This window comes from Rhodothermales bacterium (assembly GCA_039944855.1).
Taxonomy (GTDB): domain Bacteria; phylum Bacteroidota; class Rhodothermia; order Rhodothermales; family JANQRZ01; genus JBBSMX01.
The window spans coordinates 1-57,671 of record JBDUXZ010000040.1 but is presented as its reverse complement, the minus strand read 5'-3'; the positions used below and the strand labels follow the sequence as shown (position 1 = coordinate 57,671).

General features: G+C 69.0%; 46 protein-coding genes (1 of these 46 running past the window's edge). 34 read left to right on the top strand and 12 right to left on the bottom strand.

All coding sequences use genetic code 11. The annotated features are described in order from the left end of the window. Positions 1 to 685, bottom strand: the start of a protein-coding gene (gene ppk1, locus ABJF88_19395) for a polyphosphate kinase 1 (GenBank protein MEP0549105.1). Its footprint begins 1,394 nt before the window's first position; the window shows 685 of its 2,079 coding nt (coding positions 1-685); the start codon lies at positions 683 to 685; its stop codon lies off the left edge, out of view. 159 nt (positions 686 to 844) lie between these two features. Between ppk1 and ABJF88_19390 the strand changes: the two genes are divergently transcribed. The 12 genes from ABJF88_19390 to ABJF88_19335 all read left to right on the top strand — a co-directional run bounded on the left by ABJF88_19390 (position 845) and on the right by ABJF88_19335 (position 12,090). Next, on the top strand, positions 845 to 1,807 hold the full coding sequence (locus ABJF88_19390) for a sodium-dependent bicarbonate transport family permease (GenBank protein MEP0549104.1): 963 nt from the start codon (positions 845 to 847) through the stop codon (positions 1,805 to 1,807). 36 nt (positions 1,808 to 1,843) lie between these two features. Then, complete coding sequence (locus tag ABJF88_19385; protein ID MEP0549103.1) at positions 1,844 to 2,146, top strand: DUF3240 family protein; 303 nt, start codon at positions 1,844 to 1,846, stop codon at positions 2,144 to 2,146. Positions 2,147 to 2,266: 120 nt separating this feature from the next. Then, on the top strand, positions 2,267 to 2,923 hold the full coding sequence (can, locus tag ABJF88_19380) for a carbonate dehydratase (protein ID MEP0549102.1): 657 nt from the start codon (positions 2,267 to 2,269) through the stop codon (positions 2,921 to 2,923). A gap of 4 nt (positions 2,924 to 2,927) precedes the next feature. Then, a complete protein-coding gene (locus ABJF88_19375; GenBank protein ID MEP0549101.1) occupies positions 2,928 to 3,416 on the top strand; it encodes a GNAT family N-acetyltransferase in 489 nt (162 codons plus the stop codon). 101 nt (positions 3,417 to 3,517) lie between these two features. Further along, the gene (locus ABJF88_19370) at positions 3,518 to 4,000 is read left to right on the top strand and encodes a winged helix DNA-binding protein (protein MEP0549100.1); all 483 of its coding nucleotides are present in this window, start codon (positions 3,518 to 3,520) and stop codon (positions 3,998 to 4,000) included. Next, positions 4,000 to 5,028, top strand: coding sequence for a ketoacyl-ACP synthase III (locus ABJF88_19365; protein ID MEP0549099.1), 1,029 nt, complete (start codon positions 4,000 to 4,002; stop codon positions 5,026 to 5,028). The genes ABJF88_19370 and ABJF88_19365 overlap by 1 nt, the downstream gene beginning before the upstream one ends. Before the next feature lie 4 nt (positions 5,029 to 5,032). Further along, the gene (locus ABJF88_19360) at positions 5,033 to 6,523 is read left to right on the top strand and encodes a sodium:solute symporter family protein (GenBank protein ID MEP0549098.1); all 1,491 of its coding nucleotides are present in this window, start codon (positions 5,033 to 5,035) and stop codon (positions 6,521 to 6,523) included. Between the two features lie 154 nt (positions 6,524 to 6,677). Then, positions 6,678 to 8,189: an AMP-binding protein gene (locus ABJF88_19355; GenBank protein ID MEP0549097.1), complete on the top strand. Its 1,512-nt coding sequence runs from the start codon at positions 6,678 to 6,680 to the stop codon at positions 8,187 to 8,189. Next, positions 8,186 to 8,611 (top strand): MaoC family dehydratase, encoded by a 426-nt coding sequence (locus tag ABJF88_19350; GenBank protein MEP0549096.1) that lies wholly within the window; start codon positions 8,186 to 8,188, stop codon positions 8,609 to 8,611. The genes ABJF88_19355 and ABJF88_19350 overlap by 4 nt, the downstream gene beginning before the upstream one ends. A 56-nt stretch (positions 8,612 to 8,667) precedes the next feature. Next, positions 8,668 to 9,453, top strand: a complete 786-nt coding sequence (locus ABJF88_19345) for an Ig-like domain-containing protein (protein ID MEP0549095.1) — start codon at positions 8,668 to 8,670, stop codon at positions 9,451 to 9,453. 71 nt (positions 9,454 to 9,524) lie between these two features. After that, complete coding sequence (locus ABJF88_19340; protein ID MEP0549094.1) at positions 9,525 to 11,114, top strand: hypothetical protein; 1,590 nt, start codon at positions 9,525 to 9,527, stop codon at positions 11,112 to 11,114. 13 nt (positions 11,115 to 11,127) lie between these two features. Next, complete coding sequence (locus ABJF88_19335) at positions 11,128 to 12,090, top strand: alpha/beta hydrolase (protein ID MEP0549093.1); 963 nt, start codon at positions 11,128 to 11,130, stop codon at positions 12,088 to 12,090. Positions 12,091 to 12,179: 89 nt separating this feature from the next. On the opposite strand, the gene ABJF88_19330 is transcribed toward ABJF88_19335, so the two are convergent. Next, on the bottom strand, positions 12,180 to 12,800 hold the full coding sequence (locus tag ABJF88_19330; GenBank protein ID MEP0549092.1) for a hypothetical protein: 621 nt from the start codon (positions 12,798 to 12,800) through the stop codon (positions 12,180 to 12,182). Positions 12,801 to 13,306: 506 nt separating this feature from the next. Between ABJF88_19330 and ABJF88_19325 the strand changes: the two genes are divergently transcribed. From ABJF88_19325 to ABJF88_19315, 3 genes are all read left to right on the top strand, one after another. Further along, positions 13,307 to 14,704 (top strand): MBL fold metallo-hydrolase, encoded by a 1,398-nt coding sequence (locus ABJF88_19325; protein ID MEP0549091.1) that lies wholly within the window; start codon positions 13,307 to 13,309, stop codon positions 14,702 to 14,704. A 132-nt stretch (positions 14,705 to 14,836) separates the two neighbouring features. Continuing rightward, positions 14,837 to 15,433, top strand: a complete 597-nt coding sequence (locus ABJF88_19320) for a DUF3267 domain-containing protein (GenBank protein MEP0549090.1) — start codon at positions 14,837 to 14,839, stop codon at positions 15,431 to 15,433. A 7-nt stretch (positions 15,434 to 15,440) separates the two neighbouring features. Continuing rightward, a complete protein-coding gene (locus ABJF88_19315) occupies positions 15,441 to 18,428 on the top strand; it encodes an FAD-linked oxidase C-terminal domain-containing protein (protein MEP0549089.1) in 2,988 nt (995 codons plus the stop codon). On the opposite strand, the gene ABJF88_19310 is transcribed toward ABJF88_19315, so the two are convergent. Continuing rightward, positions 18,416 to 19,009, bottom strand: coding sequence for an outer membrane beta-barrel protein (locus tag ABJF88_19310; protein ID MEP0549088.1), 594 nt, complete (start codon positions 19,007 to 19,009; stop codon positions 18,416 to 18,418). The two genes, ABJF88_19315 and ABJF88_19310, sit on opposite strands and share 13 nt — an antisense overlap. A gap of 250 nt (positions 19,010 to 19,259) precedes the next feature. On the opposite strand from ABJF88_19310, the gene ABJF88_19305 reads away from it, so the two are divergent. The 8 genes from ABJF88_19305 (at position 19,260) to acnA (ending at position 29,467) form a co-directional block, all read left to right on the top strand. Then, complete coding sequence (locus tag ABJF88_19305; GenBank protein ID MEP0549087.1) at positions 19,260 to 19,862, top strand: LemA family protein; 603 nt, start codon at positions 19,260 to 19,262, stop codon at positions 19,860 to 19,862. 71 nt (positions 19,863 to 19,933) lie between these two features. Continuing rightward, a complete protein-coding gene (locus ABJF88_19300; GenBank protein ID MEP0549086.1) occupies positions 19,934 to 20,719 on the top strand; it encodes a TPM domain-containing protein in 786 nt (261 codons plus the stop codon). A 55-nt stretch (positions 20,720 to 20,774) separates the two neighbouring features. Then, positions 20,775 to 21,104, top strand: a complete 330-nt coding sequence (locus tag ABJF88_19295; GenBank protein MEP0549085.1) for a tetratricopeptide repeat protein — start codon at positions 20,775 to 20,777, stop codon at positions 21,102 to 21,104. Next, entirely contained in the window at positions 21,094 to 22,386 is a 1,293-nt protein-coding gene (locus tag ABJF88_19290) for a LysM peptidoglycan-binding domain-containing protein (protein ID MEP0549084.1), read from the top strand. The genes ABJF88_19295 and ABJF88_19290 overlap by 11 nt, the downstream gene beginning before the upstream one ends. Before the next feature lie 281 nt (positions 22,387 to 22,667). Continuing rightward, the gene (locus ABJF88_19285; GenBank protein MEP0549083.1) at positions 22,668 to 23,513 is read left to right on the top strand and encodes a HipA family kinase; all 846 of its coding nucleotides are present in this window, start codon (positions 22,668 to 22,670) and stop codon (positions 23,511 to 23,513) included. Between the two features lie 2 nt (positions 23,514 to 23,515). After that, on the top strand, positions 23,516 to 23,899 hold the full coding sequence (locus ABJF88_19280) for a DUF3037 domain-containing protein (protein MEP0549082.1): 384 nt from the start codon (positions 23,516 to 23,518) through the stop codon (positions 23,897 to 23,899). A 173-nt stretch (positions 23,900 to 24,072) separates the two neighbouring features. Continuing rightward, positions 24,073 to 26,535 (top strand): T9SS type A sorting domain-containing protein, encoded by a 2,463-nt coding sequence (locus ABJF88_19275; protein ID MEP0549081.1) that lies wholly within the window; start codon positions 24,073 to 24,075, stop codon positions 26,533 to 26,535. A gap of 208 nt (positions 26,536 to 26,743) precedes the next feature. Then, on the top strand, positions 26,744 to 29,467 hold the full coding sequence (gene acnA / locus ABJF88_19270) for an aconitate hydratase AcnA (protein MEP0549080.1): 2,724 nt from the start codon (positions 26,744 to 26,746) through the stop codon (positions 29,465 to 29,467). A gap of 368 nt (positions 29,468 to 29,835) precedes the next feature. On the opposite strand, the gene ABJF88_19265 is transcribed toward acnA, so the two are convergent. The 6 genes from ABJF88_19265 to recO form a co-directional block, all read right to left on the bottom strand. Further along, positions 29,836 to 30,705 carry an OmpA family protein gene (locus ABJF88_19265; protein MEP0549079.1) on the bottom strand — a complete coding sequence of 290 codons (870 nt, stop codon included), beginning with the start codon at positions 30,703 to 30,705 and terminating at the stop codon, positions 29,836 to 29,838. Between the two features lie 54 nt (positions 30,706 to 30,759). Continuing rightward, positions 30,760 to 31,152 (bottom strand): DUF4398 domain-containing protein, encoded by a 393-nt coding sequence (locus ABJF88_19260; protein ID MEP0549078.1) that lies wholly within the window; start codon positions 31,150 to 31,152, stop codon positions 30,760 to 30,762. A gap of 134 nt (positions 31,153 to 31,286) precedes the next feature. Beyond that, entirely contained in the window at positions 31,287 to 31,958 is a 672-nt protein-coding gene (locus ABJF88_19255) for a hypothetical protein (GenBank protein ID MEP0549077.1), read from the bottom strand. A 109-nt stretch (positions 31,959 to 32,067) separates the two neighbouring features. Further along, a complete protein-coding gene (locus ABJF88_19250) occupies positions 32,068 to 32,730 on the bottom strand; it encodes a repressor LexA (GenBank protein MEP0549076.1) in 663 nt (220 codons plus the stop codon). Between the two features lie 148 nt (positions 32,731 to 32,878). Further along, positions 32,879 to 33,580, bottom strand: coding sequence for a YceI family protein (locus ABJF88_19245; protein ID MEP0549075.1), 702 nt, complete (start codon positions 33,578 to 33,580; stop codon positions 32,879 to 32,881). 139 nt (positions 33,581 to 33,719) lie between these two features. Beyond that, positions 33,720 to 34,478 (bottom strand): DNA repair protein RecO, encoded by a 759-nt coding sequence (gene recO, locus ABJF88_19240; protein ID MEP0549074.1) that lies wholly within the window; start codon positions 34,476 to 34,478, stop codon positions 33,720 to 33,722. Between the two features lie 177 nt (positions 34,479 to 34,655). On the opposite strand from recO, the gene ABJF88_19235 reads away from it, so the two are divergent. Beyond that, a complete protein-coding gene (locus ABJF88_19235; GenBank protein MEP0549073.1) occupies positions 34,656 to 35,192 on the top strand; it encodes a helix-hairpin-helix domain-containing protein in 537 nt (178 codons plus the stop codon). Positions 35,193 to 35,196: 4 nt separating this feature from the next. Here the strand turns inward: ABJF88_19235 and ABJF88_19230 are convergent, their stop codons facing one another. Next, positions 35,197 to 35,439, bottom strand: coding sequence for a hypothetical protein (locus ABJF88_19230; GenBank protein MEP0549072.1), 243 nt, complete (start codon positions 35,437 to 35,439; stop codon positions 35,197 to 35,199). 118 nt (positions 35,440 to 35,557) lie between these two features. Between ABJF88_19230 and ABJF88_19225 the strand changes: the two genes are divergently transcribed. The 3 genes from ABJF88_19225 to ABJF88_19215 all read left to right on the top strand — a co-directional run bounded on the left by ABJF88_19225 (position 35,558) and on the right by ABJF88_19215 (position 38,715). Beyond that, complete coding sequence (locus ABJF88_19225; protein ID MEP0549071.1) at positions 35,558 to 36,028, top strand: NUDIX pyrophosphatase; 471 nt, start codon at positions 35,558 to 35,560, stop codon at positions 36,026 to 36,028. Next, the gene (locus ABJF88_19220) at positions 36,025 to 37,236 is read left to right on the top strand and encodes an acetate kinase (protein ID MEP0549070.1); all 1,212 of its coding nucleotides are present in this window, start codon (positions 36,025 to 36,027) and stop codon (positions 37,234 to 37,236) included. The genes ABJF88_19225 and ABJF88_19220 overlap by 4 nt, the downstream gene beginning before the upstream one ends. A 111-nt stretch (positions 37,237 to 37,347) precedes the next feature. Then, on the top strand, positions 37,348 to 38,715 hold the full coding sequence (locus ABJF88_19215; GenBank protein MEP0549069.1) for an acyclic terpene utilization AtuA family protein: 1,368 nt from the start codon (positions 37,348 to 37,350) through the stop codon (positions 38,713 to 38,715). Positions 38,716 to 38,856: 141 nt separating this feature from the next. On the opposite strand, the gene ABJF88_19210 is transcribed toward ABJF88_19215, so the two are convergent. Then, complete coding sequence (locus ABJF88_19210) at positions 38,857 to 39,093, bottom strand: hypothetical protein (GenBank protein ID MEP0549068.1); 237 nt, start codon at positions 39,091 to 39,093, stop codon at positions 38,857 to 38,859. Between the two features lie 304 nt (positions 39,094 to 39,397). Here ABJF88_19210 and ABJF88_19205 point away from each other — a divergent pair, with 304 nt between their 5' ends. The 4 genes from ABJF88_19205 to ABJF88_19190 all read left to right on the top strand — a co-directional run bounded on the left by ABJF88_19205 (position 39,398) and on the right by ABJF88_19190 (position 46,748). Next, positions 39,398 to 41,200: an ABC transporter ATP-binding protein gene (locus tag ABJF88_19205; protein ID MEP0549067.1), complete on the top strand. Its 1,803-nt coding sequence runs from the start codon at positions 39,398 to 39,400 to the stop codon at positions 41,198 to 41,200. Positions 41,201 to 41,263: 63 nt separating this feature from the next. Further along, on the top strand, positions 41,264 to 42,193 hold the full coding sequence (locus ABJF88_19200; GenBank protein ID MEP0549066.1) for a ribonuclease Z: 930 nt from the start codon (positions 41,264 to 41,266) through the stop codon (positions 42,191 to 42,193). Positions 42,194 to 42,260: 67 nt separating this feature from the next. Continuing rightward, complete coding sequence (locus ABJF88_19195) at positions 42,261 to 44,081, top strand: ABC transporter ATP-binding protein (protein MEP0549065.1); 1,821 nt, start codon at positions 42,261 to 42,263, stop codon at positions 44,079 to 44,081. Between the two features lie 306 nt (positions 44,082 to 44,387). Further along, entirely contained in the window at positions 44,388 to 46,748 is a 2,361-nt protein-coding gene (locus ABJF88_19190; protein ID MEP0549064.1) for a lamin tail domain-containing protein, read from the top strand. Positions 46,749 to 46,842: 94 nt separating this feature from the next. On the opposite strand, the gene ABJF88_19185 is transcribed toward ABJF88_19190, so the two are convergent. Then, positions 46,843 to 47,832 (bottom strand): mechanosensitive ion channel family protein, encoded by a 990-nt coding sequence (locus tag ABJF88_19185; protein ID MEP0549063.1) that lies wholly within the window; start codon positions 47,830 to 47,832, stop codon positions 46,843 to 46,845. Between the two features lie 306 nt (positions 47,833 to 48,138). Between ABJF88_19185 and ABJF88_19180 the strand changes: the two genes are divergently transcribed. The 3 genes from ABJF88_19180 to ABJF88_19170 form a co-directional block, all read left to right on the top strand. Then, positions 48,139 to 51,420, top strand: a complete 3,282-nt coding sequence (locus tag ABJF88_19180) for a choice-of-anchor Q domain-containing protein (protein MEP0549062.1) — start codon at positions 48,139 to 48,141, stop codon at positions 51,418 to 51,420. A gap of 529 nt (positions 51,421 to 51,949) precedes the next feature. After that, positions 51,950 to 56,404, top strand: a complete 4,455-nt coding sequence (locus ABJF88_19175; protein MEP0549061.1) for a lamin tail domain-containing protein — start codon at positions 51,950 to 51,952, stop codon at positions 56,402 to 56,404. 525 nt (positions 56,405 to 56,929) lie between these two features. Beyond that, positions 56,930 to 57,671 (top strand): hypothetical protein (locus tag ABJF88_19170; protein MEP0549060.1); only part of this gene is annotated, 742 nt, incomplete at its 3' end.

The following is a 57,671-nucleotide window of genomic DNA, read 5'->3' as shown; positions in this document are numbered from 1 at the left end:
CGGCGTCGCGCGTGAGCTTGACCGCGAACGCCTCGCCGACGTCGTAGGCCGGGAAGAGGCCGGGCAGCCCGAGGCGGATCACGTCGTCGAGGAAGAGGACGACGCGGGGGTCGGTGTCCGGGACCTCCACGAAGCGGTCGAGGCCGGACGGGACCTCGACGAGGGCGACATCGGGGGTGACGGTGCGGAGGCTGAGGTCGCGGGGCCACAGCTCGGCGGCGAGGTAGAGCCGGCCGTTTTCGAGGAAGGGGACGGCGTCGCCGAGGAGGATCGGGCGAAGCTGAGGCCGGACGGCGCGGGCGAAGTAGTCGAGGAGATAGGCGCGCTGCTCATCCGTGAGGCGGCGCTCGTCGCGGAGCGCGATGCCGTGCTCTTCGAGCGAGGGGAGGAGGGCGCGGAACGTCTCCCCGAACGCCTCCTGCTGCGCGGCGACGATGGCGTGGATCTCGTGGAGGAGCTTGGCCGGGCTGACGTCGAGCCCCTTCTTGTGCTTCTTCTTCAGCCGGAGGAGCGCCCGAAGCGCGGCCACGCGGACGCGGAAGAACTCGTCGAGGTTGGACGAGAAGATGGCGAGGAAGCCGAGCCGCTCGGCGAGCGGGACGCGGGGGTCGGCGGCCTCTTGGAGCACGCGGCCGTTGAAGGCCAGCCAGCTCAGTTCGCGGTCGAAGGTGGGGAGGTCAGCCATGAAAAGGGGGTGGAGGAGGGGAGCGTCGGGACGCACGCGGCGCGGCGGGACAGAACATAGCTCCCGGCGCGGTGCCTCGTCACGGGGGAGCCCGGGTTCGAGGCGCGCCGGTCGCGGGCGGCACCGTAGCTTAGGGGCCCTCTCGTCTCCCGGCTCCGCATGCCCTCGCTCGACATCATCCTCGCGAATCTCCTTTCGCCGATCATCCTCGCGTTCGTGCTGGGCATCGTCGCGTCGCTCGTCAAGAGCGACCTCGAGTTCCCCCGCCCGCTCTACGACGCGCTCTCGATCTACCTCCTCCTCGCGATCGGGCTCAAAGGCGGCGTCGAGCTGAGCGTGACGCCGCTCGCGGAGTTCGCCGGACCCGCCCTCGTGACACTCGTGCTCGGCGTGCTCACGCCCATCACGGCGTACAACGTGCTCCGCCGCCTCGGCCGGCTCGACCGCGTCAACAGCGCCGCGCTCGCGGCCCACTACGGCAGCGTCTCCGCCGTCACGTTCATCGTCGCGATCGCGTTCGGAACGCTCGCCGGGTACGAGGCTGAGGGGTTCATGCCGGCGCTCGTGGCGATCCTCGAAGTCCCGGCGATCGTCGTCGCCCTCATGATCGCGTACACGCGCTCGAAGCGGGCGGGCTCGTGGCAGGCGGCGCTGCACGAGGTGACGACGGGGCGGAGCGTGATCCTCCTCGTCGGCGGCCTGCTCATCGGGCTGGCGGCGGGGCGCGAGGGGATGGAAGGCGTGGCTCCGTTCTTCGTCGGCGGGTTCAAAGGGGCGCTGACGCTGTTCCTCCTCGAAATGGGGCTCGTCACGGCGCGGCGGCTCCGCGATCTCAAGGAGGTCGGGCTCTTCCTCGTCGGCTTCGGCGTCGTCGTGCCGATCCTCCACGGCGCGCTCGGGGTGTGGGCCGGGGGCTGGGCCGGGCTCTCCGTCGGCGGCGCCGCCGTGCTCGGGGCGATGGTGTCGAGCGCGAGCTACATCGCCGCGCCCGCCGCCGTCCGCATCGCGCTCCCCGAGGCGAACCCGACGTTCTACCTCACCGCCGCCCTCGGCATCACGTTCCCGTTCAACCTCACGCTCGGCATCCCGCTCTACTTCGCCCTGGCCGAGTGGCTGGCGTAAGCTTCGTTCCCCTCCGATCACGCATCCCCTCCGCTCATGGCTACCGTACCGATGAAGCTTGTCACCGTCGTCGCCGAGCGGCTCCTGCGGGACCGGCTGCTGAAAGAGCTCGCCGCGCTCGGCGCGCGCGGCTTCACCCTCACCGACGCGACGGGGGAGGGCTCGCGCGGCGTCCGCGCCAGCGATTGGGAGGGGCGGAACGTCCGTGTCGAGGCCATCGTCGCGCCCGACGTCGCCGACCGCATCGTGGAGCACGTCGCCGAGCAGTACTTCGAGCACCACGCCGTGATCGTGTGGGTGCAGGCCGTCGAGGTCGTCCGCGGCGAGAAGTACATGTAGGGCCCTGTGGTATGGGGAGGGAGGTGGGGACGGGACGAGGTACTCCCCTGCTCGGATTCGCCCCTCCGCGTCCCAAATCCCACACATCTAAACTCCCACACGCTCTAGCCCCTCCGACCGATGCGCACGCTGGACCACCTCTTCGAGAACAACCGGGCCTGGGCGGCCGGCATCCACGAGCGCGACCCCGAGTTCTTCGAGCACCTCGCGAGCCAGCAGGCCCCGCGCTACCTCTGGATCGGCTGCGCCGACAGCCGCGTCCCGGCCAATGACATCGTCGGGCTCCGGCCGGGCGAGCTGTTCGTCCACCGCAACGTCGCGAACGTCGTCGTCCACACGGACCTCAACTGCCTCTCCGTGCTCCAGTACGCCATCGAAGTGCTCGGCGTCGAGGACGTCATCGTGTGCGGGCACTACGGCTGCGGCGGCGTGCTCGCCGCGCTCACCGACCGCGAGTTCGGGCTGATCGATAACTGGCTCCGCCACGTGCAGAACGTGAAGCACAAACACGCCGCCGCGATCGACCGCCTCACCGACGCGCACGACCGGCTGCGGCGGCTCTGCGAGCTCAACGTGGTCGAGCAGGTCGTCAACGTCTGCCGGACGACAGTCGTACGCGGGGCGTGGGCGCGGGGGCAGAAGCTGGACGTGCACGGGTGGATCTACGGGATCGAAGACGGCCTCCTCCGCGACCTCGGCTTCAGCGTGGGGCGTGCCGCCGACCTCGCCGAGCAGTACGACGCCGCGCTCACGACGTTGACCGAGGGGCTAGGCTGACCCCGTGCCGATCCGCGCCGCCACTGCCGCCGACGTACCCGACCTCGCGGCGCTCTATGCCGCCGCCGTCCGCATCGTCGGCCCTGCGCACTACGATGCGGCGCAGGTCGAGGCGTGGGCCGCCTTCGCCGAGGAGCCGCGCTTCCGCTCCTTCGTGCTCGACCCCCACACGGTCGTCGCCGAAGACGCGAGCGGGATCACCGGCTTCGCCGGGCTCGCCGACGACGGCCACGTGACGGCGCTCTACGTCCGCCCCGATCGGATGCGGCAGGGGATCGGCTCGGCGTTGCTGTGTGCCGTGGTCGAGCGGGCCGGAGCGCGGGGGATCGCCCGGCTATACACCGAGGCCAGCGCGTTCAGCCGCCCAGTCTTCGCGCGCCACGCGTTCCGGCTCGACGCCGTCGAAGTCGTCGAGCGGCGCGGGGCGACGTTCGAGCGCTACCGGATGGTCTGTGACCTCGGGGCGGGCGCGGAGTCCCCACGGCGGATGTGAGGGAATTCCTGCAATCGGGGGACGCGGCCGGAAAAGGCTTGACAGGGCGTTGATGATTTCTTAACGTTCTCAACGTTTGTAACATTTCAAACGAAAAGAACGTGGGCGACACCCCGGAGCAGCTCCGCCGCAGCCTCGTCGAGGAGTTCGGCAACGTCTATGAGAACTACGGCCTCGCCCGGCTGAAGGGGCTCATCGTCGGCCTCCTCCTCGCCTACGACGAGCCGCAGTCGCTCGACGACATCGCCGAGAAGCTCGGCCGCAGCAAGGGCCCGATCTCGCAGACCATCCGCGAGCTCGCCCTCGGCGGGCTCGTCCGCAAGACGAACGGGGAGTCCGCCCGCCGCGACTACTACGAGGCCGACCCCGACCTCTTCTACAACAACTTCCGCCGCAACATGCGCACCGTCGTCAAGAACCGAACGACGGCCGAGTTCTTCCTCGGCGAGCTCGACCGGATCGGCGACGGCGCCGACGGGCTTCGTGCGAATCTGGAGCACATGCGCGCTTTCTACGCCCTGATGGAAGACTTCTACGCCCGCTTCGAGCAGGAGTGGGACCAGGCCAAGCCGACGACTCGCTGATGCAGATCCCCGCCCCGAACGCCGCGCCGCGCCGAGCGACCATCACCGGCACCGGGCTCCATGCCCCTGGCGAGCCCGTCCCGAACGCCGTCTTCGACGAGAAGTACGGCATGGACATCGACGCCTTCCTCCGCGAGAGCCGCAACATCGAAACGCGGCACTTCATGGCCGACGATCAGGCGACGAGCGATCTCGTTGTCCCCGCCGCCGAGGAGGCACTCGAGAACGCCGGGCTGACGCCCGAGGACCTCGACCTCATCATCGTCTCGACCGACACGCCGGACTACGTCTCGCCGAGCACGGCGGCCGTCGTCCAGCACAAGCTCGGTGCCAAGAACGCGGGCGTGTTCGACGTGAACACGGCGTGCTCCGGCTTCGTGACGGCGCTCGACATGGCCGGGAAGTACGTCGCCGCCGACGCGCGCTACGGCGCCATCCTCGTCGTCGGCGCCTACGGTATGAGCAAGTTCATGGACTGGGACGACTACAAGCGCGCGACGCTCTTCGCCGACGGCGCCGGCGCCGTGATCGTCCAGCCGACCGACCGCGCCGACCGTGGCATCCTCACGAGCACGCTCTACGCCGAGGGTGCCTACCACGACTACATGGGGATCTACGCCGGCGGCACGGCGATGCCCGCAACGGCCGAGGCGATCGAGCGCGGCGACACGAAGCTCCGCTTCGCCAAGCGGATTCCGCCCGAGACGAACATCGTCCACTGGCCCCGCCTCGTCCGCGAAGTCCTCGACCCGCTCGGTGCCGACCCGAACGACGTCGACCACTACTTCTTCACCCAGATCAACATCGGCTCCATCAACGCCACGCTCGACGCGCTCGGCGTGCCGCACGTGAAGAGCCACAACGTGATGGACCGCTTCGGCTACACCGGCAGCGCCTGCATCCCGATGGCGCTCGGCGACGCCGCCCGCACGCACGTGCTGAACGACGGCGACCTCGTCTGCTTCGTCGGCTCCGGCGGCGGGATGTCGATGGCAGCCGTCACGGCGATCTGGAGCTACGACACCTGAGCCCATGAGCGAAACGCTGCTGAGTTGGGTCTTTTTCCTCGCCTATGTCGGTGCCGTCGTGGGCGTGAGCCTCGCGGCGCGGCGGAAGGCCGGGTCGATGGAGTCGTTCGCGGTGGGGACGCGGACGGTGAGCCCGTTCTGGGTCGGCCTCTCGCTCGCGGCGAACATGACGAGCGCGGCGACCTTCGTCATCAACCCCGGCCTGATCTACCTCTACGGCTGGGCCGGCGTGCTCGGCTACGCGGTGGCGACGCCGCTCGGCATCTTCCTCGCGCTCGTCGTCTTCAGCAAGCGGTTCCGCAAAGTCGGCGACGAGTTCACCGTGCTCACGATCCCGCAGTGGATCGGGGATCGCTACGGGAGCCGCTCGCTCAAGCTGTACTTCGCCGTGCTGAGCCTGCTGCAGATCACGTTCCTCGTGCTCATCGTCGTCGGCGTGACGGTGGTGTTGCAACAGGCGCTCGGGCTGCCGCAGGTCGCGGCCCTCCTGACGACGGTGGGGATCACGTTCGGGTACATCCTGCTCGGCGGCGCGGCGGGCCACATCCGCACGAACGCGATCCAGGCCGGCATCATGATCCTCGTCGCGCTCCTCTTGCTCGGCTCGGGGTGGGAGTTCCTCGGGGCCGGGTTCTTCGACCGGTTGGCGGCGGTCGGCCCGTCGTACGCCGACGTGGTCAACCCCGGCAGCCTGCTCTTCCGCAGCGTGTTCGAGGTATTCGTCGCCAACTTCTTCGTCGGTGTGGCGGTGATCCTGCAGCCGCACATCATGTCGAAGGCACTCTACCTCCGGAGCGAGGCCGACGTGAACAAGTACCTCGTGACGGCCGTCGTCGTGGCGAGCCTGTTCTTCGCCGTCCTCGCCGTCGGTCTCTTCGCGCGGCTGAGCCTGGGCGACGGGCTCGCGCCGGACACCGTGATCGCGACGTACCTCATCGAGGCGTTCGCGCCGCTGCCGCGCGCGATCGTCGTGCTCGGCGTGCTCGCCGCCGGGTTCTCGACGATGGAGGGCATCCTCGTCGCGCTCTCGTCGATCTTCGCGAATGACTTCCTCAAAACGGTCCTGCCCGCGCGCATCACGGCCGCGCCGGACTGGAAGGACCGCGGCGTCCGCTACGCGCGGTGGTTCCTGGTCGCGCTCATCCCGGTCACGCTGTACTTCTCGTGGCAGCAGCTCATCGACCCGTCGCTGTCGGTGGCGATCTTCGCGCAGAACGGCGTCTACGGCCTGTTCGCGGCCACGTTCGTCCCGGTCCTCGCGGGCATTTTCGTCAAGCGCGTGACGCGGCACTGGGTGGCGGCGGCGTCGGTCGTCGCGCTCCTCGTCCACTTCGGGACGTACTACTTCGAGCTCGGCCCGTACTGGAATAACCCCGCCGTGCCGGCGACGTACGCGCTCGTCGCGTCGCTCTTGGTGATGGCCGCTGGCGTCGCTGCGCCTGGCCGGCCGCGCTTCGCCCGCTCCAAACCTGCGCAGAAAGCGCCGACCCTCTGATGACTGCCTCCTCCATTCATCGTGGCATCCTGAGCGAAGTCCCGACGTGTCGGGACGTAGCCGAAGGATCTCCCGCATGGTGCCGCCGACCTGACGGGATCCTTCGACTACGCTCGCTGGCGCTCGCTTCGCTCAGGATGACACGGGAGGGGATATGACTATGACGCAACCGGACGTCCCGATCCGCACCGACTGGCTCGAACGCTGGGCGCTCTACGCCCCCGACCGCATCGCCATCGACGACCTCGACGCGGGGCGGAGCGTGACGTACGCTGAGGCCGCGCGCATCGTCCACCGCACGGCGCGGTGGTTCCGCGACGAGCACGGGATCGCGGCGGGCGAGCGCGTCGCCGTGCTCGCGCCGAACGCGCTGGAGTATGTGCTCCTCTTCTTCGCCGTGCAGCGGCTTGGGGCCGTCCTCGTGCCTGTGAACTGGCGGCTCGCCCCGCGCGAAGTCGCCCACGTCGTGACCGATGCCGCGCCCGCGCTCGTCGTCGTGGACGCGTCGTTTGCAGACAAGCTCGACGGCGCAGACGTGTCTACTGTCGATTTCGCCGAGTTGCAGGCGCGGATGCACGACGATTCGCTGCCGAGTGATCTCGACGTGCCCGAGCCGGACTTCGACGCGGCGTGCATGATCCTCTACACGAGCGGCACGACGGGCGCGCCGAAGGGCGCCGTCCTCACGAACCGGGGGATCTTCTGGAACTCGGTCAACACCGGGCTCCGGCTGAACCTCACCGAGGCCGACCGCACGGCGATCTTCGCGCCGCTCTTCCACACCGGCGGCTGGCACGTCCTCACGACGCCCGTCATCCACCACGGCGGCACGCTTCTCCTCACCGGCTTCGACCCGGACCGCGTGCTTCGGCTCTGCGACGAGCGCGGCTTGACGATCCTCTTCGGCGTGCCGACGATGCTGGCGATGATGCACGACACGCCCGCCTTCGCCGAGGTCTCGCTCGGCTCCGTCCGCTACGCGATTGTCGGCGGCGAGCCGATGCCGAAGGGGCTGATCCGCGCGTGGCACGCGAAGGGCGTCCCGATCCGGCAGGGCTACGGCCTCACCGAGTTCGGCCCGAACGTGTTCTCGCTCCCCGAGCGCGACGCCGAGCGGAAGGCGGGCTCGATCGGCTTCCCCAACTTCTACATCGACGCCCGCGTCGTGGACGACGGCGGGCGCGAACTCGCAGCCGACGAAATCGGCGAGCTCGTGCTGCGCGGCCCGGCCGTGATGGCGGGCTACTGGCGCAACCCCGAGGCCACGGCCGAGACGCTCCGCGACGGCTGGCTCCACACCGGCGACCTCGTCCGCCGCGACGCCGAGGGCTACTTCTACGTCGTCGGGCGGAAGAAGGAGATGTTCATCAGCGGGGCCGAGAACGTCTATCCCGCCGAGGTCGAGGGCTACTTGCAGACGCATCCCGCCGTAAAGGCCGTCGCCGTCGTCGGCGTGCCGGACGAGCGGTGGGGCGAGGTCGGCAAGGCGTTCGTCGTGCTCCACGACGGCGCGGCGCTCGACGCCGACGCGCTCCTCGCGTTCGCCCGGACCGGCCTCGCGAAATACAAGGTCCCCAAGCACGTCGCGTTCCTCGACGCCCTCCCCACCAGCGACAGCGGCAAAGTGCTCAAGCGCGCGCTCCGCGAATCCGAACTCCCCGCATGAACGGCAAGACGATCAACGACATCAAAGTGGGCGACACGGCCCGCTTCACGAAGACGATCACGCAAGCCGACGTGACCCTTTTCGCCGGGATCACCGGCGACTTCAACCCGCTGCACATCGACCACGAGCACGCGAAGAAGACGCGGTTCGGGCAGCCCGTCGTCCACGGCGCGCTCCTCGTCGGGTTCGTCTCGACGGTCGTCGGGATGCAGCTCCCCGGCCCCGGCGCGCTCTACGTCTCGCAGAGCCTCGCCTTCAAAAAGCCCGTCTTCATCGGCGACACGATCACGGCGGAGGCCGAGGTCGTCGAGAAGATGGACGAGAAGAACCGCGTCCGTTTCGCGACGCGCTGCCTCGACCAAGACGGGGAGGTCGTCGCCGAAGGCGAGTCCGTCCTCCTCCCGAAAAAACCCACGGCGTAGCGGTCGTCCCTGCGACGGCCCCGCCACCACAGCACGCAACCCAACCCTACACCACGATGAAAAACCTACTTCACTTTGCGCTCGTCCTGTTCGTCGCGCTGACCTTCGTCGGCTGCGACTCGGACGGCGACGACAACGGCGCGCCGACGGCTACGGCCGACACCGCCACCGCCCTCGAAGCCACCGCCGAGACGGTCGACGTGCTCGCGAATGACACCGACCCGGACGGGGACGACCTCACGGTCACCGCCGTCGGCACGGCCAGCAACGGCACGGTCGAGATTGTCGATGGCGCCGTCGTCTACACGTCCGACCTCGGCTTCAGCGGGCAGGACTCGTTTACCTACACCGTGAGCGATGGCGACAACACCGCCACCGGGACCGTCACCGTCGACGTCGTGCTCCAACTCGTCGGCACGTGGCTCTCCGAGGGCGCGAACGTGGCTCCCGGCCTCGCCGGCAACCCGGCCTTCCCGACCGCCCGCATCGACGCGGAGTTCTCCGGCAACGGCACCTACAACGTCGTCGCGACGAGCACGGACAATGTGGCGGTGACGTTCACGGGCAGCTACGCCGTGACCGCGACGGACTCCGAGGACGCGAACGGCGACCCGATTTACGAGATCGTGCTCGAGCAGGACACGCCGTCGACCGTCACGTCGCGCGGGATCTACGGAGTCAACGCGGCCCAAGACTTCCTCCGCTACGAGGTGATCCAGACGCAGCCGGAGATCCAGGGCTTCACGCCCGCGACGGCCGAGGCCGGTTTCGGCAGCACGGCTTTCAACGGCACGCCGCTGGCCGGGACGTGGATCCAGCAGTTCGTCCGCGTCGGCATCTGACCGCTGCATGACGGGGGCGGGCGTCCGATCGGGCGCCCGCCCTCTCCTTTTTCGCTCCAGCCCGTCTCGCTATGCGCTTCCTCCTCTCCGTCCTCCTCGTCGCCGTCGCCGTGCCGGCGCTCGCGCAGGTGCCGGACCCCGTCATGCCGCCCGACTCGCTCTGGCGCGGCCCGGGCGAAGGCGAGCGCGTGGACGAGCCGATCCCGAAGGAACTCACCTTCATCGGGTACAGCTTTACCCGCACGACGGCGTCGAACGTGACCCCGTCGAACGACCTCCTGCAAGGCCAGGTCATCGGCCGCCTCTTCGGCCCGAACTCGACGCGGACCGTGGACCAGATCGCGAACTACACGGAGCAGCGGTTCGTCCCGTACTTCGTCTATCGCCCCAAAATCCTCGACGGCTACGCCACCTTCCGAGGCCTCTTTAAGATCGACTACACGTGGGGCGACGTCGCCTACGGCGTGGGCAACAACCGCGGCGGCGCCATCAACGCGGGGCAGATCAACCTGCAGACGCTGATGGCGAACGTGGACATCCGGCCGAGCGCGCGTTACAACGTCGTCGTCGGGCTCCAGCGGATGTTCGACGGCGCGCGCGACCCGAACGTGAACACGCTCCAGAGCTTCCAGCAGAGCGGCTACAAGCTCGCGTACTGGGGCACGCAGGCGGTCGGCATCTCGGCGTATGCGAACGTGACGCCCGCGACCCGCGCCCGCGTCGGCGTCTTCCAATTGTGGGAGAACCTCGTCGCCGGCGATGACGACGTGATCCTCGGGATGATCGATGTGGAGCACCTGCTCGCGCCCGGCCTCGAAGTCGGCATCGACGTGTGGGGGGTGAGCGACCGCGCGAAGGGCCGCGGCGGCATCTCGATCCTCGGGCAGGGGCTGAACAGCCTGCTCGCCGCCTACAACGGGACGACGCGGCTCGTCCTCCCGCAAGACTACACCGCCGCCCTGGGCTGGGCTGGCGCCCGCGCGAGCTACAACCGCGAGTTCGCCGTCGGCCCGTGGTGGGCCGACGCCTTCGTGATGACGAACTTCGGCTCGATCGAGCGGCCGGAGCAGGACGCCGTAAGCGTCTTCGGCGTCGCGGCGAACGCGCGTGTCGCCTACCAGTACGGCCGCACCGGTGGCGACCACGTCGCCGTCGAAGCGCTCTACACGACGGGCGACGCCGACGGCGCGGCCGACGGCACGGTGAACAGCGTGATCACGGGCAACACGTACGGCTCGCCCGTCGGGGTCTACGTCTCGGGCCGCTCGCTCCTGCTCTTCCCCGACGCGCAGGTCGTCAACCGCTACTACTCGCTCGTCCACGACATCGCGAACCAGGGGCTCGGCGTGACGGGGCTCTTCGCGAACGTCTCGCGCGACCTCGTCCCGAACAAGCTCACGGCGAAGCTCGGCGCGGCGACGGCGTTCGCGGGCGAGGCCCCGGCCGGCGGCGGGCGCTACATGGGCACCGAGGTCAACGCCGAACTGACGTACGACCTCAAGGTGTTCCTCACGCTCGGTCTCCATGCGGCCTACGTCGGGCTCGGCGACTTCTACGACGCGCCCTCGGCCGTCTACGAAGCCCCCGGCTCCGAGCCGTTCGACGTGAAGCCCGACGACCCGTGGGCCGTGTTCGTGACGCTCTCCTGGCTCATGTTTTAACCCCGATCCCGCGATGCGCTTTCGCTCTCTTTCTCTCGCCGTGCTCCTCGCCACGCTCGCCGGCTGCTCCGGCACCCGCTACGCCGACGCCCCGCCCCTCGCCTTCGAAGCGATCGACTACGGCTTCGACGTGAGCTACGCCCTCGACGACCCCCGCCTCGCGTACATCGACGTGGGCGAGGGCGATGAGACGATCCTGCTCGTCCACGGTCTCGCCTCGAACGCCGGCTTCTGGCGCTACACCATCCAGGACCTCGCCGACGCCGGCTACCGCGTCGTCGCCGTCGACCTGCCGGGCTTCGGGAAGTCGGCGAAGGGGGCGTACCCGTACGACATGACGTTCTACGCCGAGACGCTCGCCCGCTTCATCCAGGCGCTCGACCTCGATCCGCTCGTCTACGTCGGCCACTCGATGGGCGGGCAGGTCGGGATTACGCTCGCGCTGGAGCGGCCCGACCTCATCGACCGGCTCGTGCTCGCGGCGCCCGCCGGCGTCGAGGCGTTCGACGAGGGCGAGGGCGCGTGGCTGGCGAACGTGCTCACCGAGGAAGGGATCGCGAACGCGAGCGAGGAGGCGATCCGTCGCAACCTCGCGCTCAACGTCCACCACTGGAATCCGAAGTGGGAATGGCTGGTGGAGGAGCGCGCGCGCATGGCGAAGTCCGACGAGATGGACGCCTTCGCGTACGCCGTCCTCCGCTCCGTCCACGGCATGATCGACGAGCCGACGTCGGACCGGCTGGGCGAGATCGCCGTCCCGACGCTCGTGGTCTACGGGCAGTACGACGGGCTCATCCCGAACCCGTACCTCCACCCCGGCACGCCGCGCGGCGTCTTCGGTCCCGGCGCCGAGGCCATCCCCTACGCCGACCTCGTCGAGATCCCCGACGCCGGGCACCTGCTGATGATCGAGCGGCCCGAGGCATTCACCGGCGCCGTACTCGATTACCTCCGGCAACGCGGCGTCGCAAGCTGACGAGGCTGGCACAGACGATGCCAGCATAAAACGTAGCGAGGGCGCCTCCCGTGGGGAAGGCGCCCTCGTTCGTTCGGAGCGGCCGGGGTTTACGCTATCGCGGCGTAAAACCGGAAGCGGCGCGGGTCGATGTCGTGGTCCGCGAGCTGGACGGGGCGCTGGCCCACGGCCCAGTTCGGAGCCTTGCCGCCGACCATCGAGCGCTCGCTGTAGAAGTGGCGCGTGGTCTCGGCGAAGGGCCGCTCGCTGGCGTCGGCGTAGTAGACCTCGTGGGCGACGCGGAGGGCGCTCTGGAAGCCCGTCGCGGTGGAGGCCGGCGCGAGCGTGCTGTAGTGGCTGCGCTTCGGGCTGTTGCTGTTGAACGCGCTGTACTGCCACGGGTCGAGCACGACGCTCTTAAACGTCTTCTTGCCGCGGTAGCCGGTCTCGACGCGGTTGCGGACGGTCCACGCGACGAGCTCCTGCTCGTCGTTCCGCTTCGTCTCGGAGTAGATCACGCGGGCCAGCCACAGCACGTCGTCCGCCACGTCGGCCGTGGTGAACTCCGGCGTCGACTTCACTTCGACGGCCGGCATGTTGAACACCGGGAGGTCGTTGGCCGCGAGCGTCTTGCGGTCGACGGAGATGAAGACGAAGGAGAGCGCCAGCAGCAGCATCGCGAGGACGGCGGAGACCGCGGCGACAAAGGGGCGCTGAGTCATGTTGCGCATAGGATTCGGGTTTATCTCTGTGGGGCATGAGGGGCCGAATGAGGAGGGGTCCGGTTGAAGGGCGGAGCCTTCCTCATTCGGATGCACGAGATATAGTCCCAAGACCTTGCCATCTTCGAGCAGGTGTGTGAAGGATGTGTTTAACAAATGTGAAGACCCTCGGTTATGTCCGTTTGGAGCCAAAGAGGAGTGTTCAGAGAAGGGGAGAGCACGGGTACTGCTTTCGGCCGGCTGCAGCCCACTTCATTGCTGCGTGCACCGCCGTAGACAGGCCGTGCAACGGGTCACCGAGAGAGGACACCGCGTTGGGGGGCGATCGTGCCAACCTGCGGGCCCGGAATGTGAAGGGTCATCGAAAAGGCTGGAGTGGTCACGGATCGGGCGCGAGGACGCAGCGGGTGTGAATAGTGGGGGGATAGGCGACGGCAGCGTGCCCTCGCGAGAACCCCGGCGTTGTTTGTACACTTCGACCGGATTGATATCCCAACAAACCTGAAGACCACTTGATGCGATACCTCGCGCTCGGGAGCACCCGTGAGATCGGAGCCAGCTGCCACTACCTCAATGTGGCCGGCACCGGCCTCGTCCTCGACGCCGGCGTGGACCCGGAGGAGGACGGCGTCGAGAGCCTCCCCGACTTCTCGCTCATCCGCGACCGGATGGAGCGGCCCGTGGACCACGTCCTCGTCTCGCACGCCCACCACGACCACCTCGGCGCGCTGCCGGTGATCGTCCAGCTCTTCCCGCACATCGGCGTTCACATGACGAAGCCGACGCACCTGCTCGCCGAGGTGCTGCTGCCTTCGTCGGCCCGGCTCCAGCGACGGCGGCTGCTCGAGGGCTCGACGACGGCGAAGCCGCTCTTCGACGCCGACGCCGTCGAGGCGCTGAGCTACCTCTACGAGTCGCACGAGCTCGGCGCGAACATCGACCTCACGGGGCGGAAGGCGAAGGCGCCCGTCCGCGCGCAGTTCTACCACGCGGGCCACATCCTCGGCGCGGCCGGGATTTTGATCGAGACCGAGGAGAACGGCGAATCCCGGCGCATCTTTTACACGAGCGACACCCACCTCCGCGCGCAGACGATCATCCCCGGCGGCGAGTACCCCGACGGCCCCATCGACGTGCTCCTGCTCGAATCCACGATGGGCGCCGACGAAGAGGCCGAGCAGACGACGCGGCGCGAGCAAGAGAAGCTCTTCGGCGAGGCGATCGCTCGGACACTCGAGCGCGGCGGGACCGTGCTCGTCCCCGTCTTCGCCCTCGGCCGCGCGCAGGAAACGCTGGCCCTCCTCGACCGCTACAAGCGGCGCGGCATCATCCCGCAGGACACGCCGATCTACACGAACGGCCAGATGCGCGCCGTCGCCGACCTCTACGACAAAACGCGGCTCGCGACGCCCCGGCTGAACCCCGAGTTCGAGGTCTTCGGCGTCGACCAACAGCGCTTCCCGCGCAACGACGAGGCCGGGCGCCGCGCCGTCGGCGAGCCCAGCATCCACGTCGTCTCCAGCGGGATGCTCTTCGAGCGGACGCTCTCGAACACGCTCGCGCAGTGGCTCGTCGAGGACGACAAGCACGGCATCTTCTTCGTCGGCTTCTCCAAAGAGGACTCGCCCGGCGACCGGCTGCTGAAGGCGGCGGCCGAGGGCAAGGGCACCGTCGTCGTGCTCAACGAGGAGAGCGGCGAGCAGGAGGTGCACGCCGAGGTCGCGCGCTTCCGCTTCAGCGGCCATTCCCACCGGCAGGACCTCATCCAACTCGTCGACCGGCTGCGGCCGAAGAAGGTCGTGCTCGTCCACGGCGAGACCGAGGCGAAGCAGTGGATGCGCGAGACGCTCCAGCGGTTCTACCCCGGCACAGAGGTCGTCCTCCCCGAGCAGGGCGTCGAGATCGAGGTGTGATTGCGGGCCACGGCCCGGCACGATGGCCCGTAGGGGCGGACCCACGTGTCCGCCCTGTTCGGGTTTGCCGCTGCGCTCAGACCGGGCTCAGACAGAGCAGACACACAGGTCTGCCTACGCGACAGGAAACCAATGGAATCTGAACACGACGACGGATACGAGGAGCGCACGGCGTCGATGACGCAGGCGAACGTCGCGGCGATCGTCGGCGTGCTGCCGCCGCTCGCGGTGCTCGCCGTCGGGTACGGGCTCGCGTGGGGATGGGGCGCGCTCGGCGGTGGGTTCAACGACCTCTTCGAGCCGGTGTGGGAGTTCCTGCTGCTCTTCATCGGAGGCGTCGTCGTACACGAGGCGCTGCACGGGATCGCGTGGCGGCTTGCGGGGGCTGCGCCCGGCTCGGTCCGCTTCGGGTTTCAGTGGAAGACGCTGACGCCGTACGCCCACAGCACCGAGGCGATGTCGGCGCGGGCGTACCGCATCGGTGCGGTCACGCCGGGGCTCGTACTCGGGCTCGTCCCCGCGCTCGTCGGGCTCGCTGTCGGGGCAGGGGCGACGTTCTGGTTCGGGCTCCTGTTCACGCTTGCGGCGGGCGGCGACGCGCTCATCCTGTGGCTGCTGCGCGGCGTGCCGGGCGACCGACTCGTGAAAGATCACCCGTCGAAGCCGGGCTGCCTCGTCGTACCTAAATCTGACAGCGTGCTCGAACGCGCGGAGACAGACGTGGTATAATCGGCCCATGCCGAACGCCGCCCTGCCCCTCGCCGACTTCGCCGCCGCCCTCCGCCCCCGGATCGCAGGCGACCTCCGCCTCGACGCCATGTCGCGGGCGCTCTACGCCACCGACGCTTCGATGTATCAGATCGAGCCCGTCGGCGTGCTCCTCCCGCGCCACGTGGATGACATTCAGGCGGCGGTCGAGGAGGCGGCGCGGTTCGGGATCCCCGTGCTCCCGCGCGGCAGCGGGTCGAGCCTCGCGGGCTCGGCCGTCGGCGCGGCGCTCGTGATCGACACGTCGCTGCACCTCGACGGGATCGGCCCGGTCGACGCCGAGGCGCGCACGGTGACGGTGCAGCCCGGCGTCGTGCTCGACACGCTCAACGCGCACCTCGCGCCCTACGGGCTGGAGTTCGGGCCGGACCCGGCGAGCTCGAACCGCGCCACGCTCGGCGGCATGCTCGGGACGAACGCGACGGGCACGCACTCGATTCGCTACGGCTCCGTCGTCGACCACGTCCGCAGCGTCGACGCGCTGCTGCCCGACGGCACGCCCGTCACGTTCGGCGCGCTCGACGATGCGGGCTGGCAGCACAAGCTGAAAGCCGGCGGCGCGGAGGGCGACGTGTACCGGAGCCTCGACCGGCTGATCGCCGAGCGGGCCGAGGTCGTCCGCCGTGACACGCCCGCGTGGTGGCGGCGCGCGGGCGGCTATCGGCTCGAACGGCTTCTCGCCGACGGCGGCGACGGGGCGGCGAGCCGGAACCTCGCTTCGCTCCTCTGCGGCAGCGAAGGCACGCTCGCGTTCGCCACGTCGATCACGCTCGGCCTCGTCGAGAAGCCCCGGCAGACGGCGCTCGGCGTCGTCCACTACGAGACCCGCCGCGCCGCGCTCGAAGCCGTCCCTTCGCTCCTCGACACCGACCCCGCCGCCGTCGAGCTCTTCGACCGGATCGCGCTCCACCGCGCCCGCGCCGTCGAGGAATACCGCCCCAAGCTCCACTTCGTGCAGGGCGACCCGGCCGCGCTCCTCATCGTCGAGTACTACGGCGAGAGCGACGCCGAACTCGCGGCCAAGCTCGACGAGTTGCAACGTGCGATCGGGCCGAGCGGGGTGATGACACGGTGCCTCGTCGGCGCGCAGATCCGCGACGTGTGGTCGATCCGCAAAGTCGGGCTGGGACTCGCGATGAGCGCGCGCCTCCCGGTGCAAGCGCAGGCGTTCATCGAGGACGCCGCCGTGCCCGTCGAGCACCTGCCGGACTACATCACCCGGCTCGAAGGCGTGATGCGCGAGGCCGGGACCGAGGCCGTCGTCTACGCCCACGCGAGCGCCGGCTGCCTCCACGTCCGCCCCTTCCTCGACATCAAACGGGCCGCCGACATCGCCGCGATGGAGCGGATCGCCGCCGCCTCGGCCGACCTCGTCAAAGAGTATGGCGGCATCCTCGCGTCCGAGCACGGCGACGGCCTCGCGCGGAGCTGGCTCGCCCCGAGTTTCTACGGCCCCGACCTCTACGAAGCCTACCGCGGCGTCAAAGACGCCTTCGACCCGGAGCGCCGGTTCAACCCGAACCGCGTCGTCGAAGCGCCGCCGATGACAGAGAATCTCCGGTACGGACCCGATTACGACGCGATCCCGCTGATGAGCGACCTCGACTTCGGGTCGGGCGGGTTCGCCGCCGCCGTCGAGCAGTGCAACGGCTCTGCCGTCTGCCGCAAGCGCGACGCGGGGACGATGTGCCCGAGTTTCATGGTGACGGGCGAGGAGAAGGACTCGACGCGCGGGCGGGCGAACGCGCTCCGCCTCGCGCTCTCCGGCGCGCTCCCGCCGGCGTCGCTCACGGGGCCGGAGATGAAGGACGTGATGGACCTCTGCATCTCGTGCAAGGCGTGCAAGTCCGAGTGCCCGGCGTCGGTCGACATGGCGGCGCTGAAGTCGGCGTGGCAGGCGAAGCTGTGGGAGGCGGGGCAGATGCCGCTCCGCGCCAAACTTCTCGCCGACCTCCCGAAGCGAGCGCAACGACTCGCCGGCCCGCTCGCCCCGCTCGCCAACCGAATGGCGACGTCGAAGCCCGCGCAGCTGGCGCTCCGCAAGCTCGGTATTACGACGGAGCGCGCGCTCCCGGCCTTCGCGCGGCACCCGTTCGGACCCCCCGCTTCCCTCGCGCCCTCCGACTTCGTCTCCGGGCACACTCGGGAAGCTGTCCCCCTCGACGAGGGGGACAGCCGCGTGAAGCTGGGAGCGGAGGGACGTGTCCCGCAGCGACCGCGAGCGCGGCAGGGGGTCGTGCTCTACGCCGACACGTTCAACCGCTACCTCGAACCCGACGTGGCGCGCGCAGCCCACGCCGTGCTCGAAGCGGCGGGCTTCGCCGTCGTCGTCCCGCCGTACCGCTGCTGCGGGCGGACGTACCTCTCAAAAGGTGTGCTCGGGCGGGCGAAGGAGCTGGCGCGCGACGCCATCGACACGCTCGCGCCATACGCCGAGGCCGGGCTGCCGATCGTCGGGCTGGAGCCGAGTTGCATCCTGACCCTCCGCGACGAGTTCCTCGCCCTCCTGCCGGGCGATGCGCGGGCAAAGGCCGTCGCGGTGCAAGCGCAGACGTTCGAGGAGTTCGTGGCCGCGCACGCCGATACATTCGAGGCGCTGCCGTGGAAGCAGGCGGGTCGCGTCCTCCTCCACGGACACTGCCACCAGAAAGCACTCAGCGGGATCGCCCCGAGCGTGGCGTGCCTGAAGACGGCCGGGTTCGAGGTCGAGCCCGTCGACTCGGGGTGCTGCGGGATGGCGGGGGCGTTCGGCTACGAGGCCGAGCACGTCGCTGTGTCGAAGGCGATGGCCGAGCGCGTGCTCGCGCCCGCCGTCCGCGCCGCCGCGCCGGAGACGCACGTCATCGCCGCCGGAACGTCCTGCCGCGCGCAGATCGCCGACACCACGGACCGCGAAGCCCGGCACCCTGCAGAGTTGATGGCCGCCGCGCTCGGGTTGGTGTATCAGAGCGAATAGGCGATGCCGAGACGCACACCCAGCTTGTTTGCACTCAAGTCGCCTGCTTCATTGTCCAGCGTGTACCAGAAGCGTTCATAGAGTACCGTTCCTGCCAGTAGCACAGCGTTAGTCATGGCGTACGCGACTCCGCCGGAGAGATGGCCCGAGAATCCGGAACCACTTACGGTGGGTTGAGCGATGTCCGGGTTGCCTATGTGCGGAAAGACGTACTCCATTGTGCTAAACGCTATCCCCCCAGAGACGAAGGGGAGTGTCCGCCCTCCAACGCGGTCGAAGTAATACGACGCTGTCGGGCCGATAGTCAGGGCTTCAGTGGAAGCTCTGTCATCGTAGGAGACCCGGTTGAATTGTATAAGGGCTCCAAGGGCGATGTGAGGAGTGACAAAGTATTTGACTTCAGGCGTGACCTCCCAAACGCCGTATCGGTCCTGAGCCAAAGTAGCGTACAACGTTCCCCCTAGGCTCGCATAGCCAACAGAGCCTTCCAGAAGTAAACTCCCTTTATGAGGGGCACTATCTTGGGCGAGGACACCCGGCGCGAGCAAGAGGACGACGAGGGCGAAGAAGGCACGATGCATGAGAGATACGTTGATGAGTAGGTGCTGGCGAGCCAGCGAGGAAGGGCAGAAGATCGGCCGGGTGCAGCTCTCTATCAACCGTTTGGAGCGAACGTTACGGAGGCGGAACACAGCGTGTGGATAGTCGGCGGTGGCACGCGGCGCGGGCGCGGAGAAGGCCGGGCACCTGCGGGACGGTTCGGAGTATGTTGGGGCGGCGCGCCGATCCGGCCGCCCCACCCACACGCCTTTCCACTCCACCTCCAGCGTCATGCGAAGCACCGGGGCCATCGTCATCCTCTTCGTCGTGCTCGTCGTCGGCTTTATCGGCTGCGCGGGCTGCGGCACGTACAACTCCCTCGTCCAAGAGGACACAGCCGTCGAGGAAGCGTGGGCCAACGTCGAGACGACGTACCAGCGCCGCGCCGACCTCATCCCGAACCTCGTCTCGACGGTGCAGGGCGCCGCCGACTTCGAGCAGAACACGCTCACGGCCGTCACCGAAGCCCGCACGCGCGCCGTCAACATCACGCTCTCCGACGAGGACCTGAACAATCCAGCCCGCGTGCAGGAGTTCTTGCAGGCGCAGGGCGCGCTCGGAAACGCCACCGGCGCCCTCATCAACGCCGTCCGCGAGGACTACCCCGAACTCGGTGCCACGGAGGCGTTCCGCGATCTCCAGGTCCAGCTCGAAGGCACGGAAAACCGCATCAACGTGGCGCGGACGCGCTACAACGAAGTCGTGCGCGACTACAACACGTCGGTCCGCAGCTTCCCGGCGAACGTCATGGCCGGCATCTTCGGGTTCGACCGCCGGGTCCCGTTCGAGGCCGAGGCCGGGGCCGAGCAGGCGCCGACCGTCGAGTTCGATTAGCCCGTGCCCCGCCGGGGTCGCTGAGTCCGTAGGGGCTTGATGAATCAAGCCCCCTACCGCCGCTTCCAAGTATGCGTTTCTGCCTCTCGTTGCTTCTCCTCGTCCTCGCCGTGCCAGCGGCCGTGGCGCAGGACATCCCGCCGCGCCCGTCGCCCTCGGAAGGCCTCGTGATCGACCGCGCCGGGCTGCTCTCAAGCGCAGAGCGGCAGGCGCTCAACCAGAAGCTCATCGCCTTCGACGACACGACCTCGAACCAGATCGTCGTCGTGATCCTGCCGACGCTCGACGGCGCGGATGCGGGGCAGTTCGCGACGGAGCTCGGACAGGCGTGGGGCGTGGGGCAGGGCGCCACCGACAACGGCGTCGTCCTCCTCGTCTCGACCGAGGACCGGCAGGTGTTCATCGCGACGGGCTTCGGGCTCGAAGGAGCGATCCCCGATGCCGTCGCCGGGCAGATCGTCCGCCGCATCATCGTGCCGAGCTTCCGGCAGGGGCAGTTCTACGGCGGCATCTCCGAAGCCGTCTCCGCTCTGATGGACGCCGCCGCCGGCGAGTACAGCGTCGCCGACGGCGGGCCGGAGGGGCCGGGCGACGGCGTACCGCTCGCGCTGATCGTGATCGTCCTCGTCATCGTGATCGCGCTCGTGTCCTCCGGGCGCGACGGCGGGCGCGGCAACGGAGGCAGGAAAGTGCGTCGGGGCTCGGGGATGCCGCCCGTGATCGTCTTCCCCGGCGGATGGGGCGGCGGGCATCGCGGCGGCGGCGGGTTCGGCGGCGGTGGCTTCGGTGGTGGGGGCGGTTTTGGCGGCTTCGGCGGCGGCGGCTTCGGCGGCGGCGGTGCGGGCGGCGGCTGGTGAGGCGTACTTTTAGCTTTCCCGCCCAACGATTCCCGCCCAACGATTCCCGCCTCCGATGGACCGCCTCGACACCCTCCTCGACTACCACCGCGAGGACCCGGACGACCCGTTCGTCCGCTACGCCATTGCGCAGGAGCACCTCAAGCGCGGCGAAACAAACGAGGCGCTGGCGTGTTTCGAACGGCTGGCCGACGAGCACCCCGACTACGTCGGCACGTACTACCACCTCGGCAAGCTCTACGAAACGCTCGGTCGGCCGGACGAAGCGATCCGCACGTACCGGACCGGCGTGGACCGGGCCGGACAGGCCTCTGATCTCCATGCCCGCTCGGAGTTGCAGGGCGCCCTGCTCGAAGCGCAGGGCATCGGGTTCGATGACGAATAGCAATCAGTTGATGATGCGAGAGACGATGAGACGATGGCTCTACCGCGCGGCGCTCGCCGTCACGCTCGCCCTCGCCGTACCGGCGTCGGCCGTGTGGGCGCAGACGACCGCGATCCACGTCGTGCAGCGCGGCGACACGCTGTTCAAGATCGCGCGCGCGAACGGGCTGACCGTCGCGCAGCTCAAGGCACTTAACGGGTTGACGACGGATGTCATCAGCGTCGGGCAGCAGCTCGCGATCGCGCCGCTGGAGGGCGCCACGCCGCGCCCGATTCAAGGGGCGGCCCTCCCCGGCTTGCCCGCCGCACAGCCGCCCGGACCGGCAGAGCAACCGGCCCCCGCATCGACGCCTACGCCAGCACCCGCGCCGCTGGAAGATGAGTACGCCGACGAACCGGCCGACGTCGGGCCGTCGGTGATCGTCGCGGCCGGGGGGCGTGAGATCGTGCTCGACCCGCCCGACCCGATCCCGACGGGGCCGCCGCCGCCGCCGCCGCCGCCCGCGACGATCTCGCGCGTCCGCATCGGTGCGGGTACGAGTGGGCAGGTCATCCTGTCGGCCCGGCCGGTGGCCGGCGACGAGGCGGCGCAGGTCCACGTCGTGCAGGCGGGGGAGACGCTCTTCGCGATTGCGCGCCTCTACGGCACGACCGTCGACGCGCTCCGCCAGCGGAACAGCTTGAGAGGCGATAATCTCGCCGTCGGGCAGCAGCTGGCGGTTTCGGGCGCAGCCCGGCCCGCCGCTCCCGTCGTGCTACCCGGGGCCGGACAGCCCTACGACGTGACGCAGAGCACGGTCGGCGACGATCAGGTCCACACCGTCGTGCGGGGCGAGACCCTCTTCACCATCGCCGCGCGCTACGGCACGACCGTCGGCCGCCTCCTCGCCGTCAACACGCTCACGACGGCACCGCTGCCGGCCGGCACGCTCGTCGTCCTCCCCGATTCCGTGGGTGCCAAGCACTACCGCCAGCCCGCGCCGCCGCCGACCGCCGACGAGACCGGCCTCGCCCTCGTCTACCCCGACTCGTACCGAGGCCGCGAGACGATCAGCGGCGAGCCTTACGACCCGGCCGCGCTCACGGCGAGCCACCGGACGCTCCCGTTCGGCACCGTCCTCCTCGTCACGATGCCCGCGACGGGCCGCAGCACGCTCGTCCGCGTCAACGACCGCGGCCCCGTCAGCGAAGGCTTCCTGATCGAGCTGTCGGAGGCGGCGGCGGCGGCGATCGGGCAGAACGCGGGCGCGGCGGAGAAAGTCGAAGTCCGCATCGCGCAGTAGCGGCGTGGGCCGTAGCGCCCTGCGCTTCGTGTGCAGAAACGGGCCGTTCACAACACGCCGGGGCACGCCGCGCCCCATCGGTAACTCGGCGGCGGGTTTCCCGTAGTGGAGGTAACCAATCGTCGCACCTCCTCCCGCGACGTGCGGTGTTGAGATCGGCCCGGCCTCGGAGAAGGGATAGCTCCGGGGCCGGCCTTTTTTTGGGCCATCGTCGTGTGGTCGCGCGCGAAGGAACGTGCAGCGCGGCGGGTGCTACAAGGGGGCAATCAATTCCTGCCGCTATGCCCGCTCCGCTTCCCGCCCCGTCTGCCGTCCGCTACGCCCTCCCGCTCCGCGAGGGTGGCTCGCTTCCGGCGCTTGTCGAGACCGACGACGGCGATCTCTTCGTGGTCAAATTCCGGGGCGCGGGGCAGGGGGCGCGGGCGCTCGTCGCCGAACTGATCGTCGGTCTCGTCGCGCAGCGCCTCGGGCTGCCCGTGCCCGACCTCGCGGCGGTCCACCTCGACGAAGGGTTCGGGCGGACGGAGCCAGACCCGGAGATTCAGGACATCCTCCGCGGCAGCCGGGGCCCGAACGTTGGGCTGCGCTACCTCGACGGGGCATTCACGTACGACCCCGTCGCCGTCGCCGACCTCGTCACGCCGGAGCGCGCCGCCGACGTCGTTTGGCTCGACGCGCTCACGACGAACATCGACCGGACGCCGCGCAACCCGAACCTCCTCGTCTGGGAGGACGCCGTGTGGCTGATCGACCACGGCGCCGCGCTCTACTTCCACCACGACTGGCCGAGCGTGGACGAGACGCGGGCGCGCTCGCCGTTCGCCCCGATCAAAGACCACGTCCTCCTCCCCCGCGCTTCGTCCCTCGCCGACGCCGACGCCCGCCTCGCGCCGCGCCTCACCGACGAAGCGCTCCGCGCCGTGCTCGATGCCGTCCCGGACGCTCTGCTGATGGACGCGCCGGAGGGGAGGACGCCGCCGTTCGCGACGCCCGAGGCGAACCGGCAGGCCTACCTCGACTACTTCCGCACCCGGCTGGGCGGCCCCCGAGTGTTTGCCGCCGAGGCCGAACGGGCCCGGCAGGCCGTGCAGTCGGCGATGCCCGAAACGCTGTCCTACCGCCGATGAGTGTGATCCACGACTACGACTACGCGACGGTCCGCGTCGTGCCGTGCGTCGCCCGCGAGGACTTCGTGACGGTGGGCGTCGTGCTCCATGCGCGGACCGCGCGCTTCCTCGAAGCCCGACTCCGCCGCGACGCTGCGTGGCTCACCGCCCGCTGTCCCGACCTCGACGTGGACTTGCTCGACCGCTTCCTCGACGCCTACGAGCGTGTCGCTGCGGGTGGGGCCGAGGGCGGGCCCGTCGGGCTGCTGCCGCCGAGCGAGCGGTTCCACTGGCTGACGGCCCCGCGCAGCGCCGCGCTCCAGACCTCGCCCGTCCACACCGGCCGCACGACCGATCCGGCCGCCGTGCTCGACCGCCTCTTCGCGCAGCATGTCGAGAGCGGCTGAAGGGTGGAGACGGGGGCGTCCGAGAGGTGGCAGCGGATTCGCAGGCGGGGTATCCCCGCTTCTGGAGAGGGCTACCGAGGGGGGGGGGGGCGCAATATACCCGGCACCGGGGATGGCGCTGCGGTCGGGAGGCAGGCTAACCTGGGATGTCCCTCTCACCTCCCCGCATCCCCATGGCCTTCCGACTCCCGCTCGTCCCCCTCCTCCTCGTGCTCTTCGCGGCCGTCCCCGCCCAGGCGCAGTGGCAACGCGTGGACCCGTTCATCGCCACCAACGACCTCTACGCGGTGAACCTCGTCGCCGCCGACGCGGACTACGTGTACGCCTCCGTCCTCGCCGGTCAGCCCGTCCCCAACCGGTTCGACATCGTCCGCTCGGCCGACGACGGGGCCTCGTGGGAGGTGGTGTTCACCGGCTACAACGGTAGTGCGCGCGGCTCGTTCTTCGGCGATCTCGACGGCCGGCTCGCTGTACTCATCCAGGGCGGCGGCGTGACGGGCCTGCTCCTGTCCAACGATCAGGGCACGACCTGGGCCGAGACGCCCTCCCGTCTGCCCGCCGGCCAAGGCGCGAGCGTGGCCCGCGACGGTGACACCTACGTCGTGACGGGCGGCAACACCTCGTACCGCTCCACCGATGGCGGCGCGACGTGGATTCCGCTGGAGCAGCGGGCGATGGCCGGCGTGGTCCGGTTCGGCGGGGCGTTCTTCGCGCTCAACAGCATCGGCCAGCTCTTCCGGCTCGATGGAGACGCGTGGACGGCGGTCCCCTTCGACGGATCGGCGCAGTTCGCCACGAACCTGTGGGTCGAAGGCGACATGCTCTGGGTGAAAGCCTCGGCCGGCTCGCTGTTCGCCTCGGCCGACGGCACGGCGTGGAGCGGGCAGCCGACGGCGGAGCCCACCGCGTGGGGCCGCGTGCACTACACCCCGGACGATGCGCGCCCGTGGTTTCTCTACAACGCTGTATTCGCCCAGGACCTGTTCCTCTCCAGCGATCAGGGCGCTACGCTCGCCTCGATTGGCGACGGCTACCCGCTCGACGACAACGGCGTGCTCTGCACCTCGAACTATGCCATCTCGCCCAACGCCGTGATCGGGAATGCGTGGGCGTGCTCGTTCGCCGAGCCCGAGCGCAACGGCGTCTTCCGCTACGTCTTCGGCGAGACGGTCGCCACCGGGCCGCTCGACCCCGGCTTCGGGGTGAACGGCCGCACAGTTTTTCCTCTGTTCAGCGGCATCGAATACGGCGTGGGCGTGCTTCCGCCCTCGGCCTCCGGCTTCGGCGGTGACGAGAGCACACTCGTCGTGGGGTCCTACGGATCGCTCGTCCGCCTCCTCCCCGACGGCTCGCTCGACCCGGACTTCGGCACGGACGGCGTGGCGAGCCCGCACTTCAACGGCACGCTCAACGCCTTCCGCGTGGCCGACGGCGATGTGCTCATCGTGGGGCTCTCCGAAACGTGGCGCGTCAACGCCGACGGATCGCTCGATACGGGCTACGGCACAGACGGGATCGTGGGCGTGGGCGGATCCGTGGCGGTGCCTGCGGCGGACGGCGGTGCCGTGGTGCAGGGGTTCTTCGCGCCCGGTGGCGGTGCCTTGACCCCGGGCCTCGTGAAGCTGACGCCGGATGGCGCCGTGGACGCGGCCTTCGGGACGGACGGCTACTTCTTCCCCGCCGACGGGACGACGTTCGGCGGCCTCGATGTGGACGGCCAGGGGCGTGTCGTAGCGGCGTTCAAGGACGGTTCTATAGATCCGACGTTCGTCTACCGGCTGCTGCCGGGCGGCACGCTCGACGCCGGCTTCGGCGCGAGTGGCGTCGCGACGCTCTCGACGCTCGCGGCGCAGCAGAAAGGCGTGACCGTGGACGACGATGGTCGTCCGGTTCTGGCCGGGTACGCGCTTGGTGGCGGCCCTCTCGCCGTCGCCGTGGCGCGGCTCACAGCGGCGGGCGCCGTGGACGTCTCGTTCGGAGAGGACGGCCTGACGGTGGTCCCGCTCGACGAGACGGCGAATTCCGCCTCGCCCCTCATCCTTCGCGTGGCCGACGACGGAGCGGTCGTCGTCGGGGGCACGATCAGCTTCTCGCGGCCAGTCAACGGCGGCGTGCTCGGCGCGCAGGCTGCCTACCTCGTGCGCCTCACCTCGGGCGGCCAGCTCGATGCCGGCTTCGGGAACGGCGGGACGTTCCGGGTCGACCTCGGCGGCGGGGCCGACCTCGTCTATGACCTCGCCTTCGACGCCGAGGGGCGCATCCTCGCCGCCGGCCAGTCGGACGTGGGGTCCAGCCAGCAGAACGACCGCGCGTTCGTGCTCCGCGCCTTCTCGAACGTGGGCACCGACGACGAGGACGCGCCCACCCTGACGCATCCGCAGGATGCGCGCCTCGCCGTGTGGCCCAACCCCTCGGCCGGTGCTGTCACGGTGCGCCTGACCCTCGACGCTCCGGCGTCGGGCCGCGTGGTGGTCTACGACGTGCTCGGGCGTGAAGTCGCCCGCCTCGCGGTCGGCGCGCTCAGAGCGGGCGAGCACGAGTTCTCGGTGCCGTCAGGCCTCGCGCAGGGCGTCTACGTGCTGCACGCGACCGTGGGCGAGGCGCGCACCACGCGCCGGTTTACGGTGATCCGCTGATCCGAGCGGTCCAGTAGAGTCCGGGGGCATCGCCCCGGGGCGTCGTCGGTGAGGCGGCTCCGGGGCGATGCTCGTTCGGGACGGTGAGTGTGCGCGGAGTTATCTTGCGAGGGCGTGTGTGGCTCGGCTCTCCGTGGGGTTTTGGCAAACAAACCCCGCCTCCCGCGCGTGTACACCTTCTCCGATCTGTGACCCAGCCTACTCCCCGATGAACAACGATCCCTTCGGCGCACGCGACACCTTCGACACCGGCAACGGCTCGGCCTACTACTACCGGCTCGGCCGGATGGAAGAGCTCGGCCACGGCGCCATCAGCCGGCTCCCGTTCTCCATCAAGATCCTCCTCGAAGGCGCGCTCCGCGGGCTCGACGGCCGGCTCATCACGGAAAAGGATGTCGAGACCCTCGCCAAGTACGACCCGTCCGGGCCGGAGCAGACCGAGATCCCGTACAACCCCGGCCGCGTCCTCCTGCAGGACTTCACCGGCGTGCCTGCCGTCGTCGACCTCGCCGCGCTCCGCAGCGCGATGGCCCGGCAGGGCGGCGACCCCGAGGAGATCAACCCCCGCGTCCCCGTCGACCTCGTCATCGACCACTCGGTGCAGGTCGACTCGTTCGCCCTCCCGCAGGCGTTCCAGATCAACGCCGAGATCGAGTTTCAGCGCAACCGCGAGCGCTACGAGTTCCTCCGCTGGGGTGCCGACGCGTTCGAGAACTTCAGCGTCGTCCCGCCCGAGCGCGGGATCTGCCACCAGGTCAACCTGGAGTACCTCGCCAAAGGCGTGATGACGACGATGACGGACGAGGGTCTGCCCCTCGCCTACCCCGACACGCTCGTCGGGACCGACTCGCACACGACGATGATCAACGGGCTCGGCGTGCTCGGGTGGGGCGTCGGCGGGATCGAGGCCGAGGCGGCGATGCTCGGCCAGCCGATCTTCATGCTCATGCCCGAAGTAATCGGGTTCAAGCTCACGGGTCGGCTGAAGGAGGGCGTCACGGCGACGGACCTCACGCTGACCGTCACGCAGATGCTCCGCAAGCACGGCGTCGTCGGCAAGTTCGTCGAGTTCTACGGCACCGGCCTCTCGGCGATGACGCTGCCCGACCGCGCGACGATCGCCAACATGGCGCCCGAGTACGGCGCGACGATGGGCTTCTTCCCCGTCGACGAGGAGACGCTGAACTACATGCGGCGGACGAACCGGCCCGAGGACCTCGTCCAGCTCGTCGAGCGCTACGCGAAGGCGCAGGGCCTCTTCCGCACCGACGAGACGCCCGACCCGCAGTTCCGCGACACGCTCGAACTCGACCTCGGCGACGTCGAGCCCAGCCTCTCCGGGCCGAAGCGCCCGCAGGACCGGCTCACGCTCGGCCAGATGCAGCCGCAGTTCCACGAGGCGCTGCGTCGTCCGGCCAGCCCGCAGGGCTTCGGGCTGAGCGACGAACGCATTGGCAAGACGGGCCGCTACAAAGACGATCAGGGCAACGAACTCGACATGCACCACGGGGATGTGACGATCGCCGCCATCACGTCGTGCACGAACACGTCGAACCCGAGCGTGATGCTCGCGGCCGGGATGCTCGCCAAGAAGGCCGTCGAGAAAGGGCTGAAGGTCCCACCCTACGTCAAGACCAGCCTCGCCCCCGGCAGCCGCGTCGTGACCGAGTACCTCAACGCGGCCGGCTTACAGGAGTATCTCGACCAACTCGGCTTCTCGCTCGTCGGCTACGGCTGCACGACGTGCATCGGCAACTCGGGCCCGCTGCCTGATCCCGTCGAGGATGCGATCAAAGACGGCAACCTCATCGTGGCCGGCGTGCTCTCGGGCAACCGCAACTTCGAGGGCCGCATCCACCCGCTCGTGAAGGCGAACTACCTCGCGAGCCCGCCGCTCGTCGTCGCCTACGCCCTCGCCGGAACGGTCGACATCGACCTGCGAAACGATCCGATCGGGCAGGACACGGACGGCAACGACGTCTTCATGCGCGACCTCTGGCCGAGCGCGCAGGAGATCCTCGACGCCATCAACGAGCACGTCAAGCCCTCGCAGTTCGCCGAGATGTACGACGGCATCGAGGAGTCGAACCCGAAGTGGAACGACATGCCGATCTCCGGCGGCGCGCTCTACGAGTGGACCGACGACTCGACCTACATCCAGGAGCCGCCGTTCTTCATGGACGTGACGCCCACCGTCCCGACGATCCAGCCGATCAAAGGGGCGAAGCTCCTTGCCAAAGTCGGCGACTCGACGACGACGGACCACATCTCGCCCGCCGGCGCGATCCCGCCCGGCGAGCCCGCCGGCCGCTACCTGCAGGAGCACGGCGTCGAGCCCAAGGAGTTCAACTCGTTCGGCTCGCGGCGCGGGAACGACCGCGTGATGACGCGCGGCACGTTCGGCAACATCCGCCTCCGCAACCAACTCGCGCCGGGCACCGAGGGCGGCTGGACGACCTACTTCCCGACCGGCGAGCAGATGTACATCTACGACGCCGCGATGAAGTACCAGGCCGACGGCACGCCGCTCGTCGTCGTCGCCGGGAACGACTACGGGATGGGCTCGTCGCGCGACTGGGCGGCGAAGGGGACGATCCTCCTCGGCGTCAAGGCCGTCATCGCCGAGAGCTTCGAGCGGATCCACCGCTCGAACCTCGTCGGAATGGGCGTGCTCCCGCTCGTGTTCAAGGACGGCGAGACGCTCGACACGTTTGGGCTCGATGGGACCGAGACGTTCTCGATCCCCGTCCCCGACGACCTCGAAGCAAACCAGGACGTGGAGGTGATCGCCCAGCGGGCCGACGGCAGCGAGGTCTCGTTCCCCGTGACGTGTGCGCTCTCGACGCCGATCGAGGTGGAGTACTACCGCCACGGCGGCATCCTCAACTACGTCCTCCGCGACTTCCTCAACACGTCGCTGGAGACGGCCTAGATCGTCTGCTGGATCTTCCAAGAAAGGCCGCGCCCTCCTTAGAAGGCGCGGCCTTTTTGCTAGGGGCGCAGCGGGGTTACTTGGATTTCTTCGTGCCGCCCTTGCTGCCGCCTTTGTCGCCAGCTTTGGTTCCGCCGGCCGGCTTGTTGCCCTGGGGCTTCTTGGGGTCTGCCATCGGAGTTGACCTCGCAATGAGGTAGATGGAGTGGATAGGTGCGAACGCTGTGCGTCGCCGTTAGACACCCGTGAGAGTAGCGAAGCGAGCGGTCGGTTCCCGGTGCCGTAGCAGGGGGCGAAATAGTTTGGCAAAAAAGGAAAAGGCCGCGTCCCTGCGGTGGGACGCGGCCTAGAGCGAGGGCGTATCGCCGCTACGGCGTCCGATCCGGGATGGCGCCCTGCGGGTCGGAGATGACGATCTCAACGCGGCGGTTCTGCTGGCGGCCGGCGGGGGTGTCGTTCGATGCAACGGGGTAGGCCTCGCCGTAGCCGCGCGTGCGGATCCGCGTGCCGGCGATGCCCTGCCCGGTGAGCGACGTCCGCACGGCGTCGGCGCGGCGCTGGGAGAGGCTGAGGTTCGACTGGTCCGAGCCGACGCTGTCGGTGAACCCCTCGATGAGCACGTTCCGCTCGGGGTTCTCGTTGAGGAAGGTGACGAGGGCAGCCGTCGTGCGCTCGGCGCCGGGCTTGAGCGTGGCCTGGCCCGTGTCGAAGAGCACGTCGCCCAGCGTGAGGACGAGGCCCCGCCGCGTCAGCTCGGCCTCGAGCTCGTTCACCTGCTCGGCGAGTTCGCGGGCGCGGGCGAGCGCGGCCTCGGCCTCGGCCTGGGCGGCGATGGCGCGGGCACGCTCGGCCTCGGCTTCGCGCTGGGCCCGCTCGGCCTCCGTGGCGCGGGCTTCGAGCACGACCTGCTGCCGCTCGTTGCGGACCTCCTCGACCTCCTTCTGCGCGGCGTTCAGCTTGGCCGTCTCTTCGGCGATGCGGACGCGCTGGTGGGCGAGGTAGGCGTGGTGCTCCACTTCATCTACATCCTCTTTCTGCTCCCACACCGAGATGGCTCGGCGGAGGGATTCCTGCGCTTCTTGCAGGGCGACGGGCGCGTTCGCAACGATGACGGGGTCGTTCGAGGCGCGGTTGTAGGCCTCGCGGGCCTCGGTGAGTGCGACGTTCGCACGCGGCGGGCCGCCGCACCCTGCGACGAGCAGAGGGACGAGGACGAGGGAGAACAGGAGACGTTTCATAGCGGGAGGCGGGATAGACAGTGGGGATCTAGAAAGGGGCGATGCGGAAAGTGGCTACTGTCCGCCGCTCGCCGGACGGTTCCGGTTGATCTCATCGCGGAGGACACGGATGCTCTCGCGGAGTTCGTCGACGGCGGCCTGCGCTTTCGCAGAGCGCGCCGTGGCCTCGGCGAGCTTGGCGTCGATCTCGGCCTGCTCGGAGAGCATCTGCGCCCGGCGGTAGTCGCCGCGGTTCGAGGCTTCCTCGGCCTGCTGCACTTTCTGGCGGGCGTTGCGGAGCGCGAGCGGCGCGGCTTCCGACGCGCCGGCCTGGTCGGCCTGAGCGATCGCGGAGCGCGATGCCGAGAGGTCCGGCGGGGGGAGCTTGGAGCCCGCGCAACCTGCGATGAGGAGCGCGAGCGCCGCGAACAAAACGGGGGCGGCGGAGGCGAATCGGAGCGGAGTCATGGGAAGGGGTCGGGTGGTGGGGAAGGGAGCGTGCAGTGGGGGCCAGTCAGTAGGTGTCTTCTGATAATATCGATGACCGAGGTGGGATGCAGCACGCCGCCGCCGATCCGTCGCGTGAAGGGCCTTGTGTGGGGTCACCCGCCCGCCGCGAGCCGGCGGAGTTCGTCCGCGTCGATCCGGTGCCCGCCGTCGAAGCGGACGGTGCGATGGTCGACGCCTGCCGCGCGTAGCCGGGCCTCCTCCTCGGCCACGCGTTCCGGCGTCGCGTACTCGTCTTCGGTCCCGACGACGAGCGTGAGCGCCGTATCGTTCAGCCAGGTCCGGTGCGCTGCGAGGTCGAGGTCGTGGGGGAGGAGCGAGCCCCACAGGATGAGGCGGTCGGCGGGCGGACGGGCAAGCGCAGGGCTGCGGGCGAGCCAGCGCGTGACGGTCGCGCCGCCCTGCGAGAACCCGAGCGCGGTGAGCCGGACGTGGACGCGCCCGGCCCGCGTCAGCACGTCGGTGTACACGGCATCGAGGAAGCGGACGTAGTCGTCGATCTCGGCCTCGCGCCCCTCGCGCGTCATCCACGATGCGCCGACGCGGTGGTGCGTCCCCGAGCCGTCGTCGAGGTAGAACCGCGACAGCCCCTCGGGCGCGACGATGAGCCGGTGCGGGGCTTCTATCTCGCGGAAGGGCCGGAGGAAGTAGGAGGCGAGCTGCCCATAGCCGTGGCACACCATCCACACCTCTTCGACCGGCCCCGTCGGTTCACCGAGGAGAGCGTAGCGAGCGGTGCGATAGACGGGGACGGCGTACTCCTGCATGGTTCGAGGGGCGAGAGCGGAAGGGCGTCCGCGCGCTGGCGCGGTGGACGGAAATGGAAAGCGCCGGACCCTCGAGAGGATCCGGCGCCTCGCAAACGAGCGCGACGGGCTATGCCGTCGTCACGACGCTGTCGTCCATGCCGTATTCGACGTAGGACGCCGCAGGCGAGCGAAAGAGGCCACGCTGGTTGATGTGCCCGGCGTAGCGGCCGAGCAGCTTGAAGCCTTTCTGCCCCGCGCTCACCGACGTTTCCGTCCCGTCGTCGTGCAGGAGGCGGAACTCGTCCTCGTCGCGGTAGACCCGGCACACGTCGAGGGCACCGCCGTAGAGCACCGCTGCCATCTCGCCGTTGCCGACCTCCGCCTCTTGGAGCAGGAGGTAGCCGCCGCCGTCCACGTTGATCCCGCGGGCTTCCTGATCCGAGAGCCGCACGGCGAAGGTCTTGTCGAGCTCCGGGAACAGGTCCTTCAGCGTAATCTCGTCGACGCTGAGGCTGATCTCGAACGAGCCGTCCTCGACCGTGCCCTGCACCGGGAAGCCGGTGGCCTGGAGCCCGGAGCGCTGCCCGACGAGCCGGTAGCCGTTCTGGTCCCGTGTGAGGTAGCCCTTCTTCGCGAGCGCCTGGAGGTTCTGCGTCACGGAGTTCGGCGAGCGGTAGCCGAAGTGGTCGACCACTTCGCGGTAGGTCGGCCAGACCTTCTGCTTCCGCACATGCTCGGCGAGGAACTGCAGGAAGGAGTGCTGTTTAGACGTAAGCTGCTTGCGGCTCATGGCGTGAGGCGGGTCGTAAAGGGCGTCAAATGAGCAATTTATGGCGGCGGCAACATACGTTACTCACACATAGTGTGTCAAATGGGGAGACTAAAAACCCCACTTTTCACACATAGGGAGATACCCGATACGACATGCGGTGTCCTCCTCAGCCCGAAACCGACGCCGTTTCGCCTTGGGAGGCAGCGGGCTCCATCGTGCCCGGTGCCACGACGTCGAACATGAGCCGGACCTCTTCTTGGATGAGGTCGTCGGGCTTGCCGGGGTAGGTGAGATCCCAGCGGCTGCGCTCGATCAGGAAGTCGGCGGTGGCCGTGATGGCGTCGTCGGTGACGGTGACTTTCGCGGGGAACGTGATGCGCTGCGCCTGCCCGTGCATCGTGAGGACGCCGCCGATGCGGTGCGTGGCCTCGGCCCACTCAACGGAGTCTTCGACGGCAATGAGCTCGAAGGAGTCGGCGCGGAAGGTGGCCTCGGAGAACTGCTCGACGTCGAAGAAGTCGGCGCTCTTGAGGTGGCCGGTGAGCTTCTCGTTATCGCTCCAGATGGAGGCCGCGTCGATCGTGAGGTCCACGCCGGTGAGGACGCCGCCGTCGCGGTACACGACGCCGTCGAAGGTGCGGAAGCCGCCATCGTGCGCGCCGGTCACCTTCGCCGCGCGCCAGCGGATGGCGCTCTGCGCGGTGTCGATGGCGACGGGCGTGCCGGTGAACGGCTCGGCCGCGTTCGCCATCGGCGACACGTCTTCGACGGTAGCCTGCGGGGCGTCGCCGACGTCGGCGCAGGCGGTGAGGCCGCCGAGCACGCCGAGGAAAAAGAGGGCGGAGAGGAAGTGGGTGGTCGTGTTCATGGCGAATGCTGAGGGTTAGGGGGAGCAGGGACCGCGCCAAACACTTGTTTCGACAAGTATGTTCCCGGCCCGGGCTTACTCGTGATCTAGCGCCCCATTTATAGCTGCCCAGCGGAGCCTGCGGATGACGCCTGCCTGCTCAGCGCCCCGTCCGCGCGGTGAGCTGGTCGATAACTTTGCTGACGCGGTGCGGATACGCGTCCTCGACGTGGTGCCGCAGGAAAGCGTCGACGAGGCGGTTCACCTCCGCGCGGAGGTCGTCGTCGAGCGCCATCCGCATGACGGTGTCGAGGTCGGCGCGGGCGAAGACGGCGAAGGAGCGGAGCGCGGCGCGGCTCGCGCGGAGCCCCGCCTTCGGCACGGCGGCCGTCGGGAGGACGGCCCCGGTGTCGAGCGCGAGCACGCCGCCGCCGTCGTCGAGGGCGAGCACAGCGTCGCGGTCGATGTCGGGAGAGAAGCCGAGGAGGGCGGCGAGGCGGAGCTGGAAGTAGGGCAGCACGTTCGCGGCTCGCTCGGGCGCGTCGTTGAGCCGAAGCAGCGACTGGACGAGGAGCGTGAAGAGGAGGACGTTCTGCTCCTGGTCCTGTGAGAGCACGCGCGCGAGCTCGACCATCCGCAGCCCGACCGTGATCCGGCCCATGTCGGCCGCCGTCCCGTGGAGGACGCGGACGTGCGTCGCCTCCTTCAGCGTCTGCATGCCCCGGCCGGGCTTGTAGTAGTAGACGACCTGCACGTAGGCCATCGGCTGGAGCGACGACCCGAACCGGCTCTTGGGGCGACGCGCGCCCTTCGCCATCACCGTGAGCTGCCCGTGCTGCCGCGTGAAGAGCGTGACGATCTGGCTCGTCTCGCCGTATTCGATGGCGCGGAGGACGACGGCGTCGGTGCGAACGATCATGGCGGGGGGAGGCGGGCGGGGAGCCGCCAACGTACGACGGCGCGGTGTCAACGCTGCGTCGGTGGCGAGGCGCGGGCGCGGATGTGGGCCTGAATATCAGGGGGAGAGTTACGGAGGGGAAGGCGGAGTGTCTAATAAAAACAAGTGTCTGATGTCGTCCATCCAACCCGCTCCGTGATGCACCGCTTCTACGCCCTCCAGCAACGCCTCGCCATCACCTCGTCGGAGTCCTCCGCGCTCGTCTTCGTCGTCGTGCTCCTCCTCGTCGGGCTCGGCGTCCGCTACGAGCAGGGCCGGTCGGTACCGCAGGGAGAGGCGGCCTACGCGGCGCTCGACAGCACGTTCGCTGTTCGCACGGCATCGCTCCAGCCCGAGCTTCCGGTCGAGGGCACGGAGGCCAAGGCCGCTCCCGCAGGAGACGAAGCACGTCTCGCGTCGGCCGAGCCTCGCACGCCGCGTCGGCCGATGAAGCAGGGCCCGGTGCGGATGAACGTCAACACGGCCTCGGAGCAGTTGCTCCAGCGGCTCCCCGGCATCGGGCCGAAGATGGCCGAGCGCATCGTCGAGTACCGGGCGGCCCACGGCGACTTCGCGCGGCCTCGCGACGTGATCCGCGTCAAGGGGATCGGGCCGAAGACGTTCGAGAAGCTCGCGCCGTACCTCTTCGTGGAAACCGATCAGCTAGCCATAGCCGTCGGCGCGGACGGGCTGTAGCGCGCTACGTGGCGTCGCTGTCGGGCCGGGGGCGCTCGCCGGGCGGCTCCGGCTCCCCGCTCGGGCTGCCGTCGCCGAAGCGCTGCTGACGGCGGGCGATCTCGTCCTGCGTCCACGAACGGCTCGTGTGCTCCTCCCGGTTCAGGAACCGGTGGACGGGGTAGAGCAGGATGAACGCGAGGACGAGGAAGCCGACGACGGAGCCGGTGATCACCCAGTACGCGTTTTCGACATCGCTGGGATTCATGGGGCGGGGTGGCGGGTGGAATCGGTGCTGACACGCGCCGACCCCTCGGAGGTTCGACGCGGCGAGGTGGCGGTGCGTTCGGCGGCGGTAGCTTGTGGGCTCACCCATTCCGCTTCCAATGTCCGATCTCCCCCGCGCCGCCGTCCGCGTGGCCGACGTGTACCCGTACCGACGCGGCGCCGACGGCGTCGAGTTCCTGCTGCTCCGCCGTGCGTCGGGGCGCGTCTACGCCGGGACGTGGCGCGTCGTGGGCGGGAAGATGGAAGGGGGCGAGGCGGCGTGGGAAGCCGCGCTCCGCGAAGTCACGGAGGAGACCGGACGGCGACCGGTCCGCGCGTGGACCGTCCCGAGCGTGAACGCGTTCTACGAATGGCAGACGGACCGGCTCAACCTGATCCCCGCCTTCGCCGCCGAACTCGACGGCGACCCGGTGCTGGACGACGAGCACGACGCCTTCGCGTGGCTCCCGCCCGATGCGGCGGCGGCCCGGCTCGCGTGGCCCGAGCAGCAGCGTCTCCTCCGGCTCGTCGCCGACCTCCTCTCCCGCGACGCCCTTCCCCCCGAACTCACCCTCCCCTCCGACCCATGAACGTCCTCGTCATCAACTGCGGCTCCTCCTCCCTCAAGTTCGATGTGCTCGACGTCGACACGCGCGACACGCTTGCCGAGGGGCACGTCGAGCGGATCGGCGCCGTCTCGTCGCTCGTGTCCGTCCGCGTCGGGGACGGGAAGAAGACGCGCCAGAGCCTGCAGGCGTCCGACCACACCGAGGCGCTCCAGTTCGTGATGAAGGCGCTCTTCGAGGGCGACGACCGGCTCGACGCGACGATCGACGCCGTCGGGCACCGCGTCGTCCACGGCGGCGAGCGCTTCGCCGAGAGCGTGCTGATCGACGACGAGGTGATCGACGCGATCCGTGACGCGTTCGACCTCGCCCCGCTCCACAACCCGGCGAACCTCCGGGGCATCAAAGCGGCGCAGGCCGCGCTCCCCGACGTGCCGCACGTCGCCGTCTTCGACACGGCGTTCCACCAGACGCTCCCCGAGCACGCCTTCCTCTACGCGATCCCGAACCGGCTCTACCGCCGCCACAAGATTCGTCGCTACGGCTTCCACGGCACCAGCCACTACTACGTCAGTCGCCAACTCTACGAGCTCGCCGGCATCGACAAGCTCGACAGCCGGGTCATCACGGCCCACCTCGGCAACGGCTGCTCGATGGCGGCGATCCGAGACGGCCGGAGCGTCGACACGTCGATGGGGATGACGCCGCTCGCCGGGCTCGTGATGGGCACGCGCTGCGGCACGATCGACCCGAGTATTGTGTTCGACCTCGTCGAGAAAGAGGAGCTGACGCTCGCCGAGGTCCACTCGATGCTGAACCGCTACAGCGGGCTGCTCGGGCTCAGCGGCTACGCCGCCGACATGCGCGACTTGCTGGCCGAGGCCGACGACGGCGACGTCCGCTGCCGCCAGGCCGTCGACGTGTTCTGCTTCCGTGCGAAGGCGTACATCGGGCAGTACCTCGCCAGCCTCAACGGGGCCGACGCCCTCGTCTTCACCGCCGGCATCGGGCAGAACAGCCCCCGCATCCGCGCCCAGATCTGCGCCGACCTCGACCGCCTCGGCATCGTGATCGACCCCGAGCGGAACGCCGCCGCCGTCGGCACCGCCGCGAAGATCTCGACGGACGACAGCCCCGTGCAGGTCTGGACGATCCCGACGAACGAAGAGCTCGTCATCGCCATCGACACGCAGAAGATCGCGCAGGCCCGCGTGCAGAGCCCGTACGTGTGATGCGTGAGACGTGATGCGTGAGAGGAGGCTCGACGGTGGTGCTTGGCCTCACGCATCACGTCTCACGCATCACGTAACTTCCGCCGCCTCCCGCTCACCCAATTCGTTCTAATGAAAGACACCATCCGCATCGCTTCCGGCCAGGGCTTCTGGGGCGACCTCCAGCGCGCCCCCATCGACCAGGCCCGCGGCGGCCCCATCGACTACCTCGTGATGGACTACCTCGCCGAGGTGACCATGTCCATCCTCCAGAAGCAGAAGCTCCGCAACCCCGACCTCGGCTACGCGCGCGACTTCGTCGAGGTCGTGACCGAGCTGCTGCCGGACATCAAAGAGCGCGGGTTCACGATCATCTCGAACGCGGGCGGCGTGAACCCCCTCGCCTGCCGCGACGCGATCGTGGCGTACGCGAAGGAGCATGGCATCACCGGTGTCAAGATCGCCGTCGTCACCGGCGACGACCTCCTCGACGACCTCGACGCCCTCCTCGCCGATGGCGTCGAGCTGAAGCACATGGAGACGGGTGAATTGCTCGCGCCCGTCCGCGACCAGATGGTGAGCGCGAATGCGTATCTCGGCGCCGGGCCGATCGTGGAGGCGCTGAAGCAAGGAGCCGACGTGGTCATCACCGGGCGCACGACCGACACCGGCCTCACGCTCGCCCCGATGATCCACGAGTTCGGCTGGGACCGCGAGGACTGGGACAAGATGGCCGCCGGGACGGTCGCCGGGCACATCCTCGAATGCGGCGCGCAGTCGTCGGGCGGCAACTTTACGGACTGGGACACCGTGCCGGACATGGCACGCATCGGTTTCCCAATCGTGGAGGCGCACCCCGACGGGACGTTCGCGGTGACGAAGCACGACGGCACCGGCGGCCTCGTCTCGACGGCGACCGTCGCCGAGCAGTTGCTCTACGAGATCGGCGACCCGAAGGACTACATCACGCCGGATTGCATCGCCGACTTCACCTCGATCCACCTCGACGCCGATGGCCAGAACCGCGTCCGCGTTCACGGCATCGCGGGCGAGCCGGACACCGAGTTTTACAAAGTCAGCGCCGCGTATTCGGACGGCTGGAAGGCGTCGTCGACGCTCGTCTACGCCTGGCCCGACGCGGCGAAGAAAGCCCGCGCCGCCGCCCAGATTCTCAAAGATCGGCTCGACGCGCTCGACCTCACCTTCGACGAATATCGCAGCGAACTGATCGGCCTCAACGCTCTCTCCGAGCGCGACGACCGCGAGGCGACGGGCACGGACGACCTCGACGAGGTGATGCTCCGCGTCTCCGTCCGTTCCCAGAGCCGCGAGGCCGTGGAGCAGTTCGGCCGCGAGATCGCGCCGCTGATTCTCACCGGCCCGAGCGCCGTGACCGGTTTCGCCGGGGGCCGCCCGAAGCCGAGCGAGGTGATCGCGTACTGGCCCGCGCTGATTCCCAAGAACCGCGTCCACCCCGAGGTGTCGGTCACCGAGACGTGATTACGTGTGGACGTTTGGAGGTGTGGACGTATGAATGGGAGGTGTCCTGCAACTGCTGAGTTGGTGCAAGTCAAGCTGCTTTCCCTCTTGCTCATGCTCAGTGCTTGCGGACTAGCTGGACCGCCCGACGGCGGTGACCTCTCAGAAAGACTCGCTGAACGTGTCCGCGAGAGTCGTGGCGATACCATCGACTTCGCCGAGCTTGCGCCTTTCGAGTGGACGCGGTTCTGCGTCTTTCATCCATATACCACAGTGGAGATGGCTGAAGCCGACCTTGGCTTCGACTGGCCTTATCTCTGGAGTGGTGAGAAGTCCAATGAGGGCACAAATTATCTCGTTTTCCTGAACGGCAATACCGTTGTCGCCGCCTTCGATCACCCCAGCGACCCGGGTGACTTCGCAGAGTTAGAGGAGCCGTGTCGCACGCGATCCGCTGCTCAGTTTAGCGTTCGCAGGGTTGATTCCCCCCGAGGCGGCTTCGTCATTGGGAATCCCGTTCTCGTCCCACGCTCAGTGCCCTAAAGTCGTAGTAGAAAGTGCGCTCGCAGGTTGACGCCTCTGATTTGCTAGGCGTGGAAGCATGGAACACGTCTAGACCTCCACACACCCACACTTCCACACCTCACCCACCGGATCACAACCCTCGGCGGGGCGTTGGGAGGAGCACGCCCACCGCCCCGCCATGAGCCCGCTCCGCCGCCTCAACCCGTACCTCTGGACCTACCGTGGGCTGATGATCCCCGGCCTGATCGCGGCCCTCGCCTCGGCGGGCTTCGCGATCGTCGTGCCCGTCGTCGTCCGTGTGGCCGTCGATGCGATCCCGCGGATGGTGACGGTCTACAAGCTCTACGAGGGCACGGCGGCCGACGGGTTCCTCTTCGCGTACTTCAGCTACGCGCTCATCCTTGTGGCGGCGGCGATCATGGCGCTCTCGCTCGTCAGCGGGCTCTTCTCGTTCGTGATGCGTCGGACGGTCGTCGTCGCGAGCCGGCACATCGAGTACGACCTGCGGAACCGGCTCTACGGGCACCTGCAGACGCTCTCGGCCGGGTTCTACCACCGCTTCCCGACGGGCGACGTCATCACGCGCGCCACGAGCGACATCGAGCGGGTCCGCCGCTACATCGGCCCGGCCATCATGTACGCCGTCCGCGCCCTCACGACGGTCGCGACCGTCCTCGTGGTGATGCTGCTGATCTCGCCGACGCTCACGCTGTGGGCGCTCGCGCCGATGCCGTTCCTGGCCGTCGCCATCTTCTTCGTCTCCAAACTCGTCCACGACCGCACCGACGCGATGCAGAGCCAGTACTCGACGCTCACGAGCCGGGTGCAGGAGGCGCTCGCCGGCGTCCGCGTCGTGAAGGCATACACGCGTGAGCGCTTCGAGGAGCAGCGGTTCGAGACGGAGAGCCACGCCTATCAGGAGCGCGCGCTCGACCTCGCCCGCGTCGACGCCGCCTTCCGCCCGATCATGCAGATCCTTATCGGCGCGTCGACGATCCTCGTCGTGTGGATCGGCGGGCGGCTCGTGATCGAGGGCGCGATCACGCTCGGCAACATCGCCGAGTACATCATCTACGTCGCGATCATGACGTGGCCGGTGGCGTCGTTCGGCTACGTCATCTCGATGATCCAGCAGGCCTCGGCGAGTGCGAGCCGCCTCTTCGAAATCCTCGACACCGAGCCGGCCGTGCTCGACACGGAGCGGACCGACCACGCCGTGCGCGCGGTCGAGGGCCGCGTCACGTTCGAAGACGTCCGCTTCCGCTACCTCTCCGAAGGGCCGGATGTGCTGCACGGCCTTTCGTTCGACGTGCCCGCCGGGACGACGCTCGGGATTGTCGGGCGGACGGGCTCGGGCAAGTCGACGCTCATCGAACTCATCCCCCGCCTCATCGAGCCGACCGGCGGCACCGTGAAGGTGGACGGCCGCGACGTGCAGACGATCCCGCTCCAGACGCTCCGCCAGAGCATCGGCGTCGTGCCGCAGGAGGTTTTCCTCTTCTCCGACACCGTCGGCAACAACATTGCCTTCGGCGAGCTCGATGCCCCCGGCGATGCGATCCGGCAGGCGGCGACGGAGGCCGACCTGCTCGCGAACGTCGAGGACTTCCCGTCGGGCTTCGAGACACGCGTCGGCGAGCGGGGGATCACGCTCTCGGGCGGGCAGAAGCAGCGGACGGCGATCGCGCGCGCGCTCATCCGCGAGCCCCGCATCCTCCTCTTCGACGACGCGCTCTCGGCCGTCGACACGCGGACCGAGGCGACGATCCTCGGCCACCTCCGCCGCCACTACGGCCGCCGCACGATCGTCGTCGTGAGCCACCGCATCTCGGCCGTGCAGGACGCCGACCAGATCCTCGTGCTCGACGACGGCGTGATCGCCGAGCGCGGCGACCACGACACGCTCGTCGAGGCCGGCGGGCAGTACGCCGAGCTCTACCGCAAGCAGCTCCTCGAAGCCGAGCTCGAAGAAGCGCTCTGATTTTGCGCCTTTCTCCATCGCGGTAGGGGCGACCGGCCGGTCGCCCCTACGTCGTCTCCTCTCATGTCCATCGTCACCGACATCATCCCGCTCGGGACCGGCAGTGCGATCCCGACGCGGGGCCGCCACCTCTCGGGGTGCGCGCTCCGGCGAGCGGGCCGCGTCCTCCTCTTCGACTGCGGCGAGGGCACGCAGCTCCAGCTCCTCCGCGCGGGCGTCAAGCGCTCGCGCATCGAGGCCATCTTCATCACCCACTTCCACGGCGACCACCTCTACGGCCTGCCGGGCGTGCTGACGACGATGGCCCTCCTGAACCGGACCGCCCCGCTCACCGTCGTCGGGCCGGCGGGGCTGCGCGAGATCGTCCAGGCGTTGCCGGGACTGAAGAACGATTGGCTGCCGTTTGAGGTCGACTACGTCGAACTCGCGGAGGGCTTCGAACACGCCGTCGTGTACGAAACCGACGCGTTCACCGTCGAGGCGCGGCCGCTCGCGCACCGCGTGTTCGCCGCCGGCTTCCGGTTCGAAGCGAAGGCACGGCCGGGTCGGGTGGACGTTGCGAAGGCGGCGGCACTCGGCATCGTCGGGGCCGACATCGGGCGGCTCGTGCGCGGCGAGGCGGTGCGCGTGAACGGCCGCGTCGTGCAGCCGGAGGAGGTCGTCGGGCCGTCGCGCCCCGGCGTGTCGTTCGCGTACTGCCTCGACACGATGCCGTGCGACGGCGCGCGGGCGCTCGCCGCCGGCGTTGACCTCCTCGTCCACGAGGCGACGTTCACCGAAGACCTCCGCGAGCGGGCCGAAGAGACGGGCCACTCGACGGCGCGGCAGGCCGCCGAGGTGGCCCGCGACGCACGCGCGAAGCGGCTGCTGCTCACCCACTTCTCCGCGCGCTACGACACGGCGGAGCCGCTCGTCGCCGAGGCGCGCGCCGTCTTCGAGAACACCGAAGCGGCTCGGGAATTAGAGGCTTTTTGCGTGACCCGTGATACGTGATGCGTGAACTCGGGTGCGAGCGCCGCGCCTGGATTCACGCATCACGCATCACGCATCAGAGACGAGTGTGGCAGACGACACGAGCACCGACGGACAGGCCGAAGCCAAAGCGAAAGAAGCCGCCTACGACGGCAGGCTTTTCCGCCGCATTCTCGCCTTCCTCCTCCCGTACAAGTGGCAGGTGATCGTCGCGAGCGTGCTCGTCCTCGCGACGGCCTTCCTCGGCGCGTACCAGCCCAAGCTGGTCCAGGTCGCGATCGACGGGTACATCACCGAGGGCGACGTCGGCGGGCTCCTCGAGATCGTCGGGCTCCTCGTCCTCGTCCTCATCGGGCAGGGGCTGACGGCGTTCGTCGGCGACTACACGACGCAGTGGGTTGGCCAGCACGCGCTCTACGACCTCCGCACGAAGGTCTTCCGCCACATCCAGAACCAGCCGCTCGGCTACTTCGACCGCACGCCGATTGGCCGGCTCATCACGCGTACGACGTCGGACATTGAAGCCCTCTCCGACCTCCTCTCAGCCGGCGTCGTGGCGATCCTCGGGAGCCTCGCCCAACTCGTCTTCATCGCGTACTTCATGTTCTCGCTGAACGTCACGCTCGCGCTCGTGACGCTCGCCGTGATGCCGCTGATGTTCTGGGCGACGATGAAGTTCCGCGACCGCGTGCGCGTCGTCTACCGCGAGACGCGGAAGCAGGTCAGCCGGCTGAACTCGTTCCTGCAGGAGCACATCACCGGGATGCGCGTCGTGCAGATGTTCAACCGGGAGGACGAAGAGCTCAAGCGCTTCCGGGAGATCAACGACGAGCACCGCGTGGCGCAGGTGAAGGGCATCTTTTACTACGCCCTCTTCTTCCCCGCCGTCGACATCATCGCCGCGCTCGCGCTCGGCCTCGTGATCTGGTTCGGCGGGACCGAGGCGATGCGGGCGACGCTCACGGCCGGCGTGCTCATCGCGTTCATCCAGTACGCCCGCCGCTTCTTCGAGCCCATCCGCAACCTCTCCGATCAGTACAACACGTTCCAGAGCGCGATGGCCGCCAGCGAGCGGATCTTCGATGTGCTCGACCACGACGAGGCCTTCGCCGAGGCCGCCGAGCCTGCCGATCTCGGGACGTGCCGCGGCCGGATCGAGTTCGAAAACGTGTGGTTCGCCTACGAGAACCTGCCCGACAGCGACGAGCCGAACTGGGTGCTCCGCGACCTCTCGTTCACCGTCGAGCCCGGCGACACCGTCGCCCTCGTCGGCGCGACGGGTTCGGGCAAGACGACGATCATCAACCTGCTCCTCCGGTTCTACGAGGTGCAGCGCGGCGAAATCCGCGTCGACGGCGTCCCGATCCAGCGGCTCCGCCTCGCCGACCTCCGCAGCCACATCGGCCTCGTGCTGCAGGACGTGTTCCTCTTCTCCGGCACCCTCGCCGAGAACATCACGCTCGGCGACCCGGCGAAGAACGTGCAGGACGTCGAGCGCGCGATTGACCTCGTCGGAGCCGACCGGTTCATTGACCGGCTGCCGGACGGACTCGCGCACCAGATCGGCGAGCGCGGCGTGACGCTCTCGCACGGGCAGCGCCAGCTCGTCTCGTTCATCCGCGCGCTCGTCTACGACCCCGAGATCATCGTGCTCGACGAGGCCACGAGTTCGGTGGACACAGAGACGGAAGAGCTCGTGCAGACGGCACTCGAGACGCTGATGGAGGGGCGGAGCGCGCTCGTCGTCGCCCACCGGCTCTCGACGATCCAGCACGCCGACCAGATCCTCGTGATGCACAAGGGTGCCATCCGCGAGCGCGGCACGCACCAGGAGCTCCTCGCGCTCGACGGGCTCTACCGGCGGCTCTACGAGCTGCAGTACGCCGATCAGGAGCGCACGGCGGCATAGTCCTGGGCACGGCGGCGGGGGCGAAGCGGTCTGGATCTGCGCAGTGACGGACGGACGCGCGCTGCTCGAATGGAGCGGCGGTCTTGCCGGATTAGCCAGCGAGGAGCCGCCTTGCGTGGGCGCCTCGCGGTGGGCAGGGACATCTGGCGCACCGGAGATGCGTCTCAGGAGCGAATGAGAGATCCGCTTGGTTCGGAAAGGTTTGGGGAAGGTCCAGTTTGTATGTTCCGTGCCTCTACCTCTTACCGTTTGAGGGTCTCCGCTCCTCCTTCAGCACGAGACGCTCCGCACCGAGCCTTGGAAACCATGATCGCCCCACGTGCACGCCTCGCTTTCCTCTATTCGTGCGCCGCGCTCCTGCTCGGCCTCCTGCTCACCGGGCCCGTCCAAGCGCAGAACACGCTCTCCGGGGTGCTCATCAACGAGATCCTCGCCGATCCGAACTCCGCAGGATCATCCCAGGACTGCAGTACGGCGACCACACCCTGCTTCGACACCAACGGCAGCGGGGCCGCTGAGGCCGATGACGAGTTCGTCGAGTTGTTCAACACGTCGGGGCTAGAGGTCGACATCTCCGGGTGGGAGATCTACGACGAAACGGGGCTCCAGCATACCTTCCCCGGCACCGTGGACTCAGGCACAACCTTGCTCGCTGCGGGCGGGTTTGCCGTTGTCGTGAGCAACTACGATTCCCCCCCTGCGAATTTCTTCGAGGCATCGAGCGGGTCGCTCTCGCTCAACAACGGCGCGGAGACGGTCTACCTCCGCGACCCCGGCACCAACACGTTTGTCGCGGCGTCGTACAACGGCGACACGCCGACGAACACGCCTGCGGGAACCCCGAACGGGATGTTCGAAGCGTTCGGGAGCGACGAGGACGGGCAGTCGATCCAGCGCCGGCCCGACGGCTCGACGACGTTCGTGGTGGACACGCCGAACCCTGCCGCGACGAACGGGGGCGGGGCGGCCAACGCCGCCCTCACGCTCACGACCGTGGTGGACCGGGCCGATGCGGTCTGCTCAGATCCCAACGATGTCAACACCTGCAACCTCTCGTCCTCGTCTTCGTCAGTGACGGCGGCGCCGGGGGAGAAGGTCGTCGTCCGCTACACCGCCGAGAACACCGGCGACGTGACGCTGACGACCCACGACCTCGTCGACTCCGAAGAGGGCGTGCTGCTCAGCAACTTCTCGTTCGACTTGATGCCGGGCGCAAGCGTCTTCATCGACAATTTCAGCATGGCCTCGGGGATGCCGGGCGCCGACGTCCGCACGGCGACGTGGACGGCCGAGGACGCTGAGGGCACCGTGGCCGTCGGGGAAGACATGTACGAGATCGTCGTCGAGACTCCGCCCTCGGAGTTCGATTTTGGCGATGCGCCCGGGAGCTACGCCACACTGCTCGCCGACGGCGGGGCCCGCCATGCCATCACGTCCGGCGTTCACCTCGGCGCGCTCGTCGACGCCGACGCCGACGGCCAACCCAGCGCCGACGGCACGGGCGACGACACCGACGGCACCGACGATGAGGACGGTGTCGCGCTCCCGGCTTCCCTCGTCGCCGGTGCCACGCAGCCCATCACCGTCGTGGCCTCGGCGGCCGGCTTCCTCAGCGGCTTCGCCGACTGGAACGGCGACGGTGACTTCAGTGACTCTGGAGAGCAGGCTTTCGACGACGTGGCGCTCGTGCCCGGTCCGAACACGCTGTCCCTCGCGGTGCCGGCCTCGGCGGTGACCGGGACGACGTTCGCGCGGTTCCGGTTTTGCTCGGCCGAGGGCGATTGCGACACGTCGGCCGGGCTAGCTGAAGATGGGGAGGTCGAGGACTACGCCGTCGAGGTGATCGAGGCCGCGTGCTCGGAGTCGTTGATCATCTCGGACTTCGCCGTCTTCAGCGACAGCAACGCCTTCGAGCTCCGCAACACCGGCGCCGAGACCGTGAGCCTCGCCGGCTGCTCCTTCGTTGCCACCTACAACGACGTCTACGTCTCGCTCGACCTCGGTGGAGGTACCCTTGTCCCCGGCGGCGCCATCGGCTTCACGCCGGGCGACCAGTTCCGCAACGTCTTCGGCGGCCTCGCTCTCCTCGACCGCGTCGACGCCCCGGCCACCGGTACGGCCATCGCGGATGTCCAGCCTGACATCGTCGCCTCCCTTGTCTACCTCGGGCACGACGTCGTCTACGGGTTCTACCACCGCGACCCCGACAGCTTCCAGGCGCAATGCGCGGACTACGCCCGGGCCCGGCTCAGTTCCTTCGCCGTGGAGCAGTGCGCTCCGCTGAGCCGCGGCGACGGCTCCGGGCAGAACGGCCCCGTCGCCCTCACCCACGCCGAGCTCACCGAGGCCATGCTCGCTACCGAGCGCGGGGCGACGACCTCGGCCGAGACTGACGCGCTCCCGACGGCGTTCGGGGTCTCGGCGGCGTACCCCAACCCGATGCGGGAGCGGGGGACGCTGACGGTGGACGTGCCGGAGGCGGCCAACGTGCGGGTGGTGGTCTACGACGTGCTCGGCCGTGCGGTGGCCGTGGTTCTCGACGAGGCTGTCGAGGCGGGGCGCTACGCCGTGTCGCTCGACGCCTCACCGCTGGCGCCGGGGACGTACCTCGTGCGGATGACGGCGAGCTCCTTCGCTCAGACGCAGCGCGTGACCATCGTGCGCTAGCCTCGGCTGAGACGGTATGACGTCGCGGCCCCGCCCGAGCATTCGGGCGGGGCCGCAGTACATTCGGCCGACTGCGTCATGAGGAGCGCGGCGGCTACCCGTTCGACTGTGCAAGGGCGCGAGGGAGGTTGCCCGGCTCGGGCGGGTTCGGTCCGGCGGGCCAGCCCTCGCGCTGCCGCGTCCGGTCGCCGTCGGTGGCCTCGGTCTGGTCGTGGAAGAGGATCTGCTGCGTCGGGAACGGGAGGTCGATCCCGGCTCCGGCGAGCGCCCCGGCGGTCCGTTGGAGCACCTGATCCCACAGCTTGACCACGTTCGAGCGCGTCGGGTCGGTCCACCACCGCACGCGGATGTTCACCGACGAGCCGGCGAGCTCCCACGTCAGCACGTCGGGGGCGGGGTCCTTCAGCACGCCCTCGATTCCCGTCACCGTCTCGAGCGCGATCCGCTTCGCCTCCGCGATGTCGTCGCCGTAGCCGATCCCGATGTCGTAATGGCTGCGGACCATCTCGTAGGCCGTGATGACGGTCACGGGGTCGGTGTAGATCTGGGAGTTCGGGATGATGACGCGCTTGCCGTCGTAGGTGCGGATGAACGTGGCCCGCGTCTCGATCTTCTCGACGGTGCCCGTGTAGTCGCCGGACGTGATCTCGTCGCCCTCGCGGAACGGCTCGCGGAGGAGGATGAGCACGCCCGCGAGGAGGTTCTGGAAGATGTCCTGGAACGCGAAGCCGATCGCGACGCCGCCGATCCCGAGGAGCCCCACGAGCTCCCCGATCCCCATCCCTGGCGCGACGACGGTGATGGCGACGAGGACGCCGAGCACGAGGAGCCCGAAGTAGGCGAGCCGCCCGAGCACCTGCCCGACATTGGACGACTTCCGCCCCTCTGTCGTCGTGCGGATCGCCTTCCGCACGCCTTTGGCGATGAGCCAGAACGCGAGGAAGACGACGATCGCGAGGATGAGCTTAGGCAGGAGCGCGAAGAACCCGTCGATCATGTTGTCCACCGTGCGCCAAGCGTTCGAAACCTCGGCGTTGAGGTCGGTCGGGGCAGCGGGGGCCGAGGCAGCGAGGGAATCTTGCATGGGAGCGGGGCGGGGCGGGAGGGGAGCGGCTCCGCTACCACGGAGTGGCGAGCGGTTCGGTTTCCGCAAGGGCCTGCGCGAGAGGAGCGGGTGTGACCGGTGAACGCGAAGTGGGCACAGGGTGGACAGCGAGTGAGTAGGGCGGTGGAGCCCGGTCCTAGTAGCTTGATTTTAGAGCCTCTCCAACGGCGATCCTGCTGTTTTTGCAGGGCACGTCTCTCCGCAATTCTCTACGAACGCACCCGCTTCCGAAAGGTCGGCCGAAGCGCAGAGGCTCCGGCTGAACGGGTCCAACTCCTCTCCATCATGGCTACCGCTACCGCTCTTCTCGCTCACGGCTTCTCATCGAGGCGCCTCCTGAGATCCCTCGCCCTCCTCCTCGCCTTCCTCTTCACTCCCGCGGCGCTCGCGGCGACGATCACCGTCAACACCCTCGACGACGAGGACAACACCGACGGCGATTGCTCGCTCCGCGAGGCCGTGCGGGCCGCGAACACGAACGCCGCCGTCGACGGCTGCGCGGCCGGCGAAGCGGGGGGCGACACGATCACGTTCTCGGCCCTCTTGCTCGACGGCACGGTCGCGTTGGCGATGGGAGAGCTCACCCTCACCGAAGCCGTGACGATCGACGGCGGCACTTCGCCGGTCACCCGCATCACGGTCGATGCGGAGGGCACCAGCCGCATCTTCGACGTCAGCGCGGACACCGATGTCGCCTTCACGTCGCTCGTGCTCGCGAACGGCGATTCCGGCGAGGGCGGCTCCTCCGCTCCCGACGCCGGCGGTGCCGTGGACCTCAAGGCCGGCAGCGCCGCGACGTTCACCGACATCGACGTGCTCGACAGCGTCGCCGGGATCAACGGTGGCGGCATCCACGGGGCCGGCAACACCGCCATCGTCATCACCACGTCGACGGCAGGCACCTCCACCATCAGCGGCAACGAAGCCCAGGGCAACGACGCCGGCATGGGCGGCGGCGGCGTCTGGGGCGCGGGCTCGACGGTCATCACCGGCAACGTCCTCATCACCGGAAACAGCGCGACGGGCACGAGCGGCTCCGGCGGCGGCGTGTTCAACTTCGGCGGCACGCTCGACATCACGGGCGCGACGATCTCGAACAACACGGCGAACCGCGCCGGCGGCGGCATCGAGGACTTCGGCGACGACGACGATGACCTTGACGTGACGCTGACGGACGTGACGCTGAACGGCAACTCCATCGACGTGGCGGCTCCGGGCAACGGCGGCGGATTCCACTCCGGCGGCGGCGAGGTCGTGGTCAGCGGCGGCACGGTCACCGGCAACACGGCCGTCGAAGGCGGCGGCCTGTGGGCGAGCGGCTCGCTCGACGTGAGCGGAACGGACATCGCCGACAACATCGCGACGGGCGACGCAGCCGACAACGGCGGCGGGGCGCTCTTCAACCAGGGCGGCACGCTGACGGTCTCGGACGCGACCATCAGCGGCAACGTGGCGACGGGCGCCGCCGGCTCCGGCGGTGGCATCTTCAACAACGGCGGCACGCTGACCGTCTCCGGCGGCTCGATCACCGGCAACACGTCGAACCGCGCCGGCGGCGGGATCGAAGATGCTGGCGGCGACGTGACCGTGACCGGCGTGACCGTCTCCGGCAACGACGCGGGGACCGCGCCCGGCAACGGCGGCGGCCTCCACAGTGGGGGCGGCACCGTCAGCGTCAGCGGCGGCGAGTTCTCCAGTAACACCGCCGTCGAAGGCGGCGGGCTGTGGGCGTCCGGCTCGCTCTCCGTCGATGGGACCGAGGTGGCCGACAACGTGGCGACTGGCAACGACGCCGACCAGGGCGGCGGCGGCCTGTACAGCCAGGCCGGCAGCATCACCGTCACCGACGCCGCGATCACCGGCAACGCCGCGACCGGCACGGCCGGCTCCGGCGGCGGCATCCTCGCGAACGGCGGCACGTTCAGCGTATCCGGCGGTGAGATCTCCGACAACACGTCGAACCGCGCCGGCGGCGGGGTCGAGGTCGCCTCGGCCGAACTCACGCTCGACGACGTCGACTTCGACGGCAACGATGCGGGCACGGCTCCCGGCAACGGCGGCGGACTCCACATCGGCGGGACCGGGACGGCGACCGTAACCGGCGGCACCGTCAGCGGCAACACGGCCGTCGAAGGCGGCGGGTTCTGGAACGCCGACCAGGGCGGTCTCTTCGTCACCGGCACCGCGTTCGACACGAACACGGCGACGGGCGCCGCGGCGGACCAGGGCGGCGGCGGGCTCTACAACGAAGGCGGCAAAGTCATCGTCGCCGACGCCACCTTCACCGGCAACGCGGCGACGGGCGCGAGCGGCTCCGGCGGCGGCATCTTCAACAACCAGACCGGCACGATGGATATCACGGGCTCGGTCGTCACCGGCAACACGGCGAACCGCGCCGGCGGCGGGATCGAGGACAACGCCGGGAATCAGCTCACGCTCTTCCGCGTCACGCTCAGCGGCAACACCGTCGGCACGGCGCCCGGCAACGGCGGCGGCCTGCACATCGGCGGGACCGGCACCGCGGTCGTCGACAGCAGCATGGTGATGGACAACGTGGCCGGCGGCGAAGGCGGCGGGCTGTGGAACTCGGCGGCCGGCACGCTGATCGTCCGCGCCACGACCGTCGCGGGCAACAGCGCCCCCGTGACCGGCGGCATCCACAACGACGGCATCGGTGGAGCCATCATCGTCGAGCGGAGCACGGTCTCGGCGAACACCTCCACGGACGGCGGCGGCGGCCTCTTCTCCGAGGGCGGCACGCTCGACGTCATCAACAGCACGGTTTCCGGCAACACCGGCGACATCGGAGGCGGCGTCTGGACGACGGGCGGCACGACGACGCTCAACAGCGTCACCGTCGCGTCGAACACGGCCACGAGTGCCGGCGGCGGGGCCGCGAACGGAGAGGAGGGGAGCCTGGCGTTCCTCAACACGATCCTCGCCGACAACGCCGCGCCGACGGGCCCCGACTGCGTGGGCACGCTGAACTCCGGTGATTTCAACCTCGTCGAGGACGCGTCAAGCTGTACGATCGAGGGCGCGACGGACAACACCATCACCGGGCAGGACGCGCAACTCGGGCCACTTGCCGACAACGGCGGCTCCACCGAGACGCACGCCCTGCTCGACGGCAGTCCCGCCATCGACGCGGGCTTCGCCACGCTCGCGACCGACCAGCGTGGGTTCCTGCGCGAGGCAGGCACGGCGGACATCGGCGCCTTCGAGCTGAACGCTACGCCCGTCGCGAGTGAGGACGGGCCGGGCGGGGAGAACGGCGACCCGAGCGATGCCGCGATGCCCGGCGGCTTCGTGCTGGAGCAGGCGTATCCGAACCCGTTCCGTGACGCTGCCACACTGCGCTTCGGCGTCGCGGAGGCGCAGCACGTCGAGGTCACGCTCTACAACGTAATGGGCCAGCGGGTGCGGGTGCTCTACAGCGGCACCTCCGCCGGCGGCCAGGTGCAGGACGTGCGCATCGACGCGGCGGGCCTCGCGAGCGGGCTCTACTTCGTCCGCTTCGCTGGCGAGAGCGTGCAGGCGACGCAGCGCATCTCGGTCACGCGCTGAGCATCCCAACGCGGGAAGAGCGCGGGCCCTCTCGTCTCCTCGGAGGCGGGAGGGCCCGCTTCGTTTGGTACGAACGGGAAGCTTACCGCGTGAGCTACGCCCGACCTATGTCGAGGCGGGTTCGGTTGCCGGAGAGTGGGCCGATGGAGCGCCCGGAGGCTTGCGTCCGGCGCGTATGGCCGACGAGGTCCGGCGCGCTTTGGATGAGCCGACGGGTGCACATTCCGACGGCGGGAGCGCAGCGAGGATAGTCCTACTTCTCTAAAACGGCCGTTTTAGCGGAGGAGCGGCCTGCAGTCCATCAGCGGGAGCCGCTATCGGCCGACGGGCTACGGTCGGCCCGGTAGGGTAGAGGCCGGAAGGCGGGACGTGGAGCGCGGAAGGTGGTTGTCTTTGGTGAGATAGGATGCTAGGTTTCGGACTCTCTGCTCGCTAAAGCTGCAGCCCGCTTCTGGCTTCCGACCCCCGTTCCACCTCGTCCCGCATCCCTCTATCCGACGGACTCGCGGGGCCCGATTCGACCCCTCTTATGCGCCGCACCCCTGCCTCCGCTCCCCTTACACGCCTTACCGTTTGCGCGCTGCTTCTGAGCCTGTTCCTCGTCGGGGCGCTGCCGACGTGGGCGAGCGCGCAGGGACTCTGGCCGGGCACGCCGACGCCTCCGTCGAATGCGCTGACGACGTCCGCCCTCTTCGAGGACTTCGAGGACGCCGACGTCACGTATACGCCCTCCACGGCTGAGTTCTCCGACGGCGGCACCGACTTCTTTACGCGCACCGATGGGTCCGGCATCGCGACCTCGTACGTTGTGACAGGCTTCAACGGCGCTTCCTATTTCGCCGCTCAGGACATCGACGGCGAGGGCGCGACGCTGCCGGTCTCACTCGTCTTTAGCGGCATCGACATTGCGGGGCTGACGGACCTCACGTTCTCCGCGCGCTTCGCCGAGGACGACGACGGCACGAACGAGGATTGGGACGAGCCCGATTACGTCCGCGTGTTCGCCTCCATCGACGGCGGCACCTTCGTGCAGGTGTTCGGGATCGAGAACAACGGCAACACCTTCAACTCGGCCCCGTTCGTCGACACCAATCTCGACGGCACCGGGGAGGGGGCGGAGATCACGTCCGCCTTCGCTGAGTTCTCCGCGGCGATTGCCGGGGCGGGCTCGACGCTCGACCTCCGCATCGAGTTCAGCCTCGACTCCGGCGATGAGGACATCGCGATCGACGACGTGACCGTCACGGGAACCATGGGCGACGGCGACACGGACAGCGACGGCGACGGCGTGCCCGACGTTGAGGACAACTGCCCCAACGACCCGAACCCGGACCAGGCCGACGGCGACGGCGACGGCATCGGTGACGCCTGCGACGAGCCCGACATGCCGATGGCCGGCCTCGTCATCAACGAGTTCCTCGCCGACCCGGCGGGCGACCTCAGCGGCGACGCCAACGGCGACGGCGTGCGCGACGGATCGGCCGACGAGTTCGTGGAGATCCTCAACCCGACCGACGAGCCGATCGACATCTCGGGCTGGACGCTCAGCGACGCCGTCGGTGTGCGCCACACGTTCGCGGCGGGCACCGTCGTCGAAGCCCAGTGCGGCGCCGTCGTCTTCGGCGGCGGCTCGCCGTCCGGCGACTTCGGCTTTACCGTCGTGCAGACGGCGAGCGCCGGCTTCCTCGGTCTCAACAACGGCGGCGACACGGTGACGCTCGCCGATGCCTTCGGAATGACGGTGGCGGAGGTGGCCTTTGGCGCCGAGGGCGGCAGCGACCAGTCGCTCACGCGCGACCCCGACGTTACGGGCGACTTCGTGCAGCACAGCACCGCGACCGGGTCCGGCGGCGCGCTCTTCTCGCCCGGCACGCAGGTCGATGGCACCGCCTTCGCCGGGTGCTCCGCGCCGCCACCGCCGGCCGCGGTCGTCATCAACGAGTTCCTCGCCGATCCGGCGGGTGACCTCGCCGGCGACGCCAACGGCGACGGCACGCGTGACGGCACGGAGGATGAGTTCGTCGAGCTCGTCAACCGGACCGATGCTCCCGTCGACATCTCTGGCTGGACGCTCAGCGACGCCGTCGGCGTGCGCCACACGTTCCCAGACGGGACGGTCCTCGCCGCGCAGTGCGGCGCCGTCGTCTTCGGCGGGGGTAGCCCGATGGGCATCTTCGGCGGGATGACGGTGCAGACGGCCGGCGGGCTCGGCCTCAACAACGGCGGCGACACGGTGACGCTCGCGGACGCCTTCGGGGCCGTCATCGCCGAAGTGACGTATGGCGGCGAAGGCGGCAACGACCAGTCGCTCACGCGCGACCCCGACATCACCGGCAACTTCGTGCAGCACGCCTCGGCGCTGGGCGCAGGCGGGGCCTCGTTCTCGCCCGGCACCCTCGTCGATGGCTCCATCTTCGAAGGCTGCGACGCGCCGCCGCCGCCGCCGAGCGACATCGCCGAGTGCACGTCGCCGACGTACATGCCGCAGACGCTCTTCCCGGGCCTCTCCGGGCAGGCACTCATCGACGCGCTCATCGCGGCCTACAAGCCGAACCCGGCGAACATGCCGGCCAACTACGGCATCGCGCGCGACTTCATGTACGCCTTCATCGACAACATGGACGGCACGCTCGAAGGGGTCTACTCCGGCTTTACGGCGACCGGCATTCCGCAGGACCTGAACACGGCCCGCAACGCCGCCCAGAACGCCGGCTTCAACGCCGAGCACACCTGGCCGCAGTCGATCGGGATCGCCAACGACGAGCCCGGCGCGCGGACCGACCTCCACCACCTCTTCCCCGCGCGTTCGAACGTCAACTCGGCCCGGAATAACTACCCCTTCGCCGAGATCCCCGACGCCGAGACCGACCGCTGGTACATCAACGCGACCAGCCAGAGCACGATGCCGACGTCCAACATCGACGGCTACGCCGAGGCTAATTTCGAGGCGAGCCCGGGCATCGACCTGCCCTTCGGGGACCGCCGCTTCGAGCCGCGTGAGGAGCACGAGGGCAACGCCGCCCGCGCCGTGTTCTACGTCGCGGCCATCTACCAGGCCCTCGTCAGCGACCCCAGCGAGCAGGCGTTCCTCAACACCCAACTCGGCGCGATCCTGAACTGGAACGACATCGATCCGACGGACCAGACCGAGTACGAGCGGACGTGCGCCGTGGCGGAGTTGCAGGACGAGAAGGTCAACCCCTTCGTCATCGACCCGACGCTCGCGCGGCGCGCCTTCGCGACGGGCGTGACGGTGGCGAACGTGCAGCGCGTGCCCCTCGTCCCGGCCGCCGACGAAGCCGCGACCGTGACGGCCGACGTCATCACGCCGGGCGAGCCCACGGCGGTCCAGCTCCGCTACCGTGTCAACGGCGGCGCCGAGATCGCCGTAGACGCCACGAGCTTGGGCGGCATCGCCTATAGCGCGCAGATCCCGGCCTCCGCGTACGGCGACGGGGACCGCGTCGAGTACGCGTTCTTCGCTGCCGTCGGCGAGGCCAGCAACACGAGCCCGACCCAGGGCTTCTTCGCCGGCACCACGCCGATCGCGACGCTCAACGACCGCGACGACGACGGCGTGCTGAACTACCTCGGCTACGGTGCCCGCGTCAACGGCGTCGGCACGGCCGACACCGGCACGTTCTCGACGAACAACCTGGAGGTCTATATCCAGGACGCGACGGGCGGGCTCAGCCTCTTCCGCGGCGGCGACACGTTCACGCCGTTCGCGGCGGGCACGCGCTACACCGTCCTCGGCGTCGTCGAGCAGTTCAACGGCAAGACCCAGCTCCAGCCCGTCGCCGTCATGGACGAAGGCCCGGCTGCGGTCGACCCGCTCGTGGCGACGATCGCCGAGCTTCAGGCGAACCCCGAGTCGTTTGAGAACGAGCTGATCCGGATCAACGGCGTCACGCCGGGCGATTTCCCGCCGGCCGGTGACAGCGGCGACGTCCCGATCGAGGACGGTTCCTCGCCCGAGCCGCTCACCATGCGGATCGACAACGAGACGGGCATCACCGGGGCCGACGCGCCGCCCGCTCCGTTCGACCTCGTCGGCATCTTCACGCAGTTCGACACCGACGGGCTCCCGCTCGACGGCGGCTACCAGATCCTCCCGCGCGGCCCCGAGGATCTCGGGAGCCCGCAGCAGGATCGCTCGTGCCCGACGGCGCTCGTGGTCTCGGACTTCCGTGCCGCTCCGAGCGACCAGGAGTTCATCGAGATCCAGAACGTCGGCGACGCGGCGGTCGACTTCGCCGAGGTGGATTGCGTCGTCGGTGCGTTCGGCTCGGCGTCGTACCTCGGCCTCCCCGCCGCCGGCATGCTCGCCCCCGGCGAGACGCTGACGTTCGGGGCCTCGGCCTCCGGTGCCGACATCGCCTTCGCCGACGGCACCCTCCGCGACGGGTACTCTGGCCTCGCCGTGCTCGACCGCGAGGCCCTCGCCGACGGGACGCCGATCCCGGCGATCCAGCCGGACATCATCACGTCGCTCGTGTACCTCTCGGGCGGCGTCGTCTACGGGTTCTTCCACGTCGACCCGGCGCAGGCGCAGACGTACTGCGGGCTCTACGCGGGGCGGCTCCACCCCTTCGCCCAGAGCCAGTGCGCAGCCGCGCGCGGGACGGGCGACGACGGCTCGGTCACGCGCGACTTCGCGGCGATGGTCGCAGCGGCAGAACAGGAAGACGCGGCAGCACGCGCGGCGGCGGTGCCGACCGCGTTCGCCCTCGCCCCGGCCTATCCGAACCCGTTCTCTTCACGGGCGACGCTCGGCGTCGACGTACCGGAAGCGGCGTCCGTCCGCGTTGTGGTCTACGACGTGCTCGGCCGCTCGGTGGCTGTGCTCCTCGACGGCGCGGTGGAGGCGGGCCGCCACGAGACGGTCCTCGACGCCACCGCACTGGCGAGCGGGGTCTACGTCGTGCGGATGACGACGGACGGCGGGTTCGTCGCGACGCAACGGCTCACGGTCGTCCGCTAGCTCGATGCGCTCTGCGCTTCAACCGCGGCCCCGACTGGACTCTTCCGGTCGGGGCCGCGGTGCGTAATGGCGGCACGGGGCCACACCCGAGACCCGAGCCAGAGCGCGCCAGCGCGGGTGCCACGCTTCCCCCGTCGTGGGCGACAGGGCAGTAGCGGGCTGAGTGACGAGTGCTCTGTTGAGAAGCTCAGCACAGCGACCCTTCGTGTCATCCCGAGCGCAGCCGAGGGATCTCTGAGGAGCTGCTCGGTGCTCAGGAGAGATCCTTCGACAAGCTCAGGAGAGATCCTTCGACAAGCTCAGGAGAGATCCTTCGACAAGCTCAGGAGAGATCCTTCGACAAGCTCAGGATGACAAGAACGAGAGCTTCTCAACAGAGCAAGTGACGAGCTTTTTCGTACGCCCGTGAGCCGGTTCACCTTGCATTCACGTTCCTGTTTGTTGACGGCTAGAGAGGAGTGAAATCGCTGCCCACTCTCGCGCCGCTCGTCCACTACGTAGCCCCGTACCCATTCGAGCGCAACAATGAACAACGCCATACGCCTAGCACAGAGGGTTGCCGTCCTGACCGCCACGCTCCTCACAGCGTTCACCATGCTTGCGCCGAGCGCGTTCGCCCAGACGTGCCCGAGCCCCGCCACCGAGTGGACGAACCCGGCCGGAGGCAACTGGGGCGACGCCGCCAACTGGTCCAACGGTGTCCCCAGCGCCGGGCTCAACGCCTGCATCATCCTCGACGCCAGCTACACCGTTGACCTCAACGTCAACGGCACGGCCATGAGCCTCGTGCTCGGGCGCTCGACGGGCCTCAACGTCCAGACCCTCTCGATGGTGAACCGCAACCTCACCCTGGGGAACCCGAGCACGATCAACGTCAACGGCGTGCTCGACTGGCAGAGCAACCAAATCGGCGGCGGCTCGACGCTGACGAATGACGGCTTGCTCGCCATCGGGGGGAGCAACATCAAAGACATCGCGGGCAACACGACGATCCGCAACCAGAACCTCACGAGCCTCAGCGGCACCGGCAACCTCCGCTTCCTCGGCGGCAACAGCCTCTTCGTCAACGCCGCGAGCGGGACGTTCGACCTCCAGAGCGACGCCGACTTCATCATCTTCAACGGCGGCAACGCCTTCGACAACGACGGCCTCTTCCAGAAGACGGGCGGCTCGGACGTCAGCCAGGTGAGCCAGAGCAGCCTCGACTTCGACAACGCCGGGACCGTCGAGGCGCTCTCGGGCACGATCCGGTTCGGCGGCGACGGCG

Excerpts from the sequence above, each read along its gene's own strand:
- ABJF88_19390 (MEP0549104.1), top strand. The coding sequence starts at position 845 with ATGCCCTCGCTCGACATCATCCTCGCGAATCTCCTTTCGCCGATCATC.
- ABJF88_19385 (MEP0549103.1), top strand. The coding sequence starts at position 1,844 with ATGGCTACCGTACCGATGAAGCTTGTCACCGTCGTCGCCGAGCGGCTC.
- can (MEP0549102.1), top strand. The coding sequence starts at position 2,267 with ATGCGCACGCTGGACCACCTCTTCGAGAACAACCGGGCCTGGGCGGCC.
- ABJF88_19365 (MEP0549099.1), top strand. The coding sequence starts at position 4,000 with ATGCAGATCCCCGCCCCGAACGCCGCGCCGCGCCGAGCGACCATCACC.
- ABJF88_19360 (MEP0549098.1), top strand. The coding sequence starts at position 5,033 with ATGAGCGAAACGCTGCTGAGTTGGGTCTTTTTCCTCGCCTATGTCGGT.
- ABJF88_19355 (MEP0549097.1), top strand. The coding sequence starts at position 6,678 with ATGACTATGACGCAACCGGACGTCCCGATCCGCACCGACTGGCTCGAA.
- ABJF88_19350 (MEP0549096.1), top strand. The coding sequence starts at position 8,186 with ATGAACGGCAAGACGATCAACGACATCAAAGTGGGCGACACGGCCCGC.
- ABJF88_19345 (MEP0549095.1), top strand. The coding sequence starts at position 8,668 with ATGAAAAACCTACTTCACTTTGCGCTCGTCCTGTTCGTCGCGCTGACC.
- ABJF88_19340 (MEP0549094.1), top strand. The coding sequence starts at position 9,525 with ATGCGCTTCCTCCTCTCCGTCCTCCTCGTCGCCGTCGCCGTGCCGGCG.
- ABJF88_19335 (MEP0549093.1), top strand. The coding sequence starts at position 11,128 with ATGCGCTTTCGCTCTCTTTCTCTCGCCGTGCTCCTCGCCACGCTCGCC.
- ABJF88_19330 (MEP0549092.1), bottom strand. The coding sequence starts at position 12,800 with ATGCGCAACATGACTCAGCGCCCCTTTGTCGCCGCGGTCTCCGCCGTC.
- ABJF88_19325 (MEP0549091.1), top strand. The coding sequence starts at position 13,307 with ATGCGATACCTCGCGCTCGGGAGCACCCGTGAGATCGGAGCCAGCTGC.
- ABJF88_19320 (MEP0549090.1), top strand. The coding sequence starts at position 14,837 with ATGGAATCTGAACACGACGACGGATACGAGGAGCGCACGGCGTCGATG.
- ABJF88_19315 (MEP0549089.1), top strand. The coding sequence starts at position 15,441 with ATGCCGAACGCCGCCCTGCCCCTCGCCGACTTCGCCGCCGCCCTCCGC.
- ABJF88_19310 (MEP0549088.1), bottom strand. The coding sequence starts at position 19,009 with ATGCATCGTGCCTTCTTCGCCCTCGTCGTCCTCTTGCTCGCGCCGGGT.
- ABJF88_19305 (MEP0549087.1), top strand. The coding sequence starts at position 19,260 with ATGCGAAGCACCGGGGCCATCGTCATCCTCTTCGTCGTGCTCGTCGTC.
- ABJF88_19300 (MEP0549086.1), top strand. The coding sequence starts at position 19,934 with ATGCGTTTCTGCCTCTCGTTGCTTCTCCTCGTCCTCGCCGTGCCAGCG.
- ABJF88_19295 (MEP0549085.1), top strand. The coding sequence starts at position 20,775 with ATGGACCGCCTCGACACCCTCCTCGACTACCACCGCGAGGACCCGGAC.
- ABJF88_19290 (MEP0549084.1), top strand. The coding sequence starts at position 21,094 with ATGACGAATAGCAATCAGTTGATGATGCGAGAGACGATGAGACGATGG.
- ABJF88_19285 (MEP0549083.1), top strand. The coding sequence starts at position 22,668 with ATGCCCGCTCCGCTTCCCGCCCCGTCTGCCGTCCGCTACGCCCTCCCG.
- ABJF88_19275 (MEP0549081.1), top strand. The coding sequence starts at position 24,073 with ATGGCCTTCCGACTCCCGCTCGTCCCCCTCCTCCTCGTGCTCTTCGCG.
- acnA (MEP0549080.1), top strand. The coding sequence starts at position 26,744 with ATGAACAACGATCCCTTCGGCGCACGCGACACCTTCGACACCGGCAAC.
- ABJF88_19265 (MEP0549079.1), bottom strand. The coding sequence starts at position 30,705 with ATGAAACGTCTCCTGTTCTCCCTCGTCCTCGTCCCTCTGCTCGTCGCA.
- ABJF88_19260 (MEP0549078.1), bottom strand. The coding sequence starts at position 31,152 with ATGACTCCGCTCCGATTCGCCTCCGCCGCCCCCGTTTTGTTCGCGGCG.
- ABJF88_19255 (MEP0549077.1), bottom strand. The coding sequence starts at position 31,958 with ATGCAGGAGTACGCCGTCCCCGTCTATCGCACCGCTCGCTACGCTCTC.
- ABJF88_19250 (MEP0549076.1), bottom strand. The coding sequence starts at position 32,730 with ATGAGCCGCAAGCAGCTTACGTCTAAACAGCACTCCTTCCTGCAGTTC.
- ABJF88_19245 (MEP0549075.1), bottom strand. The coding sequence starts at position 33,580 with ATGAACACGACCACCCACTTCCTCTCCGCCCTCTTTTTCCTCGGCGTG.
- recO (MEP0549074.1), bottom strand. The coding sequence starts at position 34,478 with ATGATCGTTCGCACCGACGCCGTCGTCCTCCGCGCCATCGAATACGGC.
- ABJF88_19235 (MEP0549073.1), top strand. The coding sequence starts at position 34,656 with ATGCACCGCTTCTACGCCCTCCAGCAACGCCTCGCCATCACCTCGTCG.
- ABJF88_19230 (MEP0549072.1), bottom strand. The coding sequence starts at position 35,439 with ATGAATCCCAGCGATGTCGAAAACGCGTACTGGGTGATCACCGGCTCC.
- ABJF88_19225 (MEP0549071.1), top strand. The coding sequence starts at position 35,558 with ATGTCCGATCTCCCCCGCGCCGCCGTCCGCGTGGCCGACGTGTACCCG.
- ABJF88_19220 (MEP0549070.1), top strand. The coding sequence starts at position 36,025 with ATGAACGTCCTCGTCATCAACTGCGGCTCCTCCTCCCTCAAGTTCGAT.
- ABJF88_19215 (MEP0549069.1), top strand. The coding sequence starts at position 37,348 with ATGAAAGACACCATCCGCATCGCTTCCGGCCAGGGCTTCTGGGGCGAC.
- ABJF88_19205 (MEP0549067.1), top strand. The coding sequence starts at position 39,398 with ATGAGCCCGCTCCGCCGCCTCAACCCGTACCTCTGGACCTACCGTGGG.
- ABJF88_19200 (MEP0549066.1), top strand. The coding sequence starts at position 41,264 with ATGTCCATCGTCACCGACATCATCCCGCTCGGGACCGGCAGTGCGATC.
- ABJF88_19190 (MEP0549064.1), top strand. The coding sequence starts at position 44,388 with ATGATCGCCCCACGTGCACGCCTCGCTTTCCTCTATTCGTGCGCCGCG.
- ABJF88_19185 (MEP0549063.1), bottom strand. The coding sequence starts at position 47,832 with ATGCAAGATTCCCTCGCTGCCTCGGCCCCCGCTGCCCCGACCGACCTC.
- ABJF88_19180 (MEP0549062.1), top strand. The coding sequence starts at position 48,139 with ATGGCTACCGCTACCGCTCTTCTCGCTCACGGCTTCTCATCGAGGCGC.
- ABJF88_19175 (MEP0549061.1), top strand. The coding sequence starts at position 51,950 with ATGCGCCGCACCCCTGCCTCCGCTCCCCTTACACGCCTTACCGTTTGC.